This window comes from Mesorhizobium sp. M0159, from assembly GCF_040322295.1.
Classification (GTDB): Bacteria; Pseudomonadota; Alphaproteobacteria; order Rhizobiales; family Rhizobiaceae; genus Mesorhizobium.
Genome location: NZ_JAMYTF010000010.1, coordinates 55902 through 113355, shown reverse-complemented (window position 1 = coordinate 113355; position 57454 = coordinate 55902). Strand labels below are relative to the sequence as shown.

The 57454-nt window shown below is 63.8% G+C and carries 49 protein-coding genes and 2 pseudogenes (2 of these 51 only partly in view); 41 read left to right on the top strand and 10 right to left on the bottom strand.

The features are described from left to right. The 21 genes from NKJ32_RS13455 to NKJ32_RS13355 form a co-directional block, all read left to right on the top strand. Positions 1 to 727, top strand: the 3' end of a protein-coding gene (locus NKJ32_RS13455) for a peptidoglycan D,D-transpeptidase FtsI family protein (RefSeq protein ID WP_352524267.1). It extends 1001 nt beyond the left edge of the window; only the last 727 of its 1728 coding nucleotides appear in the window; its start codon lies off the left edge, out of view; its stop codon occupies positions 725 to 727. A gap of 54 nt (positions 728 to 781) precedes the next feature. Next, positions 782 to 2236 (top strand): UDP-N-acetylmuramoyl-L-alanyl-D-glutamate--2,6-diaminopimelate ligase, encoded by a 1455-nt coding sequence (locus NKJ32_RS13450; RefSeq protein WP_352827789.1) that lies wholly within the window; start codon positions 782 to 784, stop codon positions 2234 to 2236. Continuing rightward, positions 2233 to 3666: a UDP-N-acetylmuramoylalanyl-D-glutamyl-2,6-diaminopimelate--D-alanyl-D-alanine ligase gene (locus tag NKJ32_RS13445; protein ID WP_352755758.1), complete on the top strand. Its 1434-nt coding sequence runs from the start codon at positions 2233 to 2235 to the stop codon at positions 3664 to 3666. The genes NKJ32_RS13450 and NKJ32_RS13445 overlap by 4 nt, the downstream gene beginning before the upstream one ends. 24 nt (positions 3667 to 3690) lie before the next feature. Continuing rightward, on the top strand, positions 3691 to 4773 hold the full coding sequence (mraY, locus tag NKJ32_RS13440; protein WP_023676767.1) for a phospho-N-acetylmuramoyl-pentapeptide-transferase: 1083 nt from the start codon (positions 3691 to 3693) through the stop codon (positions 4771 to 4773). 8 nt (positions 4774 to 4781) lie between these two features. Continuing rightward, on the top strand, positions 4782 to 6182 hold the full coding sequence (murD, locus tag NKJ32_RS13435) for a UDP-N-acetylmuramoyl-L-alanine--D-glutamate ligase (RefSeq protein WP_352570481.1): 1401 nt from the start codon (positions 4782 to 4784) through the stop codon (positions 6180 to 6182). Continuing rightward, complete coding sequence (gene ftsW / locus NKJ32_RS13430; protein WP_352456168.1) at positions 6182 to 7333, top strand: putative lipid II flippase FtsW; 1152 nt, start codon at positions 6182 to 6184, stop codon at positions 7331 to 7333. Before murD ends, ftsW begins: the two co-directional genes overlap by 1 nt. A 1-nt stretch (position 7334) precedes the next feature. Next, a complete protein-coding gene (gene murG, locus NKJ32_RS13425) occupies positions 7335 to 8459 on the top strand; it encodes an undecaprenyldiphospho-muramoylpentapeptide beta-N-acetylglucosaminyltransferase (protein ID WP_352456167.1) in 1125 nt (374 codons plus the stop codon). Further along, positions 8456 to 9862 (top strand): UDP-N-acetylmuramate--L-alanine ligase, encoded by a 1407-nt coding sequence (murC, locus tag NKJ32_RS13420; RefSeq protein ID WP_352456166.1) that lies wholly within the window; start codon positions 8456 to 8458, stop codon positions 9860 to 9862. Before murG ends, murC begins: the two co-directional genes overlap by 4 nt. Beyond that, positions 9859 to 10824, top strand: a complete 966-nt coding sequence (gene murB, locus NKJ32_RS13415) for a UDP-N-acetylmuramate dehydrogenase (RefSeq protein WP_031211769.1) — start codon at positions 9859 to 9861, stop codon at positions 10822 to 10824. Before murC ends, murB begins: the two co-directional genes overlap by 4 nt. 315 nt (positions 10825 to 11139) lie before the next feature. Then, positions 11140 to 12066 (top strand): D-alanine--D-alanine ligase, encoded by a 927-nt coding sequence (locus tag NKJ32_RS13410; RefSeq protein WP_023676761.1) that lies wholly within the window; start codon positions 11140 to 11142, stop codon positions 12064 to 12066. After that, on the top strand, positions 12054 to 12995 hold the full coding sequence (locus tag NKJ32_RS13405) for a cell division protein FtsQ/DivIB (protein ID WP_023676760.1): 942 nt from the start codon (positions 12054 to 12056) through the stop codon (positions 12993 to 12995). The genes NKJ32_RS13410 and NKJ32_RS13405 overlap by 13 nt, the downstream gene beginning before the upstream one ends. After that, positions 12992 to 14299 carry a cell division protein FtsA gene (ftsA, locus tag NKJ32_RS13400; RefSeq protein ID WP_023676759.1) on the top strand — a complete coding sequence of 436 codons (1308 nt, stop codon included), beginning with the start codon at positions 12992 to 12994 and terminating at the stop codon, positions 14297 to 14299. The genes NKJ32_RS13405 and ftsA overlap by 4 nt, the downstream gene beginning before the upstream one ends. Before the next feature lie 68 nt (positions 14300 to 14367). Then, positions 14368 to 16038, top strand: coding sequence for a cell division protein FtsZ (gene ftsZ / locus NKJ32_RS13395; protein ID WP_352570480.1), 1671 nt, complete (start codon positions 14368 to 14370; stop codon positions 16036 to 16038). Positions 16039 to 16317: 279 nt separating this feature from the next. After that, a complete protein-coding gene (gene lpxC, locus NKJ32_RS13390; protein WP_254818982.1) occupies positions 16318 to 17265 on the top strand; it encodes a UDP-3-O-acyl-N-acetylglucosamine deacetylase in 948 nt (315 codons plus the stop codon). A gap of 204 nt (positions 17266 to 17469) precedes the next feature. Next, complete coding sequence (locus NKJ32_RS13385; RefSeq protein WP_023676756.1) at positions 17470 to 18339, top strand: outer membrane protein assembly factor BamD; 870 nt, start codon at positions 17470 to 17472, stop codon at positions 18337 to 18339. A gap of 13 nt (positions 18340 to 18352) precedes the next feature. Beyond that, positions 18353 to 20026 carry a DNA repair protein RecN gene (gene recN / locus NKJ32_RS13380; RefSeq protein ID WP_352570479.1) on the top strand — a complete coding sequence of 558 codons (1674 nt, stop codon included), beginning with the start codon at positions 18353 to 18355 and terminating at the stop codon, positions 20024 to 20026. Between the two features lie 241 nt (positions 20027 to 20267). Then, entirely contained in the window at positions 20268 to 22475 is a 2208-nt protein-coding gene (gene ligA / locus NKJ32_RS13375) for an NAD-dependent DNA ligase LigA (RefSeq protein WP_352570478.1), read from the top strand. Continuing rightward, positions 22475 to 23167: a DUF2461 domain-containing protein gene (locus tag NKJ32_RS13370; protein WP_352570477.1), complete on the top strand. Its 693-nt coding sequence runs from the start codon at positions 22475 to 22477 to the stop codon at positions 23165 to 23167. Before ligA ends, NKJ32_RS13370 begins: the two co-directional genes overlap by 1 nt. Before the next feature lie 122 nt (positions 23168 to 23289). Beyond that, on the top strand, positions 23290 to 24018 hold the full coding sequence (locus NKJ32_RS13365; RefSeq protein WP_023676752.1) for an AzlC family ABC transporter permease: 729 nt from the start codon (positions 23290 to 23292) through the stop codon (positions 24016 to 24018). After that, positions 24015 to 24311 (top strand): AzlD family protein, encoded by a 297-nt coding sequence (locus NKJ32_RS13360; protein WP_023676751.1) that lies wholly within the window; start codon positions 24015 to 24017, stop codon positions 24309 to 24311. The genes NKJ32_RS13365 and NKJ32_RS13360 overlap by 4 nt, the downstream gene beginning before the upstream one ends. A gap of 316 nt (positions 24312 to 24627) precedes the next feature. Beyond that, the gene (locus NKJ32_RS13355) at positions 24628 to 25518 is read left to right on the top strand and encodes a LysR family transcriptional regulator (protein ID WP_023676750.1); all 891 of its coding nucleotides are present in this window, start codon (positions 24628 to 24630) and stop codon (positions 25516 to 25518) included. On the opposite strand, the gene NKJ32_RS13350 is transcribed toward NKJ32_RS13355, so the two are convergent. After that, positions 25508 to 27352, bottom strand: coding sequence for an aminopeptidase P family protein (locus NKJ32_RS13350; RefSeq protein WP_352570476.1), 1845 nt, complete (start codon positions 27350 to 27352; stop codon positions 25508 to 25510). The two genes, NKJ32_RS13355 and NKJ32_RS13350, sit on opposite strands and share 11 nt — an antisense overlap. A 36-nt stretch (positions 27353 to 27388) precedes the next feature. On the opposite strand from NKJ32_RS13350, the gene NKJ32_RS13345 reads away from it, so the two are divergent. Next, a complete protein-coding gene (locus NKJ32_RS13345) occupies positions 27389 to 27733 on the top strand; it encodes a hypothetical protein (RefSeq protein WP_352570475.1) in 345 nt (114 codons plus the stop codon). A gap of 39 nt (positions 27734 to 27772) precedes the next feature. Here NKJ32_RS13345 and NKJ32_RS13340 read toward each other — a convergent pair whose 3' ends face one another. Together NKJ32_RS13340 and NKJ32_RS13335 are read right to left on the bottom strand one after the other, a co-directional pair. Continuing rightward, positions 27773 to 28645 carry a 50S ribosomal protein L11 methyltransferase gene (locus tag NKJ32_RS13340; protein WP_352570474.1) on the bottom strand — a complete coding sequence of 291 codons (873 nt, stop codon included), beginning with the start codon at positions 28643 to 28645 and terminating at the stop codon, positions 27773 to 27775. Between the two features lie 11 nt (positions 28646 to 28656). Then, on the bottom strand, positions 28657 to 29235 hold the full coding sequence (locus NKJ32_RS13335; RefSeq protein WP_352570473.1) for an SCO family protein: 579 nt from the start codon (positions 29233 to 29235) through the stop codon (positions 28657 to 28659). A gap of 205 nt (positions 29236 to 29440) precedes the next feature. Between NKJ32_RS13335 and NKJ32_RS13330 the strand changes: the two genes are divergently transcribed. From NKJ32_RS13330 to NKJ32_RS13320, 3 genes are all read left to right on the top strand, one after another. Beyond that, entirely contained in the window at positions 29441 to 29929 is a 489-nt protein-coding gene (locus tag NKJ32_RS13330; protein WP_023676745.1) for a CreA family protein, read from the top strand. 96 nt (positions 29930 to 30025) lie between these two features. After that, a complete protein-coding gene (locus NKJ32_RS13325) occupies positions 30026 to 30667 on the top strand; it encodes a DapH/DapD/GlmU-related protein (RefSeq protein ID WP_352570472.1) in 642 nt (213 codons plus the stop codon). A 168-nt stretch (positions 30668 to 30835) separates the two neighbouring features. Next, positions 30836 to 31267: a low affinity iron permease family protein gene (locus NKJ32_RS13320; RefSeq protein ID WP_031211766.1), complete on the top strand. Its 432-nt coding sequence runs from the start codon at positions 30836 to 30838 to the stop codon at positions 31265 to 31267. Between the two features lie 69 nt (positions 31268 to 31336). Here the strand turns inward: NKJ32_RS13320 and NKJ32_RS13315 are convergent, their stop codons facing one another. After that, the gene (locus NKJ32_RS13315; RefSeq protein ID WP_023676742.1) at positions 31337 to 32209 is read right to left on the bottom strand and encodes an SDR family NAD(P)-dependent oxidoreductase; all 873 of its coding nucleotides are present in this window, start codon (positions 32207 to 32209) and stop codon (positions 31337 to 31339) included. A 130-nt stretch (positions 32210 to 32339) separates the two neighbouring features. On the opposite strand from NKJ32_RS13315, the gene NKJ32_RS13310 reads away from it, so the two are divergent. Beyond that, positions 32340 to 32621: a hypothetical protein gene (locus NKJ32_RS13310; protein WP_023676741.1), complete on the top strand. Its 282-nt coding sequence runs from the start codon at positions 32340 to 32342 to the stop codon at positions 32619 to 32621. Between the two features lie 7 nt (positions 32622 to 32628). Here the strand turns inward: NKJ32_RS13310 and NKJ32_RS13305 are convergent, their stop codons facing one another. Beyond that, the gene (locus tag NKJ32_RS13305) at positions 32629 to 33204 is read right to left on the bottom strand and encodes a TMEM175 family protein (protein ID WP_023676740.1); all 576 of its coding nucleotides are present in this window, start codon (positions 33202 to 33204) and stop codon (positions 32629 to 32631) included. A 182-nt stretch (positions 33205 to 33386) separates the two neighbouring features. On the opposite strand from NKJ32_RS13305, the pseudogene NKJ32_RS13300 reads away from it, so the two are divergent. After that, a pseudogene (locus NKJ32_RS13300) lies at positions 33387 to 34594 on the top strand (MFS transporter). A 9-nt stretch (positions 34595 to 34603) separates the two neighbouring features. On the opposite strand, the gene NKJ32_RS13295 reads toward NKJ32_RS13300, so the two are convergent. Further along, complete coding sequence (locus NKJ32_RS13295) at positions 34604 to 36076, bottom strand: MATE family efflux transporter (RefSeq protein WP_352570470.1); 1473 nt, start codon at positions 36074 to 36076, stop codon at positions 34604 to 34606. Between the two features lie 197 nt (positions 36077 to 36273). On the opposite strand from NKJ32_RS13295, the gene NKJ32_RS13290 reads away from it, so the two are divergent. Further along, entirely contained in the window at positions 36274 to 37062 is a 789-nt protein-coding gene (locus NKJ32_RS13290) for a L,D-transpeptidase (protein ID WP_352570469.1), read from the top strand. Positions 37063 to 37208: 146 nt separating this feature from the next. On the opposite strand, the gene NKJ32_RS13285 is transcribed toward NKJ32_RS13290, so the two are convergent. Further along, the gene (locus tag NKJ32_RS13285; protein ID WP_352827783.1) at positions 37209 to 38687 is read right to left on the bottom strand and encodes an esterase-like activity of phytase family protein; all 1479 of its coding nucleotides are present in this window, start codon (positions 38685 to 38687) and stop codon (positions 37209 to 37211) included. A 247-nt stretch (positions 38688 to 38934) separates the two neighbouring features. Here NKJ32_RS13285 and NKJ32_RS13280 point away from each other — a divergent pair, with 247 nt between their 5' ends. The 6 genes from NKJ32_RS13280 to NKJ32_RS13255 are packed head-to-tail and all read left to right on the top strand — an operon-like array spanning position 38935 to position 45394. Continuing rightward, positions 38935 to 39924, top strand: coding sequence for a TIM barrel protein (locus NKJ32_RS13280; protein WP_352570467.1), 990 nt, complete (start codon positions 38935 to 38937; stop codon positions 39922 to 39924). A gap of 42 nt (positions 39925 to 39966) precedes the next feature. Further along, positions 39967 to 41025 carry a sugar ABC transporter substrate-binding protein gene (locus NKJ32_RS13275; protein WP_352570466.1) on the top strand — a complete coding sequence of 353 codons (1059 nt, stop codon included), beginning with the start codon at positions 39967 to 39969 and terminating at the stop codon, positions 41023 to 41025. Between the two features lie 56 nt (positions 41026 to 41081). After that, the gene (locus tag NKJ32_RS13270) at positions 41082 to 42614 is read left to right on the top strand and encodes a sugar ABC transporter ATP-binding protein (RefSeq protein ID WP_352570465.1); all 1533 of its coding nucleotides are present in this window, start codon (positions 41082 to 41084) and stop codon (positions 42612 to 42614) included. Between the two features lie 16 nt (positions 42615 to 42630). Then, complete coding sequence (locus NKJ32_RS13265) at positions 42631 to 43608, top strand: ABC transporter permease (RefSeq protein WP_352570464.1); 978 nt, start codon at positions 42631 to 42633, stop codon at positions 43606 to 43608. After that, positions 43605 to 44480, top strand: a complete 876-nt coding sequence (locus NKJ32_RS13260) for a MurR/RpiR family transcriptional regulator (protein ID WP_352827779.1) — start codon at positions 43605 to 43607, stop codon at positions 44478 to 44480. Before NKJ32_RS13265 ends, NKJ32_RS13260 begins: the two co-directional genes overlap by 4 nt. Then, entirely contained in the window at positions 44477 to 45394 is a 918-nt protein-coding gene (locus NKJ32_RS13255) for a ribokinase (protein ID WP_352570463.1), read from the top strand. The genes NKJ32_RS13260 and NKJ32_RS13255 overlap by 4 nt, the downstream gene beginning before the upstream one ends. A 10-nt stretch (positions 45395 to 45404) precedes the next feature. Here NKJ32_RS13255 and NKJ32_RS13250 read toward each other — a convergent pair whose 3' ends face one another. After that, the gene (locus NKJ32_RS13250; protein WP_352570462.1) at positions 45405 to 46430 is read right to left on the bottom strand and encodes a LacI family DNA-binding transcriptional regulator; all 1026 of its coding nucleotides are present in this window, start codon (positions 46428 to 46430) and stop codon (positions 45405 to 45407) included. A 195-nt stretch (positions 46431 to 46625) separates the two neighbouring features. Here NKJ32_RS13250 and NKJ32_RS13245 point away from each other — a divergent pair, with 195 nt between their 5' ends. From NKJ32_RS13245 to NKJ32_RS13225, 5 genes are all read left to right on the top strand, one after another. Beyond that, a complete protein-coding gene (locus NKJ32_RS13245) occupies positions 46626 to 47660 on the top strand; it encodes a Gfo/Idh/MocA family protein (protein ID WP_352456540.1) in 1035 nt (344 codons plus the stop codon). Continuing rightward, on the top strand, positions 47660 to 48565 hold the full coding sequence (locus NKJ32_RS13240; RefSeq protein WP_502901138.1) for a sugar phosphate isomerase/epimerase family protein: 906 nt from the start codon (positions 47660 to 47662) through the stop codon (positions 48563 to 48565). Before NKJ32_RS13245 ends, NKJ32_RS13240 begins: the two co-directional genes overlap by 1 nt. Positions 48566 to 48672: 107 nt before the next feature. After that, entirely contained in the window at positions 48673 to 49686 is a 1014-nt protein-coding gene (locus tag NKJ32_RS13235; RefSeq protein ID WP_352456538.1) for a substrate-binding domain-containing protein, read from the top strand. Positions 49687 to 49771: 85 nt separating this feature from the next. Next, positions 49772 to 50569: an ATP-binding cassette domain-containing protein gene (locus tag NKJ32_RS13230; RefSeq protein ID WP_352456537.1), complete on the top strand. Its 798-nt coding sequence runs from the start codon at positions 49772 to 49774 to the stop codon at positions 50567 to 50569. After that, complete coding sequence (locus NKJ32_RS13225) at positions 50566 to 51615, top strand: ABC transporter permease (RefSeq protein WP_352456536.1); 1050 nt, start codon at positions 50566 to 50568, stop codon at positions 51613 to 51615. Before NKJ32_RS13230 ends, NKJ32_RS13225 begins: the two co-directional genes overlap by 4 nt. Positions 51616 to 51726: 111 nt before the next feature. On the opposite strand, the gene NKJ32_RS13220 is transcribed toward NKJ32_RS13225, so the two are convergent. Continuing rightward, positions 51727 to 52665, bottom strand: coding sequence for a Bug family tripartite tricarboxylate transporter substrate binding protein (locus tag NKJ32_RS13220; RefSeq protein WP_352456535.1), 939 nt, complete (start codon positions 52663 to 52665; stop codon positions 51727 to 51729). 190 nt (positions 52666 to 52855) lie between these two features. On the opposite strand from NKJ32_RS13220, the pseudogene NKJ32_RS13215 reads away from it, so the two are divergent. Beyond that, positions 52856 to 53101 (top strand): annotated as a pseudogene (locus NKJ32_RS13215) (helix-turn-helix domain-containing protein); the annotation flags it as partial. A gap of 55 nt (positions 53102 to 53156) precedes the next feature. Here the strand turns inward: NKJ32_RS13215 and NKJ32_RS13210 are convergent. Continuing rightward, positions 53157 to 55880, bottom strand: a complete 2724-nt coding sequence (locus NKJ32_RS13210; protein ID WP_352827771.1) for an ATP-dependent helicase — start codon at positions 55878 to 55880, stop codon at positions 53157 to 53159. A gap of 251 nt (positions 55881 to 56131) precedes the next feature. Between NKJ32_RS13210 and NKJ32_RS13205 the strand changes: the two genes are divergently transcribed. Next, positions 56132 to 57454: the 5' portion of a glucose/quinate/shikimate family membrane-bound PQQ-dependent dehydrogenase gene (locus tag NKJ32_RS13205; protein ID WP_352456533.1), read on the top strand. 990 nt of this gene lie beyond the right edge of the window; the window shows 1323 of its 2313 coding nt (coding positions 1-1323); the start codon lies at positions 56132 to 56134; its stop codon lies off the right edge, out of view.

The following is a 57454-nucleotide window of genomic DNA, read 5'->3' as shown; positions in this document are numbered from 1 at the left end:
TTTCCATGGCAAGGGCCGAGTACTGTCGGTGCCGGAAGTGTTCATCTACTCCTCCAATATCGGCTCTGCCAAGGAAGCCGAAGCGGTTGGCATCGACGGACACCGCGAATTCCTGCATCGCCTGGGAATCCTCGAGAAGATGCAGACCGAACTGCCGGAAGTCGCTCGGCCGACCGAGCCCAAGGTCTGGAAGCAGGTCAATTCGATCACCATTGCCTTCGGCCACGGTGTGTCGACGACGCCGCTGCAGACAGCGGTCGGCTGCGCCGCGCTGATGAATGGCGGCTATCTGATGGACCCGACCTTCCTGCCGCGCACGCAGGAGCAGGCGATGGCGGTGGCCAAGAAAGTGGTCAGCGACAAGACGGTCGAGGGCATGCGCTATCTCTATGCACTCAATGCCGAAAAGGGATCCGGCCGCAATGCACGGGTGCCAGGATACCGGGTGGGCGGCAAGACGGGAACGGCGGAGAAGGTTGTCAACGGCCGTTACTCGAAGGAAAAGAATTTCAACGCCTTCGTTGCGGCTTTCCCGATGGACGATCCGCAATACATAGTGCTTACGATCGCCGACGAACCGAAGCCGGAAAAGCCCGGCATGGGTGCTACGGCCGCCTCGAACGCGGGCATCATGGCTGCAAACATCATCCGACGTGCGGCTTCCATGCTTGGCGTGAAGCCAGATTTCAGCCATGAAAATGGTGCAACGCTGGTTTCCTATCAGTGATTCTTGGGGCGCGCCGGCAACTGCGCGCTATTTTGTTGCGATGAACGGGGTTCGATGAAGCTGAAAAATCTAGCCGGTATCCTGCCTGTCGAGGGGACAGCTTCCTTCGACATGGAGGTTACAGGGATTTCGTCGGATTCCCGCCAGGTAACACGGGGCGTCGTCTTTTTCGCGCTCACCGGCTCCAAGGCGGATGGCGCAGCCTACGCAGCCGATGCCGCGAGCCGAGGCGCTGCAGCGATCGTGGTCGGCAAGGGCGGTGCCGTCGCCGGGCTGCCAGTCCCGGTTCTTGCCGTAGACGATCCGCGCCTTGCGCTGGCGCTGAGTGCTGCACGTTTTTTCGGCATGCAACCGCAAACCATGGTCGCGGTGACCGGAACCAGCGGCAAGACCTCGGTCGCCGCATTCACCCGGCAGATATGGGAGCAGGCGGGTTTCGCCGCCGCCTCGATCGGCACGACCGGCGTGGTGGCGCCAGGCCGCAACGAATATGGCTCGCTGACCACGCCGGATCCGGTGGCACTGCACAGGCTGCTCAAGGAGCTGGCGGAGGCCGGCGTCACCCACGCCTCGATGGAAGCGTCCAGCCATGGCCTCGACCAGCGCCGGCTCGACGGCGTCAAGCTTGCGGCCGGCGGCTTCACCAATCTCGGCCGCGACCATATGGACTATCATCCGACGGTCGAGGACTATCATCGCGCCAAATTGCGTCTGTTCGACGCGCTGCTGCCGAAGGGCGCGCCGGCGGTCATCTTTGCCGACGACCCGTGGTCGGAGCCGACGATCAAGGCGGCGCGGGCAGGGGGACTGAATGTGCTGACGGTCGGCCGCCACGGCGATTTCCTGCGGCTGAAGCGGGTCGAGCACGAGCGCCACCGCCAGCGCGCCGAGGTCGAAGCGGACGGCGTTCTCCATGAAGTCGACTTGCCGCTGGCCGGCGACTTCCAGATTGCAAATGCGCTGGTGTCGGCCGGCCTCGCTATTTCGACTGGAACATCTGTTGCCAAGGCGTTGATGGCGCTGGAGAAATTGAAGGGCGCGCCGGGACGGCTCGACCTTGTCGGGACGGCCGCCAACGGCGCACCGGTCTATGTCGACTACGCGCACAAGCCGGATGCGCTGGAAAACGTGCTGGCTTCGGTGCGCCCCTTTACCACCGGCCGCGTCATCGTCGTATTCGGTTGCGGCGGCGACCGCGACCGGGGCAAGCGGCCGATCATGGCCGAGATCGCCACAAGGCTGGCCGACGTCGTCATCGTCACCGACGACAATCCCCGCTCGGAAGTACCCGAGACGATCCGCGCCGCGATCCTGGCGGCCGCACCTGGCGCCATCGAGATCGGCGACCGGCGCAAGGCCATCCACGAGGCGGTCGGGATGCTTCACGCTGGCGACACGCTGATCGTGGCCGGCAAGGGCCATGAGGAAGGCCAGACCATCGGCACCGAGACGCTGCATTTTTCCGATCATGAGGAAGTTCGCTCGGCGCTGCGGGAGCAAGCGACGTGAGCTATCTGTGGACCTCCGAGGCGCTGGTTGCCGCCATGGATGGCCGGCCGCTCGGTCCGATGCCTGAAGGCATCGCCGGCATTTCCATCGACAGCCGCAGCCTGCAGCCGGGAGACGCTTTCTTCGCCATCAAGGGCGAGGCCATGGACGGCCATGATTTCGTCACCGCCGCCATCAAGGCGGGCGCCGGGGTGCTGGTCGTCGCCGAGGGCAAGCTGCCGTCGCTGGGGCGGCTGACGGCACCGATGATCGTCGTGGAGGACGTGCTTGTCGCTCTGGAAAAGCTCGGCGTTGCCGCGCGCGCACGCTCAAAGGCCAGGGTGATTGCCGTGACCGGGTCGGCGGGCAAGACCACCACCAAGGAAGCACTGCGCCACGCTCTCTCGGCGGTCGGTACGGTGCATGCATCGGCCCAGTCGTTCAACAATCACTGGGGGGTGCCGCTGACGCTGGCGCGCATGCCGCAGGATTGCGACTATGCTGTCTTCGAGATCGGCATGAACCATCCCGACGAGATCCGGCCTCTGGTCAAGATGGTCCGGCCGCATGTCGCCATCGTCACGTTGATCGCGGCGGCTCACCTCGGCTTCTTCCGCAACCTGGACGAGATCGCCAAGGCCAAGGCAGAGGTTTTCGAGGGACTGGAGCCCGGTGGCGCCGCCCTTCTCAACCGCGACGATGCGCGCTGGAAGCTGCTGGAGAAGATGGCCAAAGAGGCCGGCGTCGAGCATGTCTACGGGTTCGGCGAGAATGCCCGGGCGACCTTCAAACTGATCAAATGCGAGCTCAATGCCGATCACTCGGTCATCACCGCCAAGATTGGCGGGCACGAGATTGTCGCCAGGATCGGCGCGCCGGGCCGCCATATGGTGCAGAATGTGCTCGCGGTGCTTGGTGCCGCGCATCTGGTCGGCGCCGACGTCACCAGGGTTGCGCAGGCGCTGGCCGATCTTTCGCCCGAACGCGGACGCGGCAAGCGCTATGTGTTGCGTCACCCCAACGGGCCGATCACGCTGATCGACGAGAGCTACAACGCCAATCCGGCGTCGATGAGCGCTGCAATGGCACTGCTCAACACGACGCCGGTGTCGGGCGAGGGCAGGCGCATTGCCGTGCTCGGTGATATGCTCGAGCTCGGCAGCCATTCGGCGAAATTGCATGCCGCGCTTGCCGGTCTGATCGTCGGCACCGACACGCGCACGGTCTTTCTCGGCGGTCCGGAAATGCGGGCGCTGGCCGACGTTTTGCCCGGCGAGATCAGGACGGAGTACCGCGCCGGTGCGGAAGATCTGAAACCGATTCTTCTATCGGAATTGAAGCCCGGCGACGTGGTCATGATCAAATCGTCGAAGGGCATAGGCTTTTCAAAGCTGGTCGAGGCGTTGCTCGGCAAGTTTCCGGCGGAAGCCACAACCAGCAGACAGACCTAGGATCGGTCCGGGGGACGCAAGCGCATGCTAACACTGCTCGTCGAATTTGCGGACAAGATCTCGGTCTTCAACGTCTTCCGCTACATAACATTCCGCACCGGCGGAGCGCTGATCACAGCGGCGCTGATCGTGTTCATCTTCGGACCGACCATCATCAATTCGCTGCGGCTGCGGCAAGGCAAAGGCCAGCCGATCCGTGCCGACGGGCCGCAGACGCATTTCAAGAAGGCGGGAACGCCGACAATGGGCGGACTGATGATCCTGTCCGGCATCGTCGGTTCGTCGCTGCTGTGGGCGAACCTGTCGAGCATCTACGTCTGGGTGGTCCTGCTGGTGACGCTGGGATTCGGCTCGATCGGCTTTTACGACGATTATCTCAAAGTAACCAAGCAATCGCATCTCGGCTTCTCCGGCAAGGCGCGGCTGGGGCTCGAATTCGTCATCGCGGGCATCGCCGCCTGGGTGATCATGCATAACGGCCAGGCGCCGTTCTCGTCATCGTTGACATTCCCTTTCGCCAAGGAGTTTCTCGTCAATCTCGGCTGGTTCTTCATCCCGTTCTCGTGCTTCGTCATCGTCGGCGCCGGCAATGCGGTGAACCTGACCGACGGTCTCGACGGGCTGGCGATCGTGCCGATCATGATCGCCGCCGCATCCTTCGGCGTCATCGCCTATCTCTCCGGCAACGCGGTGTTCGCCGAATATCTGCAGATCCATTTCGTGCCCGGCACCGGTGAACTTGCGGTGGTCCTTGGAGCGGTGATCGGCGCCGGGCTTGGCTTCCTCTGGTTCAATGCGCCGCCGGCGGCGATCTTCATGGGCGACACCGGCTCGCTGGCGCTGGGTGGGCTGATCGGCACGGTCGCGGTGGCGACCAAGCACGAGATCGTGCTGGTCATCGTCGGCGGCCTGTTCGTCGTCGAGATATTCTCGGTCATCATCCAGGTCGGCTACTTCAAGATGACCGGCAAGCGCGTCTTCCTGATGGCGCCGATCCACCATCATTTCGAAAAGCTCGGCTGGACCGAAAGCCAGGTGGTGATCCGCTTCTGGATCATCGCCGTCATCCTGGCGCTGGTCGGCCTGTCGACCCTGAAGCTCAGATAGGAGGCCGCTTGATCCCCGCCGCATCCTTTTCAGGCAAGCGCGTTTCGCTCTTCGGGCTCGGTGGCTCGGGGATTGCCACGGCGCGCGCGCTGATCGAGGGCGGCGCGGATGTGCTGGCCTGGGACGACAATCCCGACAGCGTCGCCAAGGCCGGCGCGGTCGGCATCACGACAGCGGACCTGCGCGGTGCGGACTGGGCGAGGTTTTCCGCCTTCGTGCTGTCGCCCGGCGTGCCGCTGACGCATCCCAAGCCGCACTGGACCGTCGAGCTGGCGCGGGGCTCAGGCGTGGAGATCATCGGCGACATCGAGCTTTTCTGCCGCGAGCGGATGCTGCTGGCACCGGCAGCACCTTTCATTGCCATTACCGGCACCAACGGCAAGTCGACGACCACGGCACTGACGGCGCACATCCTAAAATCGGCTGGGCGCGACACGCAGATGGGCGGCAATATCGGCCGCGCGGTGATGACGCTCGATCCGCCGCAGCCTGAACGGCACTATGTGGTTGAGTGCTCTTCCTACCAGATCGATCTTGCCCCTTCGATCAATCCGACGGCCGGTGTGCTGCTCAACCTGACGCCGGACCATCTCGACCGCCATGGCACGATGCAACACTACGCCTCGATCAAGGAGCGGCTGGTGGCCGGCAGCGAGACGGCAATCATCGGTGTCGACGATTCCTGGTGCGCCCAGATCGCCGATCGGCTGGAGCGGGCCGGCCGGCAGGTCATCCGCATCTCCAAGCGCCTGCCGCTGACCGACGGTTATTTCGCTGACGGCACCAACTTAATGGAAGCCGTGCACGGCCGCTACAGCCGTGTCGCCTTCCTCGAAGGCATCGGCTCGTTGCGCGGCCAGCACAATGCGCAGAACGCGCTGGCCGCCGCCGCGGCCTGCCTCAAGGTCGGGCTCGAGCTCGGCGAGATCCAATCCGGACTGGAGAGTTTCCCTGGGCTGGCGCACCGCATGGAGCAGGTCGGCCGCAAAGGGCATGTGCTGTTCGTCAACGATTCCAAGGCGACCAACGCCGATGCCGCTGCACCGGCGCTGTCGAGCTTTGCGCGTATCTACTGGATTGCCGGCGGCCTGCCGAAAGAGGGCGGCATCGAGCCGTTACGCGGCTTCTTCCCGCGCATCGCCAAGGCCTATCTGATCGGCGAAGCCGCACCGGCCTTTTCGGCGACGCTGGGCGAAGCGGTGCCCTACGAGATATCAGGCACGTTGGCGGCGGCAGTCGAACACGCCGCCCGTGATGCGGCCAGGGATAGTAGCGGCGAGGCTGTGGTGCTGCTGTCGCCGGCATGCGCCAGTTTCGACCAGTTCAAGAATTTCGAAGTCCGCGGCGAGGCGTTCAGGCAAGCCGCAACCGCCATTGATGGCGTGAAGCCCATCGGAGGGACACGATAATGCAAAGCCGTCTCGACAAAAGCCCTGTGGCGACCTGGTGGTGGACGATCGATCGCTGGTTCCTGGCGGCGTTCCTGTCGCTGATGGGGCTCGGCATCGTTTTGTCCTTCGCCGCAAGCCCGGCGGTGGCCGAGCGCATCGGGCTAGACAGTTTCCACTTCGCGACACGCCAGATTATCTTCACCATTCCGGCGCTTGGGGTAATGCTGGCCGTCTCGTTCCTTGAATCCAGGCAGATCCGGCGCATGGCGCTGGTCATGTTGTGCATCATGCTGTTTCTGATGGTGGCGGTGCTCTATATCGGCGTCGAGGTGAAGGGCGCGCGGCGCTGGGTGTCGCTAGCCGGCCTGTCGATCCAGCCGTCCGAGTTCCTGAAACCGGCCTTCGTCATCATCTGCGCCTGGTTGTTCGCCGAGCACAAGCGCCAGCCCGACATTCCGGGCAATTTGTTCGCCATGTTGCTGCTTGCACTGGTCATCTCGCTGCTGGTGGCGCAGCCTGACCTTGGGCAGACCATGCTGGTGCTCGGCACCTGGGGGGTGATGTTCTTCATGGCCGGATTGCCGTGGCTGTGGATCGTCGCGCTGGGTGCTGCAGGCGTCGGCGGCGTGTTCGCCGCCTATGCAGTGTTCCCGCACGTTGCCGGCCGTATCGACCGCTTCATGACCGGCGAGGGCGACACGTTCCAGGTCGACATGGGCCGCGAGGCGCTGATCAATGGCGGCTGGTTCGGCGTCGGGCCGGGCGAGGGTACCGTCAAGCGGGTCATCCCCGACAGCCACGCCGACTTCGTCTTCTCTGTCGCCGGCGAGGAATTCGGGCTGATCATGTGTTTCTTCATCATGTCCATCTTCGGCTTCATCGTGCTGCGCGGTCTCAACACGGCGCTCAGGGAGCAGGACGATTTCACCCGCTACGCGGTTGGCGGCCTGGTCACGGTCTTCGGCCTGCAGTCGGTCATCAACATGGCCGTCAATCTGCAGCTGATGCCGGCCAAGGGAATGACGCTGCCGTTCATCTCCTACGGCGGCTCTTCGCAGATCGCGATCGCCATCTCGATGGGCATGGTGCTGGCGCTGACGCGCAAGCGCCCGGAAAAGCGCAAGCAGCTGGGCTTCATGCCGTCGCCGCGTGCGATGCCGGCGGAGTGAGATGGCGAAGGGGGTCATCCTTCTGGCGGCAGGCGGAACCGGCGGACATCTGTTCCCGGCCGAGGCGCTGGCACATGAGCTCAAGACGCGCGGCTGGGCGGTACATCTGGCCACCGACGACCGCGCCGAGCGCTATGCCGGCAGGTTCCCCGGCGACGGCGTCCACGCTATCGCCTCCGCTACCTTCGGGTCGAGAAATCCGCTGACTGTCGCGCGGACCTTCTGGACCCTGTGGCGTGGATTCCGCCAGTCGTCCGCCCTGATCGCCCGGCTGAGGCCGAATGCGGTGGTGGGCTTCGGCGGCTATCCGACGCTGCCGCCGCTGTTCGCGGCGACGCGACGCGGTGCGCCAACGCTGATCCATGAGCAGAACGCGGTAATGGGCCGCGCCAACAAGGCGCTCGCGCCGCGGGTGACGGCGATTGCGGGGGGCTTCCTCAAGGCCTCCGGTCCCTTCTCGGCCAAGATCGTGGAGACTGGCAATCCGGTCCGGCAGGCGGTGCTCGACGTGGCCGGCAGGCCCTATGCCGTGCCCGAGCCCGGCGGACCGCTGCGGCTGCTCGTCTTCGGCGGCAGCCAGGGCGCGCGCTATTTTTCCGACACTGTGCCTGAGGCGGTGGCGGCGATGCCCAGCGCAATGCGCTCGCGGCTGAGCATCGTGCAGCAGGCACGCGGCGAGGACGAGGCGCGGGTGAGAGAGCACTACCGCGCTCTCGGCATCGAGGCCGAGGTCGCGTCGTTCTTCTCCGATCTGCCGGCGCGCATGGCCGCCGCGCATCTCGTCGTCTCACGCTCGGGCGCGTCGACGGTGCTCGAGCTTTCGGTGATCGGCCGGCCGGCCATCCTCGTGCCTCTTCCGCATGCCCTCGACGACGATCAAGGCCACAATGCACAGATCCTCGTCAATGCGGGGGGCGCGGTGATGCGGCGCCAGCCCGGCCTCGACGCGGCGGCGCTCGCAGGCGAGATCGTGGAGTTGCTGGGCGACGGCGACAGGCTCGCCGCCATGGCCTCGGCGGCCCGCTCGGTGCGAAGACCCGACGCGGCGCGGTTGCTCGCCGATCTGACAGAGGCTATTGCGTCCAGGAAATCCGTTTCGGAATTCAGGAAGGAGACGCACGCATGAAGATGCCACAGACGATCGGCCTCGTGCATTTCATCGGCATTGGCGGCATCGGCATGAGCGGCATCGCCGAGGTGCTGCACAATCTCGGCTACAAGGTGCAGGGATCCGATCAGGCTGACAGCGCCAATGTGCAGCGGCTGCGCGACAAGGGCATCGAATGCTTCGTCGGCCATCAGGCCGAAAACCTCGGCGAGGCCGAAGTGGTCGTCGTCTCCACCGCAATCAAGAAATCCAACCCGGAGCTGAAGGCGGCGAGAGAGAAGTTGCTGCCGATCGTGCGGCGCGCCGAAATGCTGGCCGAGCTGATGCGCTTCCGGCAGGCGGTCGCGATCGGCGGCACGCATGGCAAGACGACGACGACTTCGATGGTGGCGACGCTACTCGAAGCCGGCGGGCTCGACCCGACGGTAATCAATGGCGGCATCATCAATGCCTATGGCACCAATGCCCGCATGGGAGACGGCGAATGGATGGTGGTCGAGGCCGACGAGAGCGACGGCACCTTCCTCAAGCTGCCGGCCGAGATTGCCGTCGTCACCAATATCGACCCCGAGCACCTCGACCATTACGGCTCCTTCGACAAAGTGCGCGAAGCGTTTCGTCAGTTCGTCGAGAATGTGCCGTTCTACGGCTTTGGTGTGATGTGCACCGACCATCCCGAGGTGCAGGCGCTGGTCGCCCGCATCGAGGACCGGCGCGTCATCACCTATGGCGAAAATGCGCAGGCCGACGTGCGCTTCACCAATCACCGCATGGACGGCCCGACCTCGGAATTCGACGTGGTGATCCGCGACCGCAAGACGCACGGCCAGATAACGATATCAGGCCTGCGGCTGCCCATGCCCGGGCGCCACAATGTCTCCAACGCGACGGCGGCGATTGCCGTCGCGCATGAGCTCGGCCTTTCGGCTGAGGCAATCAAGAAGGGCCTGTCGTCTTTCGCGGGCGTCAAGCGGCGCTTCACCCATACCGGTTCGTGGAACGGTGTCGATGTGTTCGACGATTACGGTCATCATCCGGTCGAGATCACGGCGGTACTGAAAGCTGCGCGCAGCGCTACCAAGGGTCGCATCATCGCCGTTACACAACCGCATCGCTTCACCCGGCTGCGCGATCTGTTCGACGAGTTTTCCGTCTGCTTCAACGACGCCGATACGGTAATGGTGGCGCCCGTCTATGCGGCCGGCGAGGAACCGATCGACGGCGTCACGTCCGACGCACTGGTGTCGCGCATCCGCTCCGGCGGCCATCGCGACGCACGCTACATCGAAGGTCCGGCGGCGATTGCGCCGATCGTGCGCGAGGTGGCGAAGCCGGGCGATTTCGTCGTCTTCCTCGGCGCCGGCAACATCACCCAATGGGCCTATGCGCTGCCCAAGGAACTCGGCGGGACCATCTCATGATGCGCGGCCAGGCGTTGATCGAGAAGCTTGGCGACCGGCTTGCCGGACTGCGCGGCCGCATCACGCCCAATGCCGAGATGGACAAGATCACCTGGTTTCGAGCCGGCGGGCTCGCGGACGCATTGTTCCAGCCGGCCGACGAGGACGATCTTGCCACGTTCCTGAAGGCGGTGCCGGAGGAAATTCCGCTGACCATCGTCGGCGTCGGCTCGAACCTGCTTGTCCGTGACGGCGGCATTGCGGGCTTTGTCATCCGGCTTTCGGCCAAAGGCTTTGGCGAGACCGAAGTAATTGCGCCGACCACGATCAAGGCGGGCGCCGCGACACCCGACAAGCGCCTTGCGGCCGTTGCCTACGAGGCAGGCATCGGTGGCTTTCATTTCTACCACGGCATTCCCGGCGCCATTGGCGGAGCGCTGAGGATGAACGCCGGCGCCAATGGCGTCGAGACGCGCGAGCGCGTGGTCGAGGTGCGGGCACTCGACCGCAAGGGCAATGTTCATACGCTGAGCAATGCCGATATGGGCTATGCCTATCGCCATTCAGCGGCGCCGTCCGGGCTGATCTTCACGTCGGCGCTGCTCGAAGGCATTCCTGAGGACAAGGCGGCGATCAAGGCCGCGATGGATGCTGTCCAGAACCATCGCGAGACCGTGCAGCCGATCCGCGAAAAGACCGGTGGCTCTACCTTCAAGAATCCTGAGGGCACCTCGGCCTGGAAGGAGATCGACAAGGCCGGCTGCCGCGGCCTGATGGTTGGTGGGGCGCAGATGTCGCCGATGCATTGCAACTTCATGATCAACACCGGAACCGCCACGGGCTACGAGCTTGAATATCTCGGTGAGACGGTGCGTGCGCGCGTGCTCGAAAGATCAGGTATCCGGCTGCAGTGGGAGATCAAGCGCATCGGTAATTTTCGGCCGGGCCATGCCGTCCAGGAATTTCTCGGGCAGTTGCTTTAGGCAAGCTGACCGCCGTTGCCTTTCGGAGTCATGAATTCACATTTTGCTGCCGTTTTTGCGGAAAGTGAATCCATCGGAATCGTAAGCACTTGCCAGCGAATCAACTCTCTGATTCTCTGCCCTGAAGCGTTTCCTGATTTGAGTCGTTTCGACGCGTTACTCGCGTTTCCGTCTGGGGGGGCAACCTGCCGGGAGACTCGGACTCAATGTTGCGGAAACACGGGAGCGAAGTTGCTCGGGCGCATTTGAGTGCGCGCGATGCTTTTCGGGCCATGCATGATGGTGCAGGCCTGCTGTGAGAGGAAATGACGGGGAATGACAAGCAAGCACGTGGCCGTCCTTCTGGGGGGATTCTCGTCCGAGCGGCCCGTATCCCTGTCGTCGGGCAAAGCCTGCGCCGATACGCTGGAGGGGGAGGGCTACCAGGTCACCCGCGTCGACGTCTCGCGTGACATCGGCTCGGTGCTCGCCGAGCTCAAGCCTGACGTCGTCTTCAATGCGCTGCACGGGCCCTTCGGCGAGGACGGCACCATCCAGGGCATCCTCGAGTACCTCGCCATTCCGTACACCCATTCCGGCGTGCTTGCCTCGGCGCTTGCGATGAACAAGGAACAGGCCAAGAAGGTCGCCAAGGCGGCCGGCGTTCCGGTGGCGGAATCGAAGGTGGCCAATCGCTTCGCCATCCAGAACAAGCACCCGATGAAGCCGCCCTATGTAGTCAAGCCGGTCAACGAAGGATCGAGCTTCGGCGTCGTCATCGTGCATGAAGGCCAGTCGCATCCGCCGCAGATCATCGGCTCGTCCGAGTGGAGATATGGCGACGCGGTGATGGTCGAGCGTTATGTGCACGGGCGGGAATTGACGTGCGCGGTGATGGGCGATGTGGCGCTCGGTGTCTGCGAGATCATCCCGACCGGCCATTCCTTTTACGACTATGATTCAAAATACGTCGCGGGAGGATCAAAACACGAATGCCCGGCAAAACTTTCACCGAATATTTACCAAAAAATACAGACACTGGCACTCAAGGCTCATCAAGCTATCGGCTGTCGGGGCGTTTCCCGGTCGGACTTCCGTTATGACGATCGTCACTCCGAAAACGGCGAAATTGTCTGGCTCGAGGTCAACACCCAGCCGGGCATGACGCCGACGTCTTTGGTGCCGGAAATCGCCGCGCAAGCGGGACACTCGTTCGGCGATTTGTTGAGTTGGATGGTGGAGGACGCTTCGTGTCTGCGTTGAAGTGGGGACAGGGCAACGGGAAGGGCGCGGCCGGGCCGGCGCTGTTCGGCATGCCGTTGTCGTTCGACCATTTCGTGCTGCCGCGCCTGCTCCGCCGGCCGGTGCGCGTGCTGGCGCGCCTCGGCGAAGGCGACTTCGAAGCGCCGCCCTATTGCGCTGCCATGCTGTCGGCGGCACTGCTTGTTTCGAGCAGTGCCTATGGCGCCTATCTCGGCGGATATTCCGACGCCATCGTCCAGAGTGTCACCGCCCGCACCGGCTTTGCCGTCGACCAGGTCAAGGTCGTCGGCAACCGCGAAACGTCCGAGATCGATATTCTCGACAGGCTGGAACTCGACGGCTGGACCTCGCTGATCGGCTTCGATGCCGAAGCCGCGCGCGAACGCATCACCACGCTACCCTGGGTCGAAGCCGCGGCAGTGCGCAAGGTCTACCCGCATACGCTGGAAGTGCGCGTCGAGGAGCGCGAGCCGTTCGCGCTGTGGCAGCAAGGCAGCGCGCTTTCGGTCATCGAGAAATCCGGCACCGTCATTGCGCCATTCTCCGGCGGCAAACAGATATTGCTGCCGCTGATCATCGGCACCGGCGCACCGGCCAAAGCGCCGGATTTCCTAGCCAAGATCAAGAATTATCCGGAGCTCGCCGCGCGGATCAAGGGCTATATCCGCATCGGCGAACGGCGCTGGGACCTCAAGCTTGAAAACGGCATCACGATCAAGCTTCCCGAAGACGGTGAGGATCAGGCGATTGCCGACCTGGTCAGGATGGATCACGAGAACGGGCTTTTGACGCGCGACATCGCCGCCGTCGACATGCGCCTTTCCGATCGTCTGGTCGTCCAGTTGACGCCGGAAGCGGCGACACAGCGCCAAGCCGCGCTCGACGAAAAGCCCAAGATGCTGAAGCGCAAGCCGGAGACGAAGATATGAGCTGGCTTGGCGGCAATAGCGATGCCTCGTCGCGCCGGTCCGGCATCCTGACGGTGCTGGATGTCGGCTCCAGCAAGGTCTGCTGCGTGGTGGCCAAACTCAAGCCGCGCGACGATGGCAAGCTGCTGCGCGGACGCTCGCATCGCGTCCAGGTGATCGGCATCGGCCACCAGAAATCGCAAGGCGTGAAATCGGGCGTCGTCATCGATCTCGACCGTGCCGAGCACGCCATCCGTCTTGCCGTCGACGCCGCCGAACGCATGGCGGGACTGACGGTCGATTCGCTGATCGTCAACATGACTGCCGGCCGGCTGAAGAGCGAGGCTTTTTCGGCCACCATCAATCTCGGCGGCCATGAGGCCGACGAGGCCGACATCAAGCGCGTGCTTGCCGCCGGCGCCAAGCAGGCGTTGCGGGCCGAGCGCGAGGTGATCCATTCGCTTCCCGTAGCCTTTTCGCTGGATGCCGAGCGCGGTGTGCGCGATCCGCGCGGCATGGTTGGCGACCAGCTTGGCGTCGACATGCACGTGCTGACAGGCGACGCAGCGCCCTTGCGCAATCTGGAGCTCTGCATCAACCGCTCGCATCTGTCGGTCGAACGCATGGTGGCGACGCCCTATGCCAGTGGGCTTGCTGCGCTGGTCGACGACGAGCTCGAAATGGGCGCGGCCTGCATCGACATGGGCGGCGGCACGACGACGATCTCGGTGTTTTCGGAAGGCAAGTTCGTCCATGGCGATGCCATCGCGATCGGCGGCAACCACGTCACGCTGGATATGGCCAAGGGCCTGTCGACCTCGCTCGATGCCGCCGAAAGGCTGAAAGTGATGCATGGCTCGGCGCTGCCTGGCAGTGCCGACGACCGCGACCTGGTTTCCATCCATCCGATCGGCGAGGACGGCGAGGTGCCGTTGCAGATCCCGCGCTCGGTGATGACGCGCATCATCCGCGCCCGCATCGACGAGACGCTGGAATTGTTGCGCGACCGGCTGAACAAATCCGGCTACGGCAACGCCGTCGGCAAGCGTGTGGTGCTGACCGGCGGTGCCAGCCAGCTTGCCGGCCTGCCAGAAGCAGCACGCCGCATTCTCGGCCGCAATGTGCGCATCGGACGCCCGCTTGGCGTGGCAGGCTTGCCCGAGGCGGCCAAGGGGCCGGCTTTCTCGACCCCGGTCGGACTTCTGATCTATCCACAGATGGCGAGCTTCGAGAGCCGGCCGGCGAAGGGAATTTCCGGTCTTCGGATGACCGGAACAGGCGGAAAACTGCATCGAATGAGTCAGTGGTTGAGAGACAGTTTTTAATTTTGACGGGGACAGCCCCATAGGCGGCCGCGGCGGCGAAGCGGCGGGAAAGGCAAAGGACGAAGACAATGACCATCAATCTGCAGAAGCCGGACATCACCGAGCTCAAGCCGCGCATCACCGTGTTCGGTGTCGGCGGCGGCGGCGGCAATGCCGTCAACAACATGATCACCGCCGGCTTGCGCGGCGTCGAGTTCGTGGTGGCCAACACCGACGCGCAGGCACTGACGATGTCGAAGGCCGAGCGGCTGATCCAGCTCGGCGCGCATGTCACCGAGGGTCTCGGCGCCGGATCGCAGCCTGAAGTCGGGCGCGCGGCGGCGGAGGAATGCATCGATGAGATCATCGATCATCTCTCCAACACGCATATGTGCTTCGTCACTGCCGGCATGGGCGGCGGCACCGGCACCGGGGCGGCTCCCGTCGTTGCCCGCGCTGCCCGCGAAAAGGGTATCCTTACCGTCGGCGTCGTCACCAAGCCGTTCCACTTCGAAGGCCAGCGCCGCATGAAGACGGCCGACATGGGTATCGAGGAACTGCAGAAATGCGTCGATACCCTGATCGTCATTCCCAACCAGAACCTGTTCCGGCTGGCCAATGACAAGACCACCTTCGCCGATGCCTTCGCCATGGCCGACCAGGTGCTCTATTCGGGCGTTGCCTGCATCACCGACCTGATGGTCAAGGAAGGCCTGATCAATCTCGACTTCGCCGACGTCCGCTCGGTCATGCGCGAAATGGGCAAGGCGATGATGGGGACTGGCGAGGCTTCGGGCGAGGGCCGTGCAATGGCCGCGGCGGAAGCCGCCATCGCCAACCCGCTGCTCGACGAGACCTCGATGAAGGGCGCCAAGGGCCTGCTGATCTCGATCACCGGCGGCCGCGACCTGACCCTGTTCGAAGTCGATGAGGCGGCAACCCGCATTCGCGAAGAGGTCGACCAGGATGCCAACATCATTCTGGGCGCCACTTTCGACGAGGAACTCGAAGGCGTTATCCGCGTGTCAGTGGTCGCCACCGGCATCGACAAATCGGCGGCCGAAATCGCTGCCGCGCCGATCGCCATCCGCACGGCTCCGCCGAAGGCGGCCAGCCGCCCGGCGGCCCAGGTCACGGAAATGCGCCCGGCGCCTGTCCAGCAACCGATCTATGAACCACGTGCTGCCGACCCGGTCGCCGAGGCCATTCAGCTCGCCGAGGCGAATGCGGCAGCGGTGGCGCAGGCCCGCCCGGCACCGGTCGCGCATGCGGAAGACTTCCGTCCGCAGAGCAAGATCTTCCAGGCGCCTCCGGCTCAGCCGCAGCCGATGATGCAGCCAGCGGTTCAGCAAGCGATGCAGCCTGCTCCGCATCGTGAAATGCCGCAGCCGGTTGCCGCAGCACCCCAGCGCATGCCGCGGGTCGAGGATTTCCCGCCGCAGGTGAAGGCCGAAGTGGAAGCCAAGGCGCGCCCGGCCGACCACGAAAACAGCGGCCCGATGGGCTTGCTCAAGCGCCTGACCAACGGCTTGACCCGCCGCGAAGAGGAGCCTGCAAGGCTGCAGCCGGCGCAGCCGCGCGAACCGAAACTGCGCCAGGCGCCGGCGGAAGTGCGCCGCCTTGCCAGCCAGGATCCGCAGCTTTACGCGCCGCGCCGCGGCCAGCTGGACGAGCAGGGCCGACTGACGCCGCAGAGCCGGGCTGTCCAGGAAGACGATCAGTTGGAGATTCCCGCCTTTCTGCGCCGACAGGCCAATTGATCTGTTAACGGTTCGTAACAGTTGTTAACAGGCGAGCAGGAGACTGTTCGCCTGTTAACGTTAAAAACGATTTCAGAACAAGGACTTATGAGGCGTTCCCTCCCGGGACCGCAGTTACAAAGAGTAAGAAACCGTGATTTGGAGTCTCCCTGCGGGATCATTATCTTCGCCACCGACCAAAGTCGGTTTGCTGGGAGTCTCGGGGAAGTGGCCCTGCCTGCCGATCAATCAAGAGCCGCGCCCTCAGGGCAGATGAAGCGGACCTAGGCAGTACGGGCTATGGGGATTGTTTTGCACGACTATCAGACGACACTTAAATCGCGCGCGACGCTGACTGGCATCGGCGTTCACAGTGGCAATCCGGTCACCGTCCATTTCCTGCCGGCGGATGCCGATACGGGTGTCGTCTTCCAGCTTTCGAATGCAAGCGGAAGCCACGAATTTCGCGCGCTCGTCTCCGAGGTCGGCGCCACCGATCTCTGCACCATGCTTGGCGATCCGCAAGGCGAGCACATTGCCACGGTCGAGCATCTGATGGCGACGCTTTTCGGGCTTGGAATCGACAATCTCGTCATCGAAATCGACGGCCATGAGGTGCCTATCCTCGACGGCAGCGCAGTGATGTTCGTCGAGGCCATTGACCAGGCAGGCATCGAAACGCTGCCGGTCAAGCGTCGCTACATCAGGGTGGTCAAGCCGGTTCGCATCGAGAACGGAGCCTGCTGGGCGGAGTTCAGGCCCTATGACGGCACGCGCTTCGAGATCGAGATCGATTTCGAAAGTCCGGCGATCGGGCGCCAGCTTTTTGCATCCGACATGAACGCCGACATTTTCCGCCGCGACGTCGCGCGGGCCCGCACGTTCGGTTTCATGAAGGACGTCGAGCGGCTGTGGGCGGCCGGCTATGCGCTCGGCTCCTCGTTGGAAAACTCCCTGGTGATCGGCGACGACAACCGCGTGATCAACATGGGAGGCCTGCGCTATCCCAACGAGTTCGCGCGCCACAAGACGATGGATGCGATGGGCGACCTGGCGCTCGCCGGTGCCCGGTTCATCGGCTGCTTCCGCTCCTATCGTGGTGGCCACAGGCTGAACGCGGCTGCGCTGCGCCGTCTCTTGTCGGACCGTTCGGCTTTCGAGATCGTCGAGACGACGCGCCGCGAGCGCGGGCGTACCGCGGAGATGAGCGCCGTCAACGCACCCCTCTATGCGCCCTGGATGATCTGATTCTTAAGGTCTTACGGCCCACATTGCGGTCAAGCTGTGTTGCATGGATGCATCACCGGCCGGCCAAATTACACAGCTTTCCAGGTGGCGCCAAACCGCCACAAAAATGTGCGATTGGCCGGGGATAGCGTTGCCGGGCAAGGCAATTATGGTTTATGGCTGCTGCCGTCGACTGAAATGACGCCGAAAGGGCGGAATCCAAACATGTTTTTCAAGCGAGTTGGTCAATCGAAGGCGCTGCGGCGGGCTGTTTTCCTGGCGCTTTCGGTGGTCGTTCCATCGCTGTTTCTGTCGGCCTGCATGTCGTCCGAGAAGGACGTCGATCTGTCGACCTATGTCGATCAGACCGAGCCGGCCGACGTGCTCTACAATCAGGGTCTCGCCAATCTGAATGCCGGGCGACTGCAGGAGGCAAGCCGCAAGTTTGACGCCGTCGACCGCCAGCATCCATATTCCGAATTCGCCCGCAAATCGATGGTGATGGGTGCCTTTGCCGACTACCGTCAGGGCAATTACGATGAGGCGATCGGTTCGGCCAAGCGCTACCTGACCCTGTACCCGTCGACCGACGATGCAGCCTATGCCCAATATATTATCGGGCTGAGCTACTACCGCCAGATCAAGGACGTCACCCAGGACCAGAAGGAAGCGCGTCTTACCGTGCAGACGATGCAGGACCTCGTGACGCGCTGGCCCACGTCCGAATATGCCGACGACGCCAAGGAGAAGATCCGCTTCGCCAACGATCAGCTCGCCGGCAAAGAGATGCAGATCGGCCGCTATTATCTCGAGCGCCGCGAATACATCGCAGCCGTCAAACGGTTCCGCAACGTGGTGGAGAACTATTCGAACACACGCCATGTCGAGGAGGCGCTGGCGCGTCTGACCGAGAGCTACTATGCGATGGGGCTAACGTCGGAAGCGCAGACCGCTGCGGCCGTGCTCGGCACCAACTATCCCGACAGCCAGTGGTACAAGGACTCCTACAAGCTCCTGCAGAGTGGTGGGCTCGAGCCGCGCGAGAATGCCGGATCGTGGATCTCCAAGGCCGGGAAGCTGATCACCGGCGCCTGAGCGGCGCGTCACCATGCTCTCCAGGCTGTCGATCCGCGATATCGTTCTGATCGAGAAGCTGGACATCGACTTCTCGTCCGGCCTTTCGGTGCTGACCGGCGAAACCGGCGCCGGAAAGTCCATCCTGCTCGACGCCTTGTCGCTGGCGCTTGGCGCCCGCGGCGACGCCTCGCTGGTGCGGCATGGCGCGGCACAAGGCCAAGTCATCGCCGTGTTCGACGTGCCGCGCAATCACGCGGCTCGCATGCTGCTTGCCGAGAATGCCATCGAGTACGACGGCGACATTATCCTGCGCCGCGTCCAGACGGCTGACGGCCGCACGCGCGTGTTCGTCAACGACCAGCCGTCCAGCGTGACGCTGATGCGCGACATCGGCCGTGCGCTGGTCGAGATCCACGGCCAGCATGACGAGCGCGCTTTGGTCGATCCCGGCGCCCATCGCGAGTTGCTCGACAGTTTCGGCGGTCATCTGGGTGCCGCGCGGGCAACCGGCGAGGCGTGGCGGCATTGGCGTACCTGTGAGCAGGAATTTTCACGGCACGGGGCCAAAGTCGAGGCAGCTGCCCGCGAGGCCGATTATCTGCGTGCGGCGGTCGCCGAATTGACCAGGCTCGATCCGCAACCGGGCGAAGAGACCGAGCTCGCCGAACTGCGCGCCTCGATGATGCGTGCCGAAAAGATCGCCTCGGAAATCCACGATGCGCAGGATGTGCTCTCGGGCCCGTCCTCGCCCTTGCCGCAGTTGGCCAGCCTGCTCAGGCGGCTGCAGCGCAAGGTGACGGAAGCGCCCGGCTTGCTCGAGGATGTCGTCAAGTCGCTCGACGAGGCGATGCTGTCGCTCGACGCGGCGCAGTCGGGCGTCGAAGCCGCACTGCGCGCCACCGAATATGATCCGCAGCGGCTGGAGAAAGCCGAGGAGCGGCTGTTTTCGCTGCGTGCCGCGTCGCGCAAGCACAGCGTCGCCGTCGACGACCTGGCACAATTGCGTGACACCATGGCGGCCGACCTTGCCGATCTCGACGCCGGCGAAGAGCGCCTGCATGCGCTGGAGACACAGGCTGCAGCGGCGCGCCAGGCCTATGACATTACGGCGGCCCAGCTGTCGTCGCTTCGCCATGCGGCGGCCGTCGGGCTGACCAAGGCGGTAATGGCCGAACTGCCGGCGCTGAAGCTCGAACGGGCCGAGTTCATCGTCGAGATCGCAAGCGATGCCGAGAGCCGCATGGAAGAAGGCATCGACCAGGTCGAGTTCTGGGTGCGCACCAACCCCGGCACCAGGCCCGGCCCGATGATGAAAGTCGCTTCCGGCGGCGAGCTTTCGCGCTTCCTGCTGGCGTTGAAGGTAGCACTCGCTGACCGGGGCTCGGCGCCGACCTTGGTCTTCGACGAAATCGACACCGGCGTCGGCGGTGCGGTTGCCGACGCCATCGGCCAGCGGCTGGCGCGGCTGGCAAAACGCGTGCAGGTGCTTTCGGTCACGCATGCACCACAAGTGGCGGCGCGCGCGGCGACGCATTTCCTGATCTCCAAATCGGGCGGGGCCGACCGGGTCTCGACCGGCATCGCCGAGATGGACCGGGCGGCGCGGCAGGAAGAGATCGCACGCATGCTCGCCGGCGCCACCATCACCGACGAGGCGCGCGCGGCGGCCGAGCGGCTGCTGCGGGAGAACACCGCTGCAGCCTAGAGCGGTTCATCGTTTCACGGAAACGCCGAACCGCTCTACTTCTTTGTTTTGCGCAATTCCGGACGGAAAACCGTTTCACACTTTTCCCGGAATTGCTCTAGACGAGTTCGTTTCCGGCGCTCGTGACCTGAGTCAGGGTCTGGCGCCATCCTGCTGTTCAGGAATGATTTTCCGTGCCTGGTCTCTCCCTCGTGAGAGAATCCTGCTCTATTGTGTCGCGCCACCGTGGAGGGAGCAGTGCATGGACGAAAAACCAGTCGATTCGCTCAGCGAAAGCGAGGCGGCAAGCGAGTTGAAGCGGTTGGCGCAGGAGATCGCCGAGCACGACCGGCGCTACCATGGCGAGGACGCGCCGATAATCACGGATGCGGAATATGACGCGCTGACGCGGCGCAACCTCGCCATCGAACAGCGCTTCCCCGCTTTGGTGCGTGAGGATTCGCCCTCACGCAGGGTCGGCGCGCCGCCGGCGGAAGGCTTTGCCAAGGTGCGCCACGCGGTGCCGATGCTCAGCCTAGCCAAGGCCTATACCGACCAGGACGTCGCGGACTTCATCGAACGGGGCCGGCGATTCTTTGACCGCGACAAGGATCTGAACATCGCCTTCACGGCGGAGCCGAAGATCGACGGGCTATCGGCTTCCCTGCGGTATGAAGGCGGTGTGTTCGTGCAGGGAGCAACGCGCGGCGACGGCGTCGTCGGCGAGGACATCACCGCCAATCTCAAGACCATCGCCGATATTCCCAAGACCTTGAAGGGATCGGACTGGCCCGAGGTCATCGAAATACGCGGTGAGGTCTATATGACCTACGCGGAATTTGAGGCGCTGAAGCAACGTTCGGCGGCGATAGGCGGCCAGGATTACGTCAATCCGCGTAACACGGCGGCCGGGTCGCTCCGTCAGAAGGACCCGTCCGTTACCGCCAGCCGCAACCTCAAATTCTTTGCCTATGCCTGGGGCTATACGACGAAGGATCCGGCTCCGACCCAGTACGATTCGGTGCAGAAGTTCGCGGAGTGGGGGTTCAAGGTCAGTCCGCTGATGGTCCGAGCAAAATCGGTCGAGGAACTGGTCGCGCACTATCACCTAATCGAGACCCAGCGCTCATCGCTCGGCTACGACATCGACGGCGTCGTCTACAAGGTCGACCAGCTGGAATTGCAGCGCAGATGGGGCTTTGTCACCGGCGAACCACGCTGGGCCATTGCCCACAAATTTCCGGCCGAACAGGCGATGACGACCGTGCTCAGGATCGACATTCAGGTCGGCCGTACCGGTACGCTGGCGCCCGTTGCCCGGCTTGCGCCCGTCACGGTCGGCGGCGTCGTGGTCGAAAACGTCACGCTTCACAACGAAGACTACATCAAGGGTCTGGACAGCAACGGCCAGCCGATCCGCGACGGCTATGACGTGCGTATCGGCGACACGGTGGTCATCCAGCGGGCAGGGGACGTCATTCCGCAGATCGTCAGCGTCGTCGCCGACAAGCGGCCGACTGATGCCGTGCCCTACGAATTCCCGCACAAATGTCCGATCTGCGGCTCGCCGGCAACGCGCGAGATCAACGAGAAGACCGGCAAGGAAGATTCCCGCCGACGTTGCACCGGCGAACTGATCTGTCCTGCGCAGGCCGTCGAAGGATTGCGCCACTTTGTGTCGCGCGGCGCCATGGATATCGAAGGCCTGGGCGCTGAAAACATAGACCTGTTCTTCAATGCCGGGTTGGTCAAGACAGCCGCCGATATCTTCACTCTCCGGGACCGCCGTCCCGCCGTCACCAAGGCGCTGGCGGAGCGACGGGAGGAGCAGGCCAGGCAGCGCGAGGCCGCATCGGGCAAAACGCGCAAGAATGTACGCAGCGTCGAGGAACGCAACTATGACGGCCTCGACAAGCTCTTCGCTGCCATCGACGCCCGCCGCGAACCGGAACTTGATCGCTTCATCTTCGCGCTGGGCATCCGCCATATCGGCGAAACGACGGCCGCTGTGCTTGCCCGAACCTTCTCGACGATCGAGGAGTTGATCCGCATCGGCAAGGAGACGGCAGCGGCAGCCGATCCACACAGCGTTTTTCCTTCGATCAACGGCATCGGCGATACGGTGATAGGCGCGCTTCGCGATTTCTTCGGCAATGAACGCAACGACGCCGTGCTTGAAGCGCTGCTCACACAGGTCCATCCGAAGCCGTACATTGTGAACGTCTCAGCCGATAGTGCGGTCGCCGGCAAGACAATCGTGTTTACAGGCACGCTGGAAAAGATGACGCGCCCGGAGGCCAAGGCGATGGCCGAACGCCTCGGCGCGAAGGTCGCCGGCTCGGTTTCCGCGAAGACCGATCTTCTGGTGGCAGGGCCAGGCGCCGGTTCCAAGCTGAAGGATGCGACCAAATTCGGCATCGAGGTGATCGACGAGGACACCTGGCTGCAGCGGATCGGCAAGGGCGGGTGATGGCGGCTGCGTTCAACGGTTTTGGGCAAAAGGCCATTCCCTTCCTCAAGGCGCTGGATTTTCATCAGAGCCGGGAGTGGTTTTTGGAAAACCGCGACCTTTTCGAACGCGACCTGCGCGGTCCCTTCGGCGATCTGGTCGAGACGCTCTCCGAGCGCTTCATGGCATTGGGGCTCGGCCTGCGCGGCGACCGCAAGAAGTCGCTGTTCCGGATTAATCGCGATGTGCGTTTCGCCAAGGACAAACGGCCTTATAACCGGCATTTGTCGGCGATCCTTTCGCCCGACGGCACCAAGATGGAACAGGGCGTTTTTTACGTCCATATCGGGCTCGAGCGATGCTTTGCCGCCATTGCCTGGTGGCAGCCCGGACCGGAGCTATTGCTGGCGCTACGCAACGCGATCGCGAAGCGGCCCGCTGAATTCCGCAGCCTCGTCGCGGCGCTGAAGAAGAACGGCCTCGAGATCGACCCGGACGGCTGCATGAAGCGCACGCCGCGCGGCTTCGAGCATATCGCCGAGCCCGATCTCGCTGCCGCGATCCGCAACCGGCATTTTGCCGTCCGGCACGCAATCGAGCCGGCGGATATCTACGGAGCTGGATTGGTCGACGAACTCGTCGACTTCGTCATGCGGGCAAAACCGCTGCTCGACTGGGGCAGGGCGATCGATGGCAAGGCTTCGCCGCGCTAGGCTCGGAAGCGAGCTTGCCGCGACGCTTCAGCCATCATTTCCGCTGATCGTTTGCCTCAAGCAAATTGGTGTGACAAGCCGGGCCGCTCTCTCTACATACGGCCGTTCCCAAGGAGCGATCGATGTCGGCGGAAGCAATCTCCGAAAACGGAGCGAAAAGCGATTTCTGGGACGGCGTGCGGCTCAGCATGCCCGTCGTGGTGGCGTCGGCGCCGTTTGCATTGCTGTTCGGTGCGCTCGCAGTTGACAACGGGTTTTCCGTGCTCGAAGCGTTCCTGATGAGCGCAACGGTGTTCGGCGGCGCCAGCCAGATGGTCGGCATCGAGCTGTTCGGCCAGCATGTCGCGCCGTGGCTGATCGTGCTGTCGATCTTCGCGGTGAATTTTCGCCATGTGCTCTATTCGGCTGGCATCGGCCGGCGCATCGCGCATTGGCCGCTGATCCAGCAGGCGATAGGCTACTTCGTGCTTACCGATCCGCAGTTCGCGGTGGCCGAGCGCAAGGCGGAGGCCGGCGAGACCGTCGGGTTCACCTGGTATATGGGGCTTGGGCTGCCGGTCTATGTGTTCTGGACCATCGAAAGCGCGCTCGGCGCGATGTTCGGCAAGCTTATTCCCGACACCCATGCGTTGGGCATCGATTTCCTGCTGCCGATCTATTTTCTCGGCCTGGTCATGAGCTTCCGCAAGCGGCCGCTGTGGCTGCCGGTGGTCATCGCCAGCGCTGCCGCCTCCATCATTGCATACAAAACGGTCGGCTCGCCCTGGCATGTCTCCATAGGTGCGCTGGCCGGCGTGCTGCTCGCCGTCATCCTGCCGCCCCGCCACAGCGGCGTGGAGGTACGGCGATGAGCACGACCTTGTGGATCATCATCGCCGCTTCGATCGCGACCTATCTGACCCGCATCGGCGGTCATCTGGTGATCTCGCGTTTCGATCAAATCCACCCGCGCGTCGAAGCCGGGCTCAGCGCCGTGCCGGCGGCGGTGCTGACCACGCTGGTGGCGCCGGCGGCGCTCAGCGCCGGGCCGGCGGAATGGGCAGCCTTGATCGTTGCCGGCTTGGTCTCACTGCGCGGCGGCCTGATGGCGATGTTCCTGGCGGGTGCTGCCGTGCTGATCCTCGCGCGGCAGCTCGTCGGCTGATCGACTTTTGCCTTGGCGGCGAGAGCACACATGCGTTTTACCGCAGCGACTATTGCCGCGCCGACCCGCGACAGGCTCAGCCGGATCGCCTCCGATCTCTCCTGGTGGGCGCGACGCACGGCGTCACTATAGAGGGCTTCGCGCTGCTTCGGCGTCAATGCGCTTAGATCGGTCGGCTGGATGCCGAAGGGCTTACGCGACATTTCCATCTCCCCTGGTTTGCCGTGTTGATCGGCAGCTACACCGGCGATTTACGGGAAAGGCATAATCAGTTAAAATGAATAATTAAGATCGTTATGTTCTCCAGGAGAGATGTATGGATTTGGCCGATCTGCGCATCTTCCGCACGGTGGTGCGCGAGGGTGGAATCACCAGGGCGGCGGAAAAACTGTTTCGCGTGCAGTCGAACGTGACCACACGCATCCGGCAGCTCGAGGAGGATCTCGGCGTGCAGCTGTTTATCCGGGAGGGCAAGCGCCTGCACGTATCGCCGGCCGGTCACAGATTGGTCGGCTATGCGGATCGGCTGCTGGCGCTTGCGGAGGAGGCGCGAACGGCGATGCTCGATCCACGCCCGCGCGGCACTCTTCGCCTAGGTGCCATGGAGAGCACCGCTGCGGCACGGCTTCCAAGTCTGCTCGCCGAATACCATGCACGGCATCCCGAAGTGGAAATCCAGTTGCGCACCGGCAATCCGCAGGTTCTCGCGACCGCCATGCTTGCCGGTGAGCTCGATGCAGCGTTCGCCGCCGAGCCGATCGCCGACGCCCCATTCGAAAAGCTGCCCGCGTTTCACGAGCAGCTGGTCATTGTCTCGGCGGCATCGCGCGTTTCGGTCGAAGACCACCTGGACATGCCCAAAACCATGATAGCCTTCGAGCACGGCTGTCCGCACCGCAAGCGGCTGGAACAATGGTATGCGCGCCGAGGGTTCATGGCCGAGAAAACCATCGAGCTTGGTTCATACCATGCCATCCTTGGTTGCGTGGTGGCTGGCATGGGCATAGCGCTGATGCCGAAAAGCGTGCTTTCGGGTTTCCCGGAAAGCCGCTGGCTAAAGCTGCACGAACTGCCCTCTGACGAAGACAACGCCGTCACGGTGTTGTTCTGGCGCAAGGGAGCCGGTTCTCCCAACGTCACCGCTTTGCAGGGACTGCTTGCGGAGCAATGCCTGTCAACCGGCGTTGCCGCCGCGGCTATTGCTTGAAGTCGTGCGGCAGCGGCGCGGTTGCCTTTTCCAGCCAGGCCAGCGTTTCGCCGTCGAGCATCGGTCCGATCTCGGCCAGTACGCGCGCATGGTATTCGTCAAGCCAATGCAACTCGTCGCGGGTTAAAAGGTCCGATCGGACCAGCCGCTTGTCGATCGGCGCCAGCGTCAGTGTCTCGAAGCCGTGCATGGCGATGTCGCCGCCCTCGATTGCCTCGGCCGGTGTCACCAGAATCAAGTTCTCGATGCGGATGCCGTAGGAACCTTCCTTGTAATAGCCGGGCTCGTTGGAGACGATCATGCCGGCCAGCAGCTTTTCGGTACCGGTCTTGGCGATACGCTGCGGGCCCTCATGCACGGCAAGATAGGAGCCGACACCGTGCCCGGTGCCATGGGCGAAATCGCAGCCGTGTCTCCATAGCGCCAGGCGCGCCACTGCATCGATTTCGGAGCCGCGCGTGCCCTGGGGGAAGCGCAGCATGGAGATGCCGATCATGCCTTTCAGCACCAGCGTGAAGCGCTCGCGCATCTCCTCGGTTGGCGCGCCAATCGGAACCGTGCGGGTAATGTCGGTGGTGCCGTCCTGGTACTGCCCGCCGGAATCGAGCAGGAACAGCTCGCCATCCCCCAGCTTGCGATTGGTGGCGCGGGAGACGCGGTAGTGCATGATAGCGCCGTTAGGACCAGCGCCGGAGATGGTATCGAACGATACGTCGCGCAGCGGCATCTGCGTTTCTTCGCCGGTCTGACGGCGCGTCTCCTCAAGCCTGGTGACAACGGCGATTTCGTCGAGCGTGCCGGGCTTCTGGCGGTCGAGCCAGCACAGCAGCTTGGCGACCGCGGCGCCGTCGCGGCGATGTGCGGCGCGTGCGCCGGCGATCTCAGCTTTGTTCTTTGTTGCGCGTGGAATGCGGGCCGGATCGGCCGTGGCAATGACGGTGCCGCCATTATCCTCGACCAGCATTCTGAGCTTGTCCGCCGCGAGAACCGGGTCCAGCGCGATTTTTGCGCCGCCCTTGGCCCGGGTGACGATTGCCGTTTCGAATTCACCTGGTTCGTGCAATTCGGCGAGCTGCGTCAGGTAGGCCGCGACGGTGCGCGAAAACTTGCGCTGGTCCATGAAAAGCAGATGCGAGCCGTCGGCGGCGAGCACGGCAAAGCCGAGCGCCAGCGGTGTGTGCGGTACGTCGCCGCCACGGATATCGAACGCCCAGGCAATGGAGGAGGGGTCGGTCAATACGGCATGGGTGGCGCCGTCCTTCTCGGTGGCCGCCGCCAGCCGCACCAGCTTGTCCTTGGCCAGTTCGCCGGCAAAGCCGATCGGGTGGATCTCGACCGGCCCCAGTGGCGGCCCGGGCTGGTCCTGCCAGATGGCGTCGATTGGATTCTCTTCGAGCGGCACCAGTATCGCGCCTGATTTCTCGGCCGAGGCCTTCAGCGCCTTGACGTCACTGATCGTATGGAGCCACGGATCGAAACCAAGTCGCACGCCCTTGCCGAGATTGTCCTTGATCCAGTTGGCCGGCGGGTTGTCGACAAGGCTCTCGATCGAAAAGATGTCGAGATCGACCTCCTGGCGCACCTGCAGCGTGTAGCGCCCGTCGACAAACATGACGGCGCGCTCGCCAAGCACAATGGCGACTCCGGCCGAGCCGCTGAAGCCGGTCAGCCATTTCAGCCGTGCCGAGCGATCGGCGACATATTCGCCCTGGTGCTCGTCGGCACGGGGCACAATGAAGCCATCCAGCCCGTTCGCCGCCAACCATTGGCGCAGCATTGCCACGCGCGGCTTGCCAACGGCCGGATCGCCGGCGGAATCGAAGGTCTGGAACATGTCGGCTCTCCTCGAATGCTGGCGCGACCGTAGCGCATGACCTCGAAAATCGGAATCGATTTTCGGAACGATCATTCCCGGTTGCTGCGTGTCTCTTTGCGCATGGAGGCCATGCAGAATCGGCGATTTCAAAAAGCGTCAGCAAGGCTTACCTTCTTCACGTGGAGGAAAGAGTCCTATTGCCCTGCAAAGGAGACCGTCATGTCCACGATTTCACGTAGACGCGGATTTTTCAGAAACGCTGTGAAAGCGCTGATCGAAGCTCGCCAGCGCGAAGCGAGCCGGTATGTGAGCGGCGTTCTGCTTGGCTTTGACGACGAAACGCTGAAAGCTCACGGCTACGATCGCGAACAGCTGAAGAAAGCGGCGAACTCGCGCTAGGTCCGAGTTGATTCCGGCTTGCGTTGAAGGCGCTGCGCCTCAGCGCTTGAGGTGAATCGTCACCCAGCCCCCGCGGTGCAAGGTGCGGACGTGCCGGAATTTCTGGCCGACATAGGCCGCGATTACCGCATCGCGCTGGCGCTCGAGGATGCCCGACAAAACGATCGAGCCACCGAGCGCGATATGTCCGGCCATTTGCGGCGCCAGACGCATCAGCGGCCGCGCCAATATGTTGGCGACGATCAGGTCGAAGGGCGCACGCGCGGCAAAGATCGGATGATGAAAACCGGGCGCCGCCACCGTTTCAATGAGCCCCTTGACCTGGTTCAGCCGCGCATTGGCGGCGGCCACCTTGACGGCGACCGGGTCGATGTCGGTCGCCAGCACCGGTATATGCGCGAGCCTGGCCGCTGCGATGGCGAGCACCGCGCTGCCGGTGCCAAGGTCGAGCGCGTTGCGCGGATGCTCGCGCTGTATGACCTGCTCCAGCATTTCGAGGCAGCCGGCGGTGGTGCCGTGATGGCCGGTACCGAAGGCAAGGCCGGCCTCGATCTCGATGGCGAGCTCGCCGCTGTGGCGCTTCCTGCGGTCATGCGCGCCATGGACGAAGAAGCGCCCGGCCCGCACCGGCTTCAATCCCTCCAGCGAGCGCGCCACCCAGTCGATGTCGGGCAGCGCTTCGCGCGCTATCGGTTTCGACAGCGACAGTCCGGCAAGGATGTCCCTAAGCCGCGCCTCGACCGCATCGACGTCGTCGTCGGCATAGAGCGATACTTCGTGGATGTCGCGGTCCTCGTCGACCTCGAGCACCGCAATCGGCAGGCCCTCATCGTCGAATGCCGCACCGAGCGCCGCGAAGATGCGATCAGCCTCGATCTTGCCCGCGGTGAAATACAAACGCGTCTGCGTCATTACCGGATATGTCAACCTTCCGCCGCCAGCCGTTTGAGCTTGGCGATGGCGGCATCCGGGCTTTCGCCATAAGCAATGGTGCCGGCGAAATCGCCCTTGGCGTTGAGCAGCAGCACCGAAGCAGTGTGGTCCATCGTGTAGTCGCCGTCGCTCGTGTCGACTTTCTTCCAGTAGATGCCGAAGGACTTGGCCATGGCGTGGACCTTGTCGGGATCGCCTGATATGCCGAGGATGCGATCGGAGAAATTGCTGACATAGGTGTTCATGATTTCGGGCGTATCGCGCTCCGGGTCGACCGTAACGAAATAGGCACGCAGGTTCTTGCCGTCGTCGCCCATCGTCTTCAGCCAGCCGGCCAACTCGAAAAGCGTGGTCGGGCAGACTTCCGGACAGTGCGTGAAGCCGAAGAAGACGACGCTGGGGTGGCCGCGAAACGCGGCTTCGGTGACCGGCGCGCCCTTCTGGTCGACCAGCGTGAACGGTGCTCCGAACGGCTCGCCGCCATAATGTCCGCGGTACCAGTCGAAGGTGAGCCAGCCGATTCCGGCGGCCATCAGGACGAGAATACCGACCAGAATTGAACGCATCATCAGTGAAAGTCCGTCGTTATTCCATCGGGCGCCGGGTTGGCGCCGTGAAGGCCCTGGCTTGGCGAACACTCTTAGCGGTTCGGTCGTGCCGACGCAAAGATGTCGCGTTGCCGCAACCGGCAATCCTGTGGGAGGCGATCTGCTTGCAAAGCGCTGCCGTTCGTCCCACCTGAGGTCGGCAAAATTCGAACCGCAGGAGGCCTCTTTGCGAAAACTGATTGGCGGCGCGTTAGCCGCATGCCTTGTCATTGGCGCCGGCGCGGCCGCCGCCGAGGAAGTCGGCAAGGTCGGCGTCGATTGGCTCGGCAACGATATCATCGTCGAGGCGATCAAGGATCCGAAGGTCGAGGGCGTGACCTGCCACGTCTCCTATTTCGACCGTGGCGTGATCGACCGCCTGCAGAAAGGCAACTGGTTCGAGGACCCGTCCGATTCCTCGATCTCCTGCCGCCAGACCGGGCCGATCACCATTGGCGACATCGACATGAGCGAGGCCGGCGAGGAGGTGTTCAAGCAAGGCATCAGCCTGATCTGGAAAAAGCAGGTGGTGAACCGCATCTACGACAAGGCCAACGAGACCCTGATCTACCTGTCGCATTCACGCCAGGTGCAGGATGGCTCGGCAAAAATGTCGGTCACCACCGTGCCGCTCTACGGCCAGAACGTGGTGTGGACCAGCGGCAAGCCGAAATAGAGACTGAAGGTGCTACAGGGTCCTTGGCGCGTCCAAACGGATGCGCGGCGCTGCACTCGGCTTGCGAGACTATGCGCGCGGGCGTAAAGCGCGCGCATGGACCGTCCCGAACACCTTGTCCTGAAAGATCCCGAGCCGCGCATCCATCCGACGGCGGAGCTGAAGGCGTGCAAGCTTGGACGCTACGCGTCGATCGGCGAGCGGGTCATCCTGCGCGAGGTGACGGTCGGCGACTTTTCCTACTTCGAGCGCCACGCCGAGGCGATCTATACGACGATCGGCAAATTCTGCTCGATCGCCGCCAACAGCCGCATCAATGCGCTGGAGCATCCGGTCGAGCGGCTGACGCAGCACAAGATCAGCTATCGGCCCAACGAGTATTTCCGCTGGCTGGGTGTCGATCAGGCGTTCCGCGACCGGCGGCGGGCGAAAGCCGTCAGCATCGGCCATGATGTCTGGATCGGCCATGGCGCCGTGATCATGCCTGGCGTAGTGATCGGCAACGGCGCGATCGTCGGTGCCAACGCGGTGGTGACGCGCCACGTGCCGGCCTATGCAATCGTCGCCGGCGTTCCGGCCAGGCCAGTGCGGCAGCGCTTCAGCGCGGAAACTGCGGCCCGGATCGAACGGCTTGCCTGGTGGGACTGGCCGCTCGAGAAACTGGCCAGGGCAGTCCCCGACATGCAGGCCTTGCCCATCGAGGCTTTCCTCGACCGCTGGGAAAACGACGCCGCCTGAGTTCGGGCTATCTGCAAGCGGTCCGACGGCCTGCGCGATCTGCTCCTCCAACAATGTACCCGCGACCTTCCGCCGCGAGGGAACCAGGAGCGGCTGCCAACTGTTTCTGCAGACACAATGAACTCGGCTTCCGTCCGGGTTCGTCGCCCGGCTGTTGAGGGAGTTTGAATGATTGAGAAGCTTTTCACCAGGATCGCCAACAACGTCGCCCATTTTGCCGGCCTGCCGCCGACGTTTGCCGTCTGTTTCCTGATCATCGTCGTCTGGGCGGCAAGCGGGCCGATGTTCGGCTTTTCGGACACCTGGCAGCTCGTCATCAACACCGGCACGACGGTCGTCACCTTCCTGATGGTGTTTCTCATCCAGAACACCCAGAACCGCGATGGCGCTGCGATCCAGGCGAAGCTCGACGAATTGATCCGGGTCAGCACAGCCCAGAACACCTTCATCGGTATCGAACACCTGACTGAGACCGAGGTCGAAGAGATCCGCAAGAAATGCGAACAGGCAGCGAAGCGGCATGATCAGAAGCTTGCCGAGTTGGCAGCCGAGAAAGCCATGGCGAAGAAGCGGAACACGAAGAAGCACGCGGCGGCGTGATATAAAGGTCCGGCGCATACCTGCGAAGATCGGATCCGATTCTTTGCTACGGTGATCTTCGGTTCGGGATCATGCGGTGCGTGTCATGAATGCCGCGAAAGCATCTTTGTAGTCCGGGTGCCAGCGCGACAGGGCAGGGCGGTTCTCGATGAGGTCGCCAATCGCCCAGCCCATGCGCTTTTCGTCCATGGACCGGGTCGCCTCGTTATCGGGACACAGGATGTAGAAATCGCCACGCAGTAGCGAGGCCAGCATGAAGTCGATGACCTGCTCGCCGGTCCAGGCGCCGGCCGGCTTTTCGGTCGCACCTTCGGTCAGGCCGGTAAAAGTGAACCCGGGGATAAGCAGATGCGCCGCGACACTGGCGCCCGGCTCGTTGCGCAGCGCGTGCGCCAGGCCTTCGGTATAGGTCTTCACGCCCGCCTTGGAAACGTTGTAGGCGAGGTTGCCGGGCGGCGTGGTGATGCCTTGCTTGGAGCCGGTGTTGACGATCAGGCCCGGCTTTCCCGCCGCCAGCATGCGCGGCGCAAAGGCCTCGACGCCATGGACGACGCCCCAGAAATTGATATCCAGCAGCCGTTTCCAGGCGTCGCGGTTCTCCCACGGCTTGCCGGGATTGTTGCCGACGCCGGCATTGTTCATCAGCAGCGATACGTCGCCGAAGGCGCCGAATGTCCTTTCGGCCAGCCGGTCGAGTTCGTCGGCCTTCGAGACATCGGTGGCGACGGCAAGTACGGCGCTGTCGCCGGCGATGGCGGCGACGGCGCGTCGGGCCTCATCGAGGCGTGCGCCGCCAATATCGACCAACACGATGTTCATGCCCATCGCCGCCAGCCGTTTGGCCGCGGCAAGGCCGATGCCGCTGGCCGCGCCGGTGATGACGGCGACATTGCCGGAGGCAAGTGCGGGCAGGGCGGTCTGGATCTCGGCGTCGGTGGTCATGATTTTCTCCTGTTCTGGCCGCGGCGAACTTAGCGCGGAAAGAGGCTCGCGCAAGCCGGTACCGGCATCTTCGGGTTGACCGCATCGGCGGGCGCTGCGCATGCTGATATCGAAAAAGGAGACCTGACGATTGACCGACTGGATCGAGATCCTGAAAGAACAGACCGCCACCGGCGACCAGATGAGCCGCGAGGTGCCACAAATGCTCGCCAATCCCGACATCAGCGAAGCGCAAGTTATGACGCTGTTTTCGGCGCTCGAAAAACAGGCCGAATTCGTCGAAAAGCTGCGCATGGCGCTGGAAAAATTCGGCCATGATTTTTCAGTGATCAAGGCGGCCGAGCGGCTGGAGGAGCGCTACGCCGACCTTGCCGCTTCGGTAGCGGAAAAGCTGAAAGCAATGCGAGGCTAGACGGGGCCTATTTCTCGATCAGCCGCTCGAAGCGCCTGTCCGGCACGAACCAGATCATCGCCACCAGGACATAGATCGAGACACCGATCCAGTGATTGACGAAGGTCAGCGCGATGGCGGAAAGATAGAGGACCAGCGAGATCTTTCCCTTGAGGTCATTGCCCAACGCCCTGGCGAAGAGAGTCTCGTTGCCGTGCAGTCGATGCAGGGCCATGGTGAGGATGTTGAAGCCGATGGCGCAGAGCGCCAGGTCGACGCCATAGACGGCAACCGGCACCGGCGCGAAATGGTTCTCACCCATGAAGGCTGTCGTCGCCGGCATCAGCGATAGCCAGAACAGCAGGTTGAGGTTCGCCCACAGCACGCGGCCGTCGACCCGCTGCACGGTATGGAACATGTTGTGCAAATTGTTCCAGTAGATGCCGACATTGATGAAGGACAGCACATAGCTGAGGAAGATCGGCCAGAGTGGTGCCAGCGCGGAAAAATCCTCGCCATGCGGCACCTTCAATTCCAGCACCATGATGGTGATGATGATGGCGACCACGCCATCGGTGAATGCCTCGACTCGTCCCTTGCCCATGAATCTCCCCTGACAATCCTCTGACGTTAGAAGAGGATATCACTCGGCGCTATCGGCAAAAGCTGCCCAAGTTGTCAGGAGCAAGCCAAGTTGTCAGGAGCAAGAAGGGGGAGGGGAACGGCTGACGCGAAAACGGCGTTAGAGTGTCAGGTCCCGAATATCACGCTATCAAAGGTCGAAAAATGACCGCTCACGCTCAAGTCATGACGCGCGATTACGAACTCGGCGGCCGCGCTGCAGCGGCCGCCGTGGCCGCCATGATTGCGGCTCTTTTCGCCGGCAGCACGGCGCTGACGCCGCTTTACATCATCTACAAGCAGCTCTTCGGCTTCTCGCAGATCACTTTGACGCTGGTCTACGCCGTCTATGTCATCGGCAATCTGGCGGCGCTGCTGATGTTGGGGCGTGTGTCCGATGTCATCGGGCGCCGTCCAATGGCATTGGCCGGGATAGCGGTGGCCGTCGTCAGCGCGGTGGTTTTCCTGTTCGCCGAAAATGTCGCCTGGCTCGACATCGCCCGAATTCTGAGCGGACTGGGAATCGGCGTCGGCGCGGGCACCGGCACCGCCTGGCTCGCCGAATTGCTCCCGACCGATGACAAGTCACAGGCGGCGACGATTGCCACCAGCACCAATTTCTCGGCCTCGGCCTCGGTGCGCTGGGGGCCGGGTTGCTCGCCGAATACGCGCCCTGGCCGCTCAGGCTGACATTCGTCGTCTACCTGGCGATGCTCGCGACTGTAACCCTGCTGGTCTGGCGCACGCGGGAAACCGTTTCGCGGCCAGGGAAACTGGCTGACGTTTCGATGCGACCGCGGCTTTCCGTGCCCGAGGACATCCGCGCAAGTTTCGTTGCGCCGGCGGTGACCGGCTTTGGCGCAATGGCGCTGGTCGGCTTTTATGCAGCACTCGCACCGAGCATTTTGGCGCAGCAACTGCAGGTAACCAACCATGCCGAAGCCGGCGCTCTGTTCTTTGAATTGGCAATCGTGACGGCCGCCACCATTGTAGCGACAGCACGTCTTTCGAGCCGAGCCGCGATGTTCGCGGCGCTCGCGCTGATGATCCCAACCGTCGCGCTGATTGTTGCGGCGCAGGTCTTCGCCTCGATGGCCATAATGATTGCCGGGACCGCCTTGTGCGGCGTGGCGGCAGCGCTCGGCTATCGCGGCGGCTTGCAAGTGGTGAACGAGATCGCGCCGGCGGACCGGCGCGCCGAAGTCGTCTCGGCCTTCTTCATCTGCTGTTTTTGCGGCAACGCGCTGCCGGTCATCGGCATCGGCGTTCTGTCGACGGTGGCAGGTGCGACCGTGGCAAGCCTGGCCTTTGCCGGCATGATTGTCGTCTTTTCCCTGGTCGCTCTCGGGTTTGGCGCGAAATACGCGCGCTGAGCCGACCTTTCAGCCGTTCGGTGTCTCGGGCGAAAGATGCGCGCGCTGGCGCGGTACGCCGAGGCCGGTATCCGGCGGTTCGCCGGCAGCCGGCCGGCTCTCGATCATGTGCAGGCTGCGCCAGCGGCCGAAGCGATAATAGGCCGCGGCCAGCACGAGCGAGGTTATAGAGCCAGCCGGAAAGCTCCACCACAGAGCTTCCTCGCCGATCACGCTTCGGAAGAAATAGGCGAAGCTGGTGCGCACCAGCAGCACCGAGATCACCAGGATGATCAGCGGCGGCATCACCGCGCCGGTGGCACGCACGGTGGCGAAGAGCACGATGGTGATGCCGAACAGGATGAAGGACCACGATGCGATCTTGTTGATGTGAGTGGCGATCTCGATTGCTGCACTGTCGCTGCCAAGGAAGAGGCTGAGCACCGCGCGATCGAATACGAACAGCAGCGCGACGAGCATGCCGGTGAGCACAAGGTTGAAGCCGACGCCGGAGGTGGCGATGCGTCCAATCCGGTCCCAGCGCCTGGCGCCGACATTTTGCGCCGCCATGGACGACACCGCGGCGCCGATGGCGAGCGCCGGCATTTGGATATAGGTCCAGAGCTGTGCGGCTATGCCGTAGGCAGCTGCAACCTGCGAGCCGTACGAGTTGACCATGCCCATCACCGTCAGCGCCGCAGCCGAAACGACGATCATCTGCAGGCCCATCGGCACGCCCTTGAAGACGACAATGCGCAGCAGCGCCGGGTCCGGCCGCAGCAGAGCGAGATTAGCGCCGGCCAGCCGCAGCGGGTGCTTGCGCGCATAAAGCACGATCAGGATGGCAACCACGCTTACCGTCTGGCCGATCAGCGTCGAGGTGGCCGAGCCGGCGATGCCGAGTTCGGGGAACGGGCCGATGCCGAGGATGAGCAACGGGTTCAAAACGACGTCGAGCACGACGGCCAGCGCCATGAACAGGAAAGGCGTGCGCGAATCGCCGGCGCCGCGCAGCACCGTCATGACGAAGGACAGCAGGTTCATCATCGGCACGGCGAGGAAGATGATGCGCAGATAGGAGCGCGCCAGCGGCAACGCATCGGCCGGCGTGCCGAGCGCATCGAGGATCGCATCGACCCAGATCCAGCCGCAGACCGCGAACACCACCGAGACGAGGAAGAAGAAGGTGGCGCTGGTGCCGACGATGCGCCGGGCTTCGGGCAGATCGCGGGCGCCGACGGATTGCGCGACCAGGATGGTCGCCGCCATGCCGATGCCGAAGACGGTGCCGAGGATGAGAAACAGCACAAGGTTGGCATTGGACGTGGCGGTCAGCGCCGCTTCACCGAGGAAACGGCCGACCCACACGGCATTTATCGAGCCGTTGAGCGACTGCAGCACATTGGAGCCGAGCACCGGCAGGGCAAACAGTAGAAGGGTGCGCGGGATAGGCCCACTGGTGAGGTCGCCGGTCCGCCGGCGCGCGGGCATGTTGTCATCCATGGCAGGCAACTCGGCGAAGGCTTGTCTTGAGTCCGGTCCGCAATGATTGCCGATTTAACGGAACGGGTCGATGCGGCGCTGCAAATTCCGCCTGGCGTGCCTTGATCTAAGCATGTTCTCAAAGCTTCCGGAATCGGATATTGATCACGGACGCGTGGGACCGCATTTCCTGGATCTCAGGGCAAGCCGGGGGGCTCATGTCCGATATTCCGTTGTTTTTTGAGCGCCTGAACCGGCGCGCGTTTCTTGGTGCATCCGCTCTGGGCGCGGCCTCCGTGGCTCTTTCGGCGTGCACCACGACGGACGTGGCAGCGCCGCCAGTGACCGCGGCGCCAAGCGATCCGGCTTTCGGCGATGCCGCAAGCATGTATGCCGCGCGCGTCGATGAGGGCTATCAACTGCCGGCAATCCCGGTAGCCAAGATCGATCCGAAATTCGTTCGCCAAATCGTGTCCGATCCGACCGGAGAAAAACCAGGCACGATCGTCGTCGATATCTCCGAGCACTTCCTCTATCTGGTGAGCGGCGGCGGCAAGGCAATTCGCTATGGCGTCAGCCTCGGCAAGGCCGGTTTCGGATGGACCGGCAGCGCCGTGGTTCAGGCTAGGAAGAAGTGGCCGGTCTGGACGCCGCCGCCGGAAATGATCCAACGCCGGCCGGAACTGGCGAAATACAAGGACGGCATGCCGCCCGGCCCGCAGAGCCCGCTTGGCGCCCGCGCGCTGTATCTCTTCCGCGACGGCAAGGACACGATGTATCGGCTGCACGGCACACCGGAGTGGGATTCCATTGGGAAGAACGCTTCGTCCGGCTGTGTGCGCTTCATGAATCAGGACATTATCGACCTCTACAGCCGCGTCGACGGCGTCGCGCCGGTCTTCGTGCGCCCGAACCTGTCGGCCGCCGGGAAGATCGCCGCCGTGTCGAACAGGACGGCCGAGCCGATCGATGCCGGCGTGCCAAAGGACGCGGAGATGTTGAGGTAAGTGCCTTCGACTGGATCGTCAGTCGCAGGTTTTGCAACGCACCAGGACACCGTCCTTGCGCGGGCGAGCCGCAACTGAAGGGCACGACCGCTCAATCGCGCCAGCTCAGGCGGACGCGTTCCGCGCGTCCGCCTGTATGGGTGCCGCTACTTCTTGGCGAGGCCTGGGAGCGTGACCTGATAGACCAGGAACATGGTGTCGACATCGGCGCCATCCTCGGCCTTGTAGGCCGCGCCTACCTGGAAGCCGTCCTGCGTGAGGAAGTCATTGTCATTGGCGACGAACAGGAAATAGTCGTCGGGCAGTGTTGGATCGAGGACGCTCACCACCGACATCGCCTCCCACTTCTCCGAAAGGTTGTTGCGGTCGTTGGGCGCACCATTGTGCAGCCCGAAGCGGCCGAGCTCGCTCTTGTCGTTGATGTCGATGAACGGCGTCAGCTTGGCCGGCGTCACCGATGGATCGAGCTCACCCTTGGGCGCCAGCGGCTTGTCCTTGTCGAATTCTGTGCCGGCGACATCGGTTGCCGCAGACACATCGACGACGCTGATCTCGCGGTGGAGCGAGGTGTCGCCCTTCAGCCCCTGGCCATTGCCGCTGTCGCGCGCCAGCATCAGGAAGGTCTTGTCCGACAGCGCCACGATTTCGCTCTGCGCGGCGATCTTGGTTTTGCCCTTGGCATCGGTGAACACCGGCAGCGGCACGACATATTCATGCGCGAGCTTGAGCTGGCCGGGATCCGAGGCATCGTAGACCAGCGCGCGCGTGTTCTGACGCGTCGAGGCGGAATCGCCGCCATCCTGCCTTGGGGCCGACTGCAGCACGGCAATCAGGAACTTCCCGTCCGGCGTCAGCGCCATGCCTTCGAGGCCCTGGTTGTTCTGACGGCCGGTTTCGGGATCCTTCGGATCTGGGTCTGCCGCGCCAAGTCCCGGATTGTTGGAAGCAAAGTTTGGCGTCCCGTGACGCATCGGGACAAGCGCCGCCGGCGGCTGCGTTGCCGACATCAGACGCCCATCGGCGGAGAAGCGGTAGATGTTCGGACCGTATTCGTCCGAGATGAACATCGTGCCGTCGGGCAGCCGTGCGATCGCTTCGTTATCGAGCGCGAGCTTGCCGTTGGCTTCGGGCAGGATCGGCATGTCGTCGGTCGCGGCACGCACGCCGTTGAGCGGATCGAGGCCGGTTGCGTCGGCGCCCTTGTCGTCGGTCAAAAGCATGGTGTCGGCAAGCGTCGCCTTGAGGCCCGATTGTTCCTGGCCGGTGGCCGGCACTGCACCCGGCGCGATCGGGGCGAACTCGAGGGCGATCGTGTTGAGGCGCGGGCGGTAATCGGTGGTACCGACGACATTGTAGCCGCGGTCCGGCAACAGCCATAACGAGCCCTTGTAGCCATCGGCGCCATGCGTCCAGCCGGCAGCGTCGATCGACATGCCTGAGCCGGAGCCAAACGTCTCGCCGAACTTGTCCTTCTGGCTGGCCGGGATGCGGCCGACACCGACCATGCCCTTGTTGACGAAGCTGACGCCGCCGACGGTTGCGGCGTTTTCAGCCAAGGCCGGGGTCAAGGCGGTGAACATCGCCAGCGCGACGGCGAGGGACGCGGTTCGGTGCAGGTTTTTCATGGAAATCCTCTTTGTGACAAAGCTGCCGGGGCCCGAAAAAGCGCCGCGTCGCATCAAGGATGCCGCGAAAGCCTTCGGAGAAGCGATCTAGGACGCGAACATGATACTTGCGTGACAGTGCCGCGCTTGCTTGTCCCCCGTGGTTGCAACTGGCCTGGGTATGGCGAACTCGTCGTCGCCGAGCGAGCAATTAACAACTTTACAAATAATCGTTATTATGTAAAGTTATGACAATGAAAGGTCCCCGATGACTGCCTGTCGTTTCGCCACCCGCCTCAATTCCTTTGCCTCGCGGCCACAGTCCGAGTGGCCCGATCTTGTCGGCAAACCGTCCATGCTGCAGATGGCGGCACGTGCGGCGAAGGTTGCGGAGTTGACCGATCTCGACCTCAACTTCCCCGACCATGTCGGCGAAAAACCTACGGAAATGGCGCGCAAACTCAGCGACATCGGGCTTTCCATCAATGGTTTCGCCATGCGCTACTACTCCAATCCGGCTTTCAAGCTCGGTGCCTTCACCAATCCAGATCCTTCCGTTCGCCGCGAAGCCATCGACCTGACCAAGGCCGGCATCGACGCCATCCGCGAGGCGGGCGCCGGCCTGATGACGCTGTGGCTCGGGCAGGATGGCTTCGATTATGCTTTCCAGGCCGATTATGCGACGCTCTGGCAACACGAAATCGATGGAATTCGTGAAGTTGCGGCGCATGACCCCGATTGCCAGATCAGCCTTGAATACAAACCCAACGAGCCGCGCTCTTACAGCCTGATGCCCGATGCGGCGACGACGTTGCTGGCGATCCGCGAGATCGGCCTGCCCAATCTCGGCGTGACGCTCGATTTCGCCCATGTGCTCTACGCCGACGAGCAGCCGGCTTTCGCCGCTGCGCTGGTGGCGCGACACAGCAAGCTGCTCGGCGTGCATCTCAACGACGGCTACGCCAAGCGCGACGACGGCTTGATGGTCGGGGCCGTGCATACGCTGCAGACGATCGAGCTGCTCAGGCAGATCCGTCGAGACGGCTATGCCGGCGCCATCTACTTCGACACGTTCCCCGACATGACCGGGCTCGACCCGGTCCACGAATGCGAAGTCAACATCGCGACTGTCAAGCGCATGCTGCGCGTCGTCGATCGGCTGGAAAAGGACAATCGCCTGTCCACTGCCGTCGACCGTCAGGACGCGGTCGCCTCGCAGGCCATCATCCAGGAAGCCATGCTCGGGCCGGACAGCTGAAGCTCCGGCGCCATCGCCGTTTTCAACCAGGGAGGAAAGACCATGAAATTTCTGCTTGCCACCGCCACCGCTGCCCTGATGGCGCTGTCTATAGGCTCGTCGTTTTCCGCGGACCTCGCGCCGCTCAATTCCGACACCGAGAAGGATCGCATCGACTGGTCGCAGGTCGAGGCCAAGTTCGGGGCTTTCCCCAAGCTGCCCGAGGGCACCAAGGCGGGTGCGGTCTCCAAGACGCTGACCAACGAATACTGGCGTTCGCTGGGAGAGGGCTACAAATCGTTCGGCGACCGCACCGGCGTGCCCGTGGTCTACCAGGCGGCGCAGAGCGAGGGCGACCAGCTCGGCCAGCTCACCATCGCCGAAGGCCTGGTCACGCAAGGCTACAACGTGCTGCTCGTTTCGCCGCAGACCGACTCCAACCTGCAGCCGATCATGGAACAGGCCAAGGCCGCCAATGTGCCGGTGGTCAACGTCAACGACGCGGTCATCCCGCAGGCCGAGCACTATGTCGGCAATGTCCAGCGCGACAACGGCGTGCGCGTCGCCAAATGGTTCATCAAGAATCGGCCGGACGGCGGCAAGGTCGCCATCGTCGAAGGCCAGGCCGGCGTCTACGCCGCCGTCCAGCGTACCGACGGTTTCAAGACCACGGTCACCGAGGCCGGCAAGTTCGAGGTCGTCGCCAGCGTCCCCGGCAACTGGGATCGCCAGACCTCCTACGACGCTGCCACCAACATCCTGCAGCAGCACCCCGACCTGATCGGCTTCTATGCCAACAATGACGGCATGGCGCTGGGCATCGTCGAGGCGGTCAAGGCTGCCGGGCTGCAGGACAAGGTCGCCGTGTTCGGCACCGACGGCATCTCCGACGCCTATGCCTCGATCCGCGCCGGCGAGCTGACCGGCACCGTCGATTCGTTCCCGGTGCTGACCGGCGAGGTGGCGCTGGAATCGGCGCTGCGACTGGTGGCCGGGCAGAAGCTGCCGCGCGTCGTCGCCACGCCGCAGGCGCTGATCACCAAGGACAATGCCGACCGCTACTCTGGCGCCGGCGACGCCGTGCGCAAGGCGCTGCTCGAGGACGCGGCAGCGGGCCAGTAGAGCAGGGCCGGCAGGTGCCGGCCTTGGGTCGGCACCTTGCCTGGAGAACCGAAGCAATGTCAGTCATCTCCCGGCTGCAATTCGAGGGCATTTCCAAGGTGTTTCCGGCCGTGCGGGCGCTGAGCGATGTGTCCTTTTCGGTCGGCGCCGGCGAAATCCATGGGCTGCTCGGTGAAAACGGCGCCGGCAAGTCGACGCTGCTGCGCATCCTGTCAGGCGTCTACCGGCCGACGGCGGGAAGCGTGCTTATTGACGGCAAACCGGTGACGCTGAACAACCCGGTCGCGGCGCGCGCCGCCGGCGTGGCGATGATCCATCAGGAGTTACAGCAGGTGCCACGCCTCAGCGTCGCCCAGAACATGTTTCTCGGCCATCCGTTGACGCGCGGCGGCGTCTTCGTCGCACGGGGCGAGCAGGAAAGCCGCGCTGCGGAAGCCCTGGCCGCCATCGACCCGACCATCGATCCGGCAGCCCCGCTTGGCTCGCTGAAGGTGGCGCAGCGGCAGATCGTCGAGATCGCCCGGGCGCTGCTCGACCGCGCCAGGATCGTGGCGATGGACGAGCCGACGTCGAGCCTCACGCCGAGCGAGTTCGAACGGCTGGCGGAAGTCATTGCCGGTCTGGCACGCGACGGTGTCGCCGTCGTTTATGTCTCGCACAAGCTGGACGAGGTGTTCGGCATCTGCGAGCGCGCCACTGTCATGCGCGACGGCGTTGTGGTCGAAACCGTCGATCTCGCGCAGGTGTCGGAAAAGGCCGTCGTTTCGATGATGGTCGGCCGCGAGCTTGCCCAGGAACAACACCGCTCGCATGCTTCCCCCGAGGTCAGGCTGAGCTTGCGTGGCCTCGCCTCGGCAACCAAGGTCCGTGACGTTTCGTTCGACCTGCATCGCGGCGAGGTGCTGGGCGTTGCCGGCCTGGTCGGCTCGGGCCGCACCGAACTGCTGCGGCTCCTGGCCGGCGCCGACCGGGCCTCATCAGGCGCAATAGAGATCGACGGCAAGGCGGTAAAGCTTTCCAGTCCGCGCGACGCCATCGCGGCCGGCATCGGCCTGGTGCCGGAGGAGCGCAAGCGCGAAGGCATCGTGCCGCTGCGGTCGATCTCCAGCAACATGGCGCTGGCCTCGATGGGCGTGTTCGCGCCGCGCGGCGTCATCGATCACAAAAGGCTGAAACGGGTCGCAGCCGAGAAGATGAAGCGGGTCAATCTCAGGCCGTTCCTGCTCGACCGGCCGATCCGCCTGTTCAGCGGCGGCAACCAGCAGAAAGCGATCATCGGCCGCTGGCTGGCGGCGGGAACGCGGATCCTTCTATTCGACGAGCCGACGCGCGGCATCGATGTCGGCGCCAAGGCGGAGATCTACCACCTGATCGAGGAACTCGCCGCCGAAGGCCATTCGGTAATCGTCGTGTCGTCCGAACTCCCCGAGGTGATCCGGCTCGCCGACCGCGTGCTGGTCATGCGCGACGGCACGGTCGCCGCCGAACTGGGCCGTGCAAGTCTCAGCGAACAGGCGATCGCCGCGCACGCCATACCCCAAACGGAGATTGAGGCCGGCAAGGCGCAAGGCCATCGGGCCGGTGCATAACGGACAGGACCAGCGGATGACCGATATAATCGAACACACAGCAGCGCGCCCAAGGGCAGATCTCCTGCACCGGTTTTCCGTGCGCGACGCCGGCACGCTGATCGGACTGGTGGTGATCCTCGCCGTCTTCGGTGCACTGGTCCCCGGCTTCTTTGCCGAGCGCAATCTGATCAACATCCTGCAGCAATCGAGCATCAATGCCTGCCTGGCGTTGGGCATGACGCTGGTCATCATCTCGGGCGGCATCGATCTGTCCGTCGGGCCGACGGCAGCCCTTTCGGCGGTCATCTCGGCCTCGATGCTGGTTGCCGGTGTGCCGTTTCCGCTGGCCATCGCCGCCGGCTTCGCCATCGGCCTTGCCTGCGGACTGCTCAACGGCGTGCTGGTCGCCTATGTCGGGCTGCAGCCCTTCATCGTCACGCTGGGAACGCTCAGCACCTACCGGGCGCTGGCGCTGATCTATACCGGCGGCAATCCGGTGCTCGGCCTGCCTGCCGGCTTCCGTGCCATCTTCAACGGCTCGCTGTTCGGATTGCCGTTGGCGGTCATCATCGTGGCGGTGGTCGCGCTGATTGCCTGGATCATCCTCAAGAAGACGCCGTTCGGCGAATATCTGCTCGCCGTCGGCGGCAATGAGGAGGCGGCCTACATAGCCGGCGTGCCGATCGCCCGCACCAAGATCGCCGCCTATATGATCTCGGGCCTGCTGGCAGCGCTTGCAGCGCAGATCCTGATCGGCCGGCTGGGTGCGGCCGAACCCATTCTGGGCAATCTCTGGGAGCTCGACGCCATAGCAGCGGCGGCGATCGGCGGCGCCTCGCTGATGGGCGGCAAGGGCAGCGTCGTCGGCACCATCCTGGGTGCCGTCATTCTTGGCAGCATGCGCAACGGCCTGACGCTGATGAACGTGCAGTCCTTCTATCAGCTCCTGGCAACTGGCCTTATAATCCTCGCCGCGATGCTTATCGATCGCGTGACGAGGGGACGTGGATGACCTTGACCGGGCTGGACCTGAAAGCAGTAGGACCGCGCATTCGCATGATGATGCCGCATCTGACGCCGCTCGAGGCGAAGGTGGTTGAAACGGTCTTCGGACGGCGCGGCTTCGACGAGACCATACCGCTCAAGCAGATCGCCGAGGAGGCCGGTGTCTCGGAGGCGATGGTGGTCAAGATCGCCAAGAAGCTGGGTTTTTCCGGCTATCGCGACTTTCGCACGGCGGTCTATGAATACAGCCGCCTGCCGACCGCCGAGATGCATCAGGAGCTGTCGGTGGACGACAGTTCGGCCGAGATCGTGCAGAAGGTGTTCCGCACCTCCATCCAGGCGCTGGAGGAGACGCTGGCCATCCTCGACATGGACGATTTCGACCGTGCCGCCGATCTGCTTTACCGCGCCAGGAATCGCGATTTCTACGGCGTCGGCGGCTCGGCGCAGATCGCACGCGACGTTTCGCACAAATTCCTGCGCATCGGCATCCGCACCTCTGTCTACGACGATTCGCACATGATGCTAATGTCCGCCTCGCTGCTCGGCGCCGACGACATCGCCGTCGGCTTTTCGCATTCCGGCAATACCAGCGCCGTCATCGACGCCATCCAGCTTGCGCGCAAAAGCGGCGCGCGCACGCTGGCCATCACCAACTATGACAGCTCGCCATTGGCAGCCGTCGCCGACATCGTGCTCTGCTCGACCGCGCAAGGCTCGCCGTTGATGGGTGAGAACGCAGCGGCGCGCATTGCCCAGCTCAACATCCTCGACGCGCTGTTCGTGGCGGTCGCGCAACGCGACTACCAGGCGGCGGAGCGCAATCTCGGCCGCACCATGTCTGCGGTGACGTCGAAACGGAAAGATAAGGGCACATGACGGCTTCCCCGCCGCTGGTGACCGTATTCGGCAGTCTGCATTACGATATCATGGTCGAAGCCCCCGATCGCCCACGCAAGGGCGAAACGGTCACCGGCCATGCCTGGCATCCAAAATGCGGCGGCAAGGGCGGCAACCAGGCGGTGTCGGCAGCGCGGGCCGGCGTGCGTGCGGCAATGATCGGCGCTGTCGGCGACGATGATTTCGGCCGCGCGCTTCTCGACAATCTCGATCGCAACGGCGTCGACCAGCGCTTCGTGGGAGTGGCTGCGGGCGCCGGCTCGGGCATGAGCGTAGCGATCTTCGACGACAGCGGCGACTATGGCGCGGTAATCGTCTCGGGCAGCAATCTCACTCTCGGCGAAAAGGACATTACTGAGGCGGCCGAGCTGATCGCGCAAACGGCGGTTCTGCTGCTGCAAAACGAGGTACCGGAAGGCGCCAACATTGCCGCGGCGCGGGCGGTGAAGGCGCATTGCGGCTGCGTCGTCCTCAACGCGGCACCCGCGCGAAAGCTGTCAGCCGAACTGGTCGCACTCACCGATATCGTCATCGTCAATGCCATCGAGGCGGAATTCCTGGCCGGCGTTGCGGTCGTCGACACGCTCGAGGGGGCTGCGAAGGCGGCCGGTATGCTCGTCGGTTCCTATCCGGCCGCGATCGTCACGGCAGGCGGCGAGGGCGTTGCCTATCGCGACCGTGGCGGCCAGGCGTTCGCACTGCCTGCGATGCCGGTGAAGGTCATCAGCACCCACGGTGCCGGCGATGAATTCGTTGGGGCCTTCGCGGCTGGGCTTGCGCGTGGGCAGCCCGTCGAGGCGGCACTTGCCGCCGCCAATGCCGCCGCTGCCTCGCTGGTCGCAACGCCAGAGCGCGGGCGCGGGGGTCTTGATCAATCTGAGCCTGCTCAGTGACCGCCGCGATTCAATCGCTGTCGCGCGCGATCAGTTCCAGCGGCCAGACTTCACGGATGATGCGTGCGCCTTCGGCGCCGGCGTAAGCCGGGATCGATGCCAGCAGCATTTCGGCCAACCGCTCGCCCATCGGCTCAAGCGCCGGGCGGAAGCCGGTCAGCGCCGGCGAAAAATAGCGGCAGAGCGGCGTGTCGACGATGACGATCACCGCAACGTCGTGGCCGGGCCTGATGCCCGCCTCGGCCAGAGCCTTGCAGCCGCCAAGCGCCATCGCGTCGTTGTTGAAGATGATGGCCGTCGGTGGGTCCTTGGAGTGCATGACCTTCGGCGTCACCGCGTAGCCGCCGGCCTCGTTGATGAAGCCGTCGGCGATCAACTCGAGGTCGAATTCGATGCCGTGCCGCCGCAACGCCTTGCGATAGCCGGCGAGGAACAGATAGCCGAAATTGAGGTCGAGCGACGGGCGGATGGCGGCGATGCGGCGGTGACCGCGCGCGACGAGACGATCGACCGCGTCAGCCCCGGCTTTTTCGAAATCGAGGTCGAGCGAGGGATAGGAATCGCCGCCGGAGCGGCTGCGGCCGAGCGTCGCGAACGGGAAACCGGCCTGGGTCAGATAGTCGATGCGCTCGTCCTCGCGCCGCGTCCAGGCCAGCACCACGGCATCGGCCCGCCGCGTCTCGACGACACGGCGCAGGCGCTCCTGCTGATAGTCGCCCGGCGCGCCCATCACCACGATCAGGTCGAGTGCGCTTTCGGCGAGCTTGGCCTGCAACCCGGTCAGGAACGGAATGAAGAACGGCTCGCCATATTCCTGGTCGCCCGGATGAGGCTGCAGCATGAAGGCGATCGAATGGGTGGCGCCGCGCCGCAGGCTGCGGCCGGACTGGTTCGGCGAATAATTCAGCTTCTTGGCCGCATCGAGCACGCGCTGGCGTGTGTCGGCATTGACGTCGGCGCGGCCGTTGAGTGCGCGCGACACCGTGCCGATCGAAATGTTCAGGTGACGTGCAAGGTCGTGAATACTGGACGCCAAAGGACAGTTCTCCCCCTTGCTTGGCTAGCACCGGCCGCTCTTCAGGCCAAGCCGGCATCACGTTTTTCGCTATCGGCCAATTGACATTCTACGCCATCGGGTGTGTTCTCGTAAACGTTTACGGAAGAACGTTTGCGGCCCTGCCGTGAACGCCGTGACGATCGGTCTGGAGGGGCCGAGAGGGAGGAGTGCTGGATGATCAATGTCGTCCTGGTCGGCTGCGGCGCGATGAGCAAAGCCTGGCTCGATGCAGCCAAGCAGATCGACGGGCTCGCCATTGTCGGCCTGGTTGATCTCGACGCCGAAAGGGCGCGGGCAAGGGCGCGCGAATACGAGCTTTCCGGCGCCGTCATCGGAACCGACCTCGACGCCGTGCTCGACCAGACCAGGCCCGACGCGGTGTTCGACGTGGTGGTTCCCGCCGCCCGCCGCGAGGTCGCGCTTTCCGCCTTTGCCCACCATTGCCATCTCTTGACCGAAAAGCCGCTGGCCGACAGCCCGGACAATGCGCGTGCCATTGTCGAGGCGGCCCGCAGCGCCGGCCGCATCCATGCCGTCGTGCAGAACCGCCGCTATGTCGCCAACGTCAGGCGCATCCGGCGCTTTCTCGATTCCGGCGCCATTGGTGCGCCAACCAGCATCCACGCCGATTTCTTCGTTGCGCCGCATTTCGGCGGTTTTCGCGAAGAGATGCGCCATGTGCTGCTGCTCGATATGGCGATCCACACATTCGATGCAGCCCGCTACATGGTGGCCGGCGAACCGGCCGGCGTCTATTGCCAGGAGTGGGAGCCGGCCAACTCCTGGTATCGGCAAGGGTCGTCGGCAACCGCAAGCTTCGACCTCGGCGGCGGCAAGCTGTTCACCTATGCCGGCAGCTGGTGCGCGGCCGGCTTCCGTACCAGCTGGGACAGTACATGGCGGATCGTCGCCGAGCGCGGCAGCATTGTCTGGGACGGCGCGGACGGGTTGAAGGCGGAAGTCGTGCGGCCGGTCCGTGAAGGCCTGTTCGACCGCACCGAACCGATAGCCGTGCCGCCGCTCGACCCGGCAGATCGCGTCGGCGGCCATCTCGGCATCATCCAGGATTTCGTCCGCGCCGCCGAGACCGGCACCGCGCCGGAGACGCGCGGCGCCGACAACATCAAGAGCCTGTCCATGGTTTTCGCTGCGATCGAGAGCGCCGAAACCGGGCGCCGGGTCGCTATCGCCTCACAGGAAGGATCATGATGCCAAACCCGCTGCTCGACATCAGGATCGGCACCATGGTGCGCGCCAACCTCGACGACCCGGCCGCCTATGTCAGGCAGATCCTGCCGCTCGGATTCGAGAGCATCCAGCCGTTCTTCTGGCAGACGCTGGGCGGCAAGGACATTCCGCGGCTGGCGGGCGAGATCCGCGAGGCGATCGGCGATGCCGATGTCATCGTCTCGTCGATCGGCGTGTTCGGCAATCCGATGGAGAGCGGCGAGATCGATCGCGGCGTGCTCGAGGCGTGGGAAACGATCATCGACAACGCGCATCTGTTCGGCACCAATGTGGTCAGCGGCTTCACCGGTCGCATCCGAGGCAAGCCGCTGCCCGACAGCCTGCCGCGCTTCCGCGAGGTCTGGGGGAAGCTGGCAAAGCGGGCCGCCGACAAGGGCGTGCGCATCGCCTTCGAGAACTGCGCGATGGACGGCAACTGGGCCAGCGGCGACTGGAACATCGCCCACAATCCGGACGCCTGGGAGCTGATGTTCAACGAATTGCCGGACGACAATCTCGGCCTGGAGTGGGAGCCCTGCCACCAGCTGGTCTATCTGATCGATCCGATCCCGCAGATCCGCAAATGGGCGCAGCGTATCTTCCACGTCCACGGCAAGGACGCGACGGTGCGCTGGGACGTGATCCGCGAACATGGCGTGTTCGGCCGCCTGCCGTTCGTGCAGATGCGCACCCCTGGCTTCGGCGATAGCGACTGGACGCGGGTGATCAGCGAGCTGCGGCTGGTCGGCTACAAGGGCGCCATCGACATCGAGGGCTGGCACGACCCGGTCTATCGCGGCGATCTCGAGATCACCGGCCAGGCGCGTGCGCTGGATTATCTCCAACAATGCCGGGGAGGCGCGAGCTACCTGCCGAACCCGGTGTGAGAAGTTTCGGCCGGCGGGAGGTGCCGGCCAGCGAAAGATTGCGGCGCAATGCCGAAGCGATCGTCGAAACCCCTCGGCTAGCGAGGGAACAAAGGGAGGATAAGTGCATGAGCATTACGATGAGAAGGACAGTTCTGCGCTCGACCGTCGCGGCAGCCGCGATGGCGCTCGCCGCCGCACTCTCGACCTTGCCGGCGCAGGCGCTCGATGCCCAGTGGTGCAAGGATGTCCATATCCGTTTCTTCGTCGGCGGGGCGGAGGGCGATGCCTTCGGCACGATCGTCTATAATGGCGCCAAGCAGGCGGCGGCCGATCTCGGGCCGAAAGTCGACTACATCTTTTCCCAGTGGGATGTCGAGAAGATGGTGCAGCAATTGCGCGAGGCTGTCGCGGTCAAGCCCCAAGGCATCGCCATGATGGGCCACCCCGGCGACGCCGCGATCATGCCGTTGGCCGAACAGGCGCACAAGGACGGCATCAAGATAATGTACCAGAACGTGCCGGTGCCGACGGTCACGGCGGCGTTCGGCGGCGGCTATGTCGGTGCCCAGCAGGAGCAGCAGGGCCGCGCGCTTGGCGCCGAGGCGGTCAAGCTGGCCGGGCTCAAGGCCGGCGACAAGGCAATCATGATCGGCCCGTTCGAGAACGAGAGCCGCGGCGCGCGAGAACGCGGCACTGTCGCTGCCCTCAAGGAAGCGGGCGTCGAGGTCATACAACTCTCCTCGCCACCGAGCGGCGAATGGGCTTCCGACCCAAATCTGGCCCTTCCGGTGATCACCGCGGCACTGCTCAACAATCCCGACGTCAAGGCGGTTGGCTATCCCGGCGGACAGATGCTGGGCAACGTCCCGACTTACATGCAGGCGGCGGGCAGGAAGCCGGGCGATATCTTCAACTTCGGCTTCGACACCAGCCCGCAGATCGTCGAGGGCTTCAAGGGCGGCTGGGTGCAGCTGACGGCCGACCAGCAGCCGTTCCTGCAAGGCTATCTGCCGATCCTCAGCCTCTGCCAGCAGGTAGTGCTCGGCCTTGCGCCGATGAATGTCGATACCGGCGCCGGCTTCGTCACGCCGCAGAATTACGAGATCGTCGCCGAGCTCGCCAAGCAGGCGTTGCGCTGACCTCCCAAGCCGTCGGCCGGGATCGAGCCCGGCCGGCGGGACCGCCGGCGAAAAGGCCGGCACGCGACATCAAGCGAGGATCGCCATGGCCGAACGCATCATCGAACTGCGCGACATCAGCAAGTCCTACGGCCAGGTCTATGCGCTGGGCGGGGTCAATCTCAGCGTCGATCGCGGCGAGGTGGTCGGTCTGATCGGCGACAATGGCGCCGGCAAGTCGACGCTGATCAAGATCCTGTCCGGCGTGGTCAAACCGACCAGCGGCGAGATTCTCGTCCGCGGCAAGCCGGTGACCGGATGGAGCCCTGCGCGCTCGCGCGACGCCGGCATCGAAACGGTGTTCCAGGACCGGGCGCTCGCCGTGCAGCAGACGATCGTGCGCAATATCTTCATGGGCCGCGAGCTCACCGGCTGGCTTGGCTGGCTGAAGGTCAACAAGGAGATTGCGGAGGCGAGCCGGCTGATGCGCGAGATCGGCTTCACCTCGAAAGTGTTCACGCCACAGTCGATCGTCGGCCAGCTCTCGGGCGGCGAACGCCAGGGCGTGGCGATCGCGCGGGCCATCTATAAGAAGGCGGAGCTGATAGTCCTCGACGAACCGACGACCGCGCTATCGCTGACCGAGACCGCCAAGGTCTTCCACTTCGTGCGCCAGGTGCGGGCGAGCGGTCGCTCGATCCTGTTCATCGGCCACAACATCCACCACGTCTTCGATATCGCCGATCGCTTCGTGGTGCTGGACCGCGGCAAGGTCGCGCTCAGCGCCGACCGCAGCGAGGTCAAATCGGCCGAGGACCTGATCAATTTCATGGAAGACGTCGCCCACCCCAGCGGATTGCCGGGGTTGCACGACGCGGGCGATGCGGAGAGGGCGGCACGATGAGCAAGACCATGGAACCCGATCTGCAGAGCCCCCTCGGCGGCACGCATAATGAGGCCGCCGGGAAAGAGTGGAGACACCCGTCCGACAACTGGCTGCGCGGGTTCATCCTCGACAACCGCGCCGCGCTCGGCACGCTTGCCGTGTTCATCGTCATGATGGCGGTGTTCATGATCGCCAACCCGATCGTGTTCACCACCTGGTATCTTTACAGCTCCGTGCTGACCACGCTGCCGGTGGCGCTGTTCGTGGTGGTGCCGCTGGTCTTCGTCGTCACCTGCGGCGAGATCGACCTGTCGTTTCCGGCGACGATGGGCTTTGCCTCATGGGTCTTCGCGCTGGTCGTGCAGGCCGGCTACGACCCGTTCCTCGGCATCGCCGCCGCAATGGTCACCGGCATGCTGCTCGGCTTCCTGGTCGGCTCGCTGGTCGTCTATGGCGGGCTGTCGTCGCTGATCGCCACGCTCGGCATGAACTTCCTGCTGCGCGGCCTGATCCAGATCATCAACGAGGGCAGGTCGACGGCGCTGACCGGCCTTGCCGACAGCTGGGCCTACAAGATCTTCTCCAGCCAGGTTTACGGCATTCCGGTGCAGATCTTCTGGGCCATCGCCTTCGTCGTGCTGTCGGCGCTGCTCTACAACCGCCATCGCTTCGGCGCGCAGGTCAAGGTGGTCGGCGACAATCCCGACAGCGCCCAGCAGATGGGTATCGACGTCAAGCGCGTCAGGGTGAAGGTGTTCGTCTTCGTCGGCATCGGCGCGGCAATCGCCGGCACGTTCTCGGTGATGATCAACTTCACCTGGTGGCCGACGGCGGGCGACGGATACCTGCTGCCGGTGCTGGCATCGGTGTTCGTCGGCGGCACTCCGACCTGGGGCGGCATCGGCACCGTCGTCGGCGGCGCGATCGGCGCGGTCACCGTCTCCTTCATCCAGACCGGCGTCGTCGCGGCGGGCCTGAGCGGCTTCTACGTCCAGTTCTTCAACGGCCTGATCATCATCCTGTCGCTGCTCGGCCATAAGTGGAACCAGGCGCGGTATCGCTAGTGGTATCGACCTAACATAAGAGTCCGGCTTGGGATTCCCTTTCTGGCGCATGCGCACAGGAATATCCTTCGTTGCGCGAATTATGCAGACACCTCATCAGGCCGTTCCCTATTAGGGCTTGACACTGGCGGCTTTCATGAGTCGCGCCGTAGCTTCACTCTCGCTTTCCACGAAACGCACAAACTCGGGCTGCGTCATGCTCATTGGCTCGCCTCCGTGTTTAGCGATCCACTCGCGCAGGTCCGGTCCAGTGAGCACGCGCCCGATGTCGTTCGAAAGCTTCTCAACCACGCCGGTCGGAGAGCCAGCCGGCGCCCACATTCCATACCAGATCGGGAAGTCGAAGCTGACGACGCTCGCCTCCGCGATTGTCGGTACCTCCGGGAGCAAGGTCGAGCGCCGAGCGGTACTCACGCCTAGCGCAACGAGTGTGCCGTCGTGAATGTGGGGCAGGGCAAGAGAGATTGGCACCAAATAGTAAGTGAAGCGCATCGCTATCGCGTTGGCGATCGTATCGGCGTTCGAATCATTCGGCGAGGGAGGCACATGCAGCGCCTTGATTCCCGCCGCTTGATTGAATTTCTCGACTCCAACATGTGTGCCGGTGCCTATACCGGTGGATCCAAATTTGAGCTCACCTGGCTTCGCCCTCGCCGCCGCAATGAGTCCGCCGACGGTGGTGACACCAGTCGCCTTGCCTGCCACGAGTACGTAGGCTTGCCTCGTGAGCGGAATGATCGGAATGAAATCCTTCAACGGGTCATACGGGAGGTCTTTCAAGAGCGCCGCACTGTATGCCTGAGCGTTGGTGTTTATCAGCAGCGTGTAGCCGTCGGCCGGTGACTTCGCGACCTGGGCAGGGCCCGCAGTGGCTCCCGCACCTGGGATGTTCTCCACTGTCACCGGTTGGCCCCACAGCTCAGAAAGCTTCGGGGCCAGGGCGCGGGCCAACAGATCAGGCCCGCCGCCCGCCCCGAACGGCTCAATGATGCGTACCGGCTTGGCCGGATAGTCTCGTGCGGACGCGGCCAGATTTGTTGCGCTTCTCATCGTGTCCTCATGTGCCTCGGCACAGCCAACGAGAAATAGCAAAGAGCAACGCAATTGATCGAAGCGTCAGTCCCATAAGATTTCTCCTTGTGTGACTCAAAAAGCTACCTACTGGTATCGGCCCAACATAGCCTAACATAAGAATCCGGCTTGGGATTCCCTTCGGCGAAAGCGAATGCGAGTCTGGCGCGTGCGCACAGGAATATCCTTCACCGTTTCGCCGACCGATCGCCAGCGACTGATGGCTGTCGTAAAAGACCGCAATGCGCCGCAAAAGCATGTTTGGCGCGCCGAAATCATCCTGTTGAGCGCCAACGGCGTCGGCACCGTCGAGACCATGCGGCAGACCGGCAAGTCCAAGACCTGCGTGTGGCGCTGGCAGGAACGCTTTGCCGAGGAAGGCCTCGAAGGGCTGTTGCGCGACAAGACGCGACCTTGCAAGCGATTGTACCCTATTTGTTCTGGGGGTGCCAGACAATTTTCCACATGCCTCACACCCCGGTGACAAACCCGTCCAGCACGCGTTTCTGGCCGGCCTTGTCGAAGTCGATGGTCAGCTTGTTGCCTTCGATGGCGGAAATGTTGCCGTTGCCGAATTTCTGGTGGAAGACGCGGTCGCCGACGCTGAAGGGGGACGGCGTGTCGGCGACGGATTTGGCGACCAGCTCGCCGTCGATTGTGCGCCCCTTGACCGAGGTGCGGCCGGCGCCGTAGCCGGAGTCGGTTTCGCCGTAGCCGATGCGCTCGACCTGGTGGCCGGAGCGCGTGCCCCAATTGCGGTCGGTCGCCTCGGTGCGGTTGGCTTGAGCACGCTGCCAGCCCGGCGTCGCATAGGTGCTGGAGAAAGCGCCGGATTTCTCGGCGCCGTTATTGCCGCCGATGTTGTCGAAGCGCGATGCTCCATAGGGGTTCTGCCTGCCTGCCCCTTGGCCGCCACGACCGGAGGCGAACGAGCCGCCACCATAGGCATTGCCGTAGCCGCCATAGGAGTTGCCGCTCTCGGAAACTTCGACATGGGCTTCCGGCAGTTCGTCGAGGAAGCGCGACGGGATGGTTGACTGCCAGAGGCCGTGGATGCGGCGGTTGGAGACGAACCAGATGTGCAGGTTCTTCTTGGCGCGGGTCAGGCCGACATAGGCGAGGCGGCGTTCCTCCTCCAGCCCGGAGCGGCCACCCTCGTCGAGGGAACGCTGGTGCGGAAAAAGACCTTCCTCCCAACCAGGGAGAAAAACGGTTTCGAATTCGAGGCCCTTGGCCGAATGCAGCGTCATGATGTTGACGGCGTCGAGCTCGGCGTTCTGCTCGGCGTCCATCACCAGCGCGACATGTTCGAGGAAGGAGCGCAGCGATTCATACTCCTCCATGGAGCGGATCAACTCCTTGAGGTTCTCGAGGCGGCCGGGCGCTTCAACCGAGCGGTCGTTCTTCCACATGTCGGTGTAGCCGCTCTCCTCCAGAATGGTCTCGGCGAGCTCGGTGTGCGGCGTGGTTTCCAGCGCCTTCTGCCAGCGCTCGAAATTGGCCGATACCTCGCGCAGTGCGGCGCGCGGCTTCGGCTTCAGCTCGTCGCTTTCGGCGAGTTTTGCCGCCGCCTCCAACATCGGGATGCGCAGCGCCCGTGCGGTGTCGTGGATCTGGCGGATGGTGGCCTCGCCAAGGCCGCGCTTCGGCACGTTGACGATGCGCTCGAAGGCGAGGTCGTCGGCGCCTTGTGCGACGACGCGGAAGAAGGCCAGCGCATCGCGGATTTCGAGGCGCTCGTAGAAGCGCGGGCCGCCGATGACGCGGTAGTTGAGGCCGAGCGTGACGAAGCGGTCCTCGAATTCGCGCATCTGGAAGGACGCGCGGACGAGGATCGCCATGTCGTTGAGATTGTGCTTCTGGCGCTGGTAGGCCTCGATGGTCTCGCCGACGGCGCGGGCCTCCTCTTCGGAATCCCAGGCGGCATGGACATGCACCTTCTCGTCGTCCTCGGCGATCTTTTCGGTGAACAGCGTCTTGCCGAAGCGGCCCTCATTGTGGGCGATGAGGTGGGAGGCGGTGCCGAGGATGTGCGCGGTCGAGCGATAGTTGCGCTCCAGCCGGATGATGGTGGCGCCGGGAAAATCCTTGTCGAAGCGCAGGATGTTGTCGACCTCGGCGCCGCGCCAGCCATAGATCGACTGGTCGTCGTCGCCGACGCAGCAGATATTTACGGTGGACAGGCGCGGGCTTTCCTCCCCCTTGAGGGGAGGGTGGCCGGGCGAAGCCCGGTCGGGTGGGGTCCGTGCGGCAGTGCTCGACCTACCGGCGGCAGTGCTCGACGCTCTAGCGGTGCCTTCTGCGGCAACCCCCTCCGCCCGCTTCGCGGGCACCTCCCCCTCAAGGGGGGAGGATTGCGGCCGCTGCGCCAGCAGCCGCAGCCACATGTACTGGGCGGTGTTGGTGTCCTGATACTCGTCAACGAGGATGTAGCGAAAGCGCTTGTGGTATTCCTTCAGCACGTCCGGATTGGCGCGGAAGATGCGGATCGGATGGCACAGGAGATCGCCGAAGTCGCAAGCGTTCAGCGTTTTCAGCCGCTCCTGATAGGCCTTGTAGAGCTCGCGGCCCTTGCCGTTGGCGAAGGCACGGGCATCGCCCTCGGGGATGTCGGCGGGGCCAAGGCCCTTGTTCTTCCAGCCGTCGATCATCTGGGCGAACTGCTTGGCCGGCCAGCGCTTGTCGTCCAGCACTTCGGCCTGGATAAGCTGCTTGATCAGGCGCACCACGTCGTCGGTGTCGAGAATGGTGAAGTCGGATTTGAGCCCGGCCAGCTCGGCATGTCGGCGCAGCAGCTTCACTCCAATCGAGTGGAAGGTGCCGAGCCACGGCATGCCCTGGACATTGCCTTCGCCGATCAACAGGCCGATGCGCTGCTTCATCTCGCGCGCCGCCTTGTTGGTGAAGGTGACGGCGAGGATCTGCGAGGGGAAAGCCTTGCCGGTGGCAAGGATGTGGGCGATGCGGGTGGTCAGGACGCGCGTTTTGCCAGTGCCGGCGCCGGCCAGCACCAGCACCGGGCCTTCGGTGGTTTCCACCGCCAGCCGCTGCTCGGGGTTGAGGCCGTTGAGATAATCGGGCGCGTTGTTCTGGTTGCTGCGGGCAGCCATGGCGCGCGCGGCAATGCCCGACGGGGCCACGGGCCGCGCGTTCGGTTCGTCAAAAAAGGGCATGTCTTCCGAAAAGCCGGACATCTCCCCCGAATGTAGTGATTCGGCAGCGAAAGGCCAGAAGTGTCTCCGTTTTGTTCTCTGTCCAGTCGGTAGACTCACAATCTGAATGGGTCTGCTAACCAAAACGCCGGGCTTGCGATGGGCCGGCACCGTAAAACGCCGAGCTTGCTTGACAGGGGAAGCGGGCCGGAGAAAGTTGCGTGGGGGCAGGAACGCAATGCGGGGTTGCCCATGGACGCGTCGCGGAGCGCACCAGTCGAAGGAGCACCGTCTTGGCTGTGGTCATCACCTCCCTGATCCTTTTCCTCATCGGCCTGGCGATTGGCGGCGGCGGCATCTGGCTCGTGACGCTGGGCGGCAGCTGGTACTACGTCATCGTCGGTCTAGCTTTCCTTGTCGCGGCCTGGCTGCTCTACAGGCGCAGATCCACGGCGCTGTGGCTCTACGCGGCGATCGTGCTCGGCACGCTCGCCTGGGCGGTCTGGGAGACCGGCTTCGACTGGTGGGAGCTCGGCCCGCGCGGCGGCATCATCGTGCTTGTCGCGCTATGGCTGTTGACGCCATGGGCGCGGCGCGGGCTTACCGGTCCCGACGGACGCGCGCCGCTGATCCTCGCCGTGCTGGCCTCGCTTGCGGTCGCCGGCTATTCGATGACGACCGATCCAAAGGATATTGCGGGTGAACTCAACACCGACAAGGTGACGCCGACGGCCGATCTCGGCGGCAACGTGCCGGCTGGCGAATGGCACTATTACGGTCGCACGCAATATGGCCAGCGCTATTCGCCGCTCGACCAGATCACCGCCGAAAACGTTGCCAATCTGCAGCCGGCCTGGACCTATCGCACCGGCGACGTGAAAGGGCCCGACGACATCGGCGAGACGACCTATCAGGTGACGCCGCTAAAAATCGGCGACACGCTCTACATCTGCACGCCGCATAATTTCGCCATCGCCATCGATGCCGCGAGCGGTAAGGAGAAATGGCGCTTCGATCCGCAGGTCAAGCTCAACAAGGACCGCCAGCACCAGACCTGCCGCGGCGTGTCCTATTATGCCGATGCCAAGGTCGCCGCCGGCCAGCCCTGCGCCACACGCATCTACCTGCCGACATCCGACGCCCGGCTGATCGCGCTCGATGCGGCGAATGGCCAGGTCTGCCCGACTTTCGCCGAAGGCGGCACGCTGAACCTGCTCGCCAACATGCCATATCCGAAGCCGGGCTATTATTATTCGACCTCGGCGCCGCTGATCGTCGCCAACAAGATCATCGTCGGCGGCGCGGTCAACGACAATTATTCGACGCAGGAGCCGTCCGGGGTCATCCGTGCCTACGATGCCGACACCGGCGCGCTGTTGTGGAATTGGGATTCCGGCAATCCGGATCAGACGACGCCGCTGCCGCCGGACCAGACCTACACCAACAACTCACCCAACATGTGGTCGACGGCGAGCGTCGACGAGAAGCTCGGGCTGCTTTATGTGCCGCTCGGCAACAAGACGCCGGACCAACTCGGTGCCGGACGCAGTGCCAATGACGAGAAATTCTCCTCTTCGATCACCGCGCTCGATCTCAACAGCGGACAATTGCGCTGG

Excerpts from the sequence above, each read along its gene's own strand:
- NKJ32_RS13450 (WP_352827789.1), top strand. The coding sequence starts at position 782 with ATGAAGCTGAAAAATCTAGCCGGTATCCTGCCTGTCGAGGGGACAGCT.
- mraY (WP_023676767.1), top strand. The coding sequence starts at position 3,691 with ATGCTAACACTGCTCGTCGAATTTGCGGACAAGATCTCGGTCTTCAAC.
- ftsW (WP_352456168.1), top strand. The coding sequence starts at position 6,182 with ATGCAAAGCCGTCTCGACAAAAGCCCTGTGGCGACCTGGTGGTGGACG.
- murG (WP_352456167.1), top strand. The coding sequence starts at position 7,335 with ATGGCGAAGGGGGTCATCCTTCTGGCGGCAGGCGGAACCGGCGGACAT.
- murC (WP_352456166.1), top strand. The coding sequence starts at position 8,456 with ATGAAGATGCCACAGACGATCGGCCTCGTGCATTTCATCGGCATTGGC.
- murB (WP_031211769.1), top strand. The coding sequence starts at position 9,859 with ATGATGCGCGGCCAGGCGTTGATCGAGAAGCTTGGCGACCGGCTTGCC.
- NKJ32_RS13410 (WP_023676761.1), top strand. The coding sequence starts at position 11,140 with ATGACAAGCAAGCACGTGGCCGTCCTTCTGGGGGGATTCTCGTCCGAG.
- ftsA (WP_023676759.1), top strand. The coding sequence starts at position 12,992 with ATGAGCTGGCTTGGCGGCAATAGCGATGCCTCGTCGCGCCGGTCCGGC.
- ftsZ (WP_352570480.1), top strand. The coding sequence starts at position 14,368 with ATGACCATCAATCTGCAGAAGCCGGACATCACCGAGCTCAAGCCGCGC.
- lpxC (WP_254818982.1), top strand. The coding sequence starts at position 16,318 with ATGGGGATTGTTTTGCACGACTATCAGACGACACTTAAATCGCGCGCG.
- NKJ32_RS13385 (WP_023676756.1), top strand. The coding sequence starts at position 17,470 with ATGTTTTTCAAGCGAGTTGGTCAATCGAAGGCGCTGCGGCGGGCTGTT.
- recN (WP_352570479.1), top strand. The coding sequence starts at position 18,353 with ATGCTCTCCAGGCTGTCGATCCGCGATATCGTTCTGATCGAGAAGCTG.
- ligA (WP_352570478.1), top strand. The coding sequence starts at position 20,268 with ATGGACGAAAAACCAGTCGATTCGCTCAGCGAAAGCGAGGCGGCAAGC.
- NKJ32_RS13370 (WP_352570477.1), top strand. The coding sequence starts at position 22,475 with ATGGCGGCTGCGTTCAACGGTTTTGGGCAAAAGGCCATTCCCTTCCTC.
- NKJ32_RS13365 (WP_023676752.1), top strand. The coding sequence starts at position 23,290 with ATGTCGGCGGAAGCAATCTCCGAAAACGGAGCGAAAAGCGATTTCTGG.
- NKJ32_RS13360 (WP_023676751.1), top strand. The coding sequence starts at position 24,015 with ATGAGCACGACCTTGTGGATCATCATCGCCGCTTCGATCGCGACCTAT.
- NKJ32_RS13355 (WP_023676750.1), top strand. The coding sequence starts at position 24,628 with ATGGATTTGGCCGATCTGCGCATCTTCCGCACGGTGGTGCGCGAGGGT.
- NKJ32_RS13350 (WP_352570476.1), bottom strand. The coding sequence starts at position 27,352 with ATGTTCCAGACCTTCGATTCCGCCGGCGATCCGGCCGTTGGCAAGCCG.
- NKJ32_RS13345 (WP_352570475.1), top strand. The coding sequence starts at position 27,389 with ATGACCTCGAAAATCGGAATCGATTTTCGGAACGATCATTCCCGGTTG.
- NKJ32_RS13340 (WP_352570474.1), bottom strand. The coding sequence starts at position 28,645 with ATGACGCAGACGCGTTTGTATTTCACCGCGGGCAAGATCGAGGCTGAT.
- NKJ32_RS13335 (WP_352570473.1), bottom strand. The coding sequence starts at position 29,235 with ATGATGCGTTCAATTCTGGTCGGTATTCTCGTCCTGATGGCCGCCGGA.
- NKJ32_RS13325 (WP_352570472.1), top strand. The coding sequence starts at position 30,026 with ATGGACCGTCCCGAACACCTTGTCCTGAAAGATCCCGAGCCGCGCATC.
- NKJ32_RS13320 (WP_031211766.1), top strand. The coding sequence starts at position 30,836 with ATGATTGAGAAGCTTTTCACCAGGATCGCCAACAACGTCGCCCATTTT.
- NKJ32_RS13315 (WP_023676742.1), bottom strand. The coding sequence starts at position 32,209 with ATGACCACCGACGCCGAGATCCAGACCGCCCTGCCCGCACTTGCCTCC.
- NKJ32_RS13305 (WP_023676740.1), bottom strand. The coding sequence starts at position 33,204 with ATGGGCAAGGGACGAGTCGAGGCATTCACCGATGGCGTGGTCGCCATC.
- NKJ32_RS13295 (WP_352570470.1), bottom strand. The coding sequence starts at position 36,076 with ATGGATGACAACATGCCCGCGCGCCGGCGGACCGGCGACCTCACCAGT.
- NKJ32_RS13290 (WP_352570469.1), top strand. The coding sequence starts at position 36,274 with ATGTCCGATATTCCGTTGTTTTTTGAGCGCCTGAACCGGCGCGCGTTT.
- NKJ32_RS13285 (WP_352827783.1), bottom strand. The coding sequence starts at position 38,687 with ATGAAAAACCTGCACCGAACCGCGTCCCTCGCCGTCGCGCTGGCGATG.
- NKJ32_RS13280 (WP_352570467.1), top strand. The coding sequence starts at position 38,935 with ATGACTGCCTGTCGTTTCGCCACCCGCCTCAATTCCTTTGCCTCGCGG.
- NKJ32_RS13275 (WP_352570466.1), top strand. The coding sequence starts at position 39,967 with ATGAAATTTCTGCTTGCCACCGCCACCGCTGCCCTGATGGCGCTGTCT.
- NKJ32_RS13270 (WP_352570465.1), top strand. The coding sequence starts at position 41,082 with ATGTCAGTCATCTCCCGGCTGCAATTCGAGGGCATTTCCAAGGTGTTT.
- NKJ32_RS13265 (WP_352570464.1), top strand. The coding sequence starts at position 42,631 with ATGACCGATATAATCGAACACACAGCAGCGCGCCCAAGGGCAGATCTC.
- NKJ32_RS13260 (WP_352827779.1), top strand. The coding sequence starts at position 43,605 with ATGACCTTGACCGGGCTGGACCTGAAAGCAGTAGGACCGCGCATTCGC.
- NKJ32_RS13255 (WP_352570463.1), top strand. The coding sequence starts at position 44,477 with ATGACGGCTTCCCCGCCGCTGGTGACCGTATTCGGCAGTCTGCATTAC.
- NKJ32_RS13245 (WP_352456540.1), top strand. The coding sequence starts at position 46,626 with ATGATCAATGTCGTCCTGGTCGGCTGCGGCGCGATGAGCAAAGCCTGG.
- NKJ32_RS13240 (WP_502901138.1), top strand. The coding sequence starts at position 47,660 with ATGCCAAACCCGCTGCTCGACATCAGGATCGGCACCATGGTGCGCGCC.
- NKJ32_RS13235 (WP_352456538.1), top strand. The coding sequence starts at position 48,673 with ATGAGCATTACGATGAGAAGGACAGTTCTGCGCTCGACCGTCGCGGCA.
- NKJ32_RS13230 (WP_352456537.1), top strand. The coding sequence starts at position 49,772 with ATGGCCGAACGCATCATCGAACTGCGCGACATCAGCAAGTCCTACGGC.
- NKJ32_RS13225 (WP_352456536.1), top strand. The coding sequence starts at position 50,566 with ATGAGCAAGACCATGGAACCCGATCTGCAGAGCCCCCTCGGCGGCACG.
- NKJ32_RS13220 (WP_352456535.1), bottom strand. The coding sequence starts at position 52,665 with ATGAGAAGCGCAACAAATCTGGCCGCGTCCGCACGAGACTATCCGGCC.
- NKJ32_RS13210 (WP_352827771.1), bottom strand. The coding sequence starts at position 55,880 with ATGTCCGGCTTTTCGGAAGACATGCCCTTTTTTGACGAACCGAACGCG.